Below are 57671 nucleotides of genomic sequence, written 5' to 3' on the forward strand. Positions count from 1 at the left end.
AGAAATCGCGGGATGTCGGCGCGTATGTCGCCGTCCGCTACCCCTTGGCTGCCGACATTCCCCGCCAGAAGACCGCGTCCAAGGGGAGAAAAGGCGACGAAACCGATCCCCAATTCCTTGCATGCATCGAGCACTGCGATTTCCGGATTGCGCGTCCAAGGCGAATATTCGGTCTGGACCGCCGCGATCGGATGCATCGAATGCGCGCGCCGGATCGTGGCCGCCGACATTTCCGACAGACCGATTGCGCCGATCTTGCCTTCCTCCTTCGCTCGCACGAGAGCGCCTAACGATTCCTCAAGCGGCACCTTCGGGTCCAGACGGTGCATATAATAGAGGTCGATATGATCTACACGCAGCCGCCGCAATGAATGCTCCAGCACGCGGACTATGGCTTGCGGAGACCCGTCGATACCGCGTTTGCCATCAATCTCGGCCAACACGCATTTGCTTGCCAGGGTGAACTCCCTTCGCCGATGCATCAGCGTCCGGCCCAACAGCTCTTCATTGCGGCCAAAACCATAGAGCGCCGCAGTGTCGAAAAAGGTGACGCCCGAATCGAGCGCGTGAAGCAAGAGCCGCTCCGCGGCCGCAGCGTCCGGGCGAGGAAGATAGCCATGGCTAAGGTTCATGCAGCCAAGTCCGATGGCCGACACGCTGAATGGTCCGATTTGACGATCGAGCAGGGATGAAGGCATGCGTCGTTCCTTAATAAGAGGCCTTTCGCCCCCGGTCGCCCGAAGCCGCGATCAGCCCTGACATGATGCCGCCTTATAGCTGCCCGGCCGAGCGCATCAAATTTTGCGGCAGATTGCGAAATTGAAGTATATCTGCGATAGCATAAGCGGATAAGCTTCAACTTTCGAGCCGGGGTCAGAAATGAACGCAATTGTTGACCAGATTGGCGACCTTGCCCAAGCCGGCGAAAAGATGGTCGAAAGGCTGCGGCGCAAGGCGTTTTTGCCCGACAGCCGCAAGGAACTCAACATCCGCTTTGGCATTGCCGAGGCCGCGCAGTTGCTGGGCTGCTCCACGAATCGCATCCGCATGGCAGAGGATGACGGTCGCCTCCCCCCTGCCCCACCGACCGGCAATGGCCGGCGCCCGGGCTATACGGTCGATGAACTTTTGAACATGCGGCAGGTGCTGGGCGCCAGTCCGGAACGCATGCCGCTCGACATACCGGCGATCATCGCGGTGCAGAATTTCAAGGGTGGCGTCGGTAAATCAACCGTCACCACGCATCTGGCCCATTATTTCGCAGTGCAAGGCTATCGCGTCCTGGTGGTCGATTGCGACAGCCAGGCCACCACGACGACCTTGTTCGGCTTCAACCCGCATTTCAACATCCAGCGGGAAGAGACGCTTTACCCCTATTTGTCGATCGATCCGACGCAGGTCGACCTTCTCTATGCGGTCAAGCATACCGCCTGGCCTAATGTCGACCTCATCCCGTCGAACCTTGAGCTGTTTGACGTGGAATATGAACTGGCGGCGGCGGGCAGCGACGGCGGATCGGTTCTGGCGGCGCGCTTTCGCAAGCTCAAGCAGGGCCTGATGGATCTTGCCCGTCATTATGATGTGGTTCTGCTCGACCCGCCACCAGCGTTGGGCACCATCAGCCTGGCCGTAATGCAGGCAGCCAACGCGCTGCTGGTGCCGCTGGCCGCGACCACGCCCGACTTTTGCTCGACCGTCCAGTTTCTTTCGATGATGGACCAGGTCATCGGCCAGTTGCAGACCGCCGGAATTTCGGTCGATTATCAGTTTATCCGGCTGCTTTGCTCAAAATTCGACAGCAATGATCCCAGCCATTCGATGGTTCGGGCCATTATGGAGCAGAGCTTTGGCCCTGCCCTTCTCCCCATCCCCATCCTGGACAGCGCGGAGATCAGTCATGCGGCGCTGCGCATGATGACCGTTTATGAGCTGGAGAAGCCGATCGGTACGCCGCGCACGCACAAGCGCTGCCGCGCCAATCTGGACGAGGCAATGGGTCAGATCGAGGCGCTGGTCCGCCAAAGCTGGGGCCGCGTAGCTCCGGCGCGGGAAGAGGATATCGTCAATGCGGCCTGAGACCTGGTTCACGCAGAGGCGCGGAGGCGTCGGGATTTTGCACTCCCCGGCAGGCGGAACGCCCTTTTTGACGGGACAGTCCAGTCCTTCCGCTGGTTTGAAAAGAGCTGCTCTGTCCCAGGCGCGGCCTCTCCGGGTCTCCGCGTCACCGCGTAAGTACAAAAACCTCCTGTCCTACAGGCGGTTGTTCACTTTATGTTCCCCGCGAATCGGAGGACAGAGCCATGGCGCGTAAACAATCAGATTATCTGGCGGCCTTACTGTCGGACGAGGCGGAGGCCCCCGCTCCCGCATCAGAAGCGGTGAACGAAGTTGTTGGAGAGGCAGAGGCGGAGCCAATCCCCTCCCCTGCTGCGACTGCCGCCCCGGCGCGTCTAGAACGAGCGCGGGGTTCGACGCTCCTCGGGCGCGAAACCGCCTTGGCCAGGCTTGCGTCGGGTGAGGTCCGGCAGGTCACGCAATTACTGCTGGACCCGGCCAAGGTCCGCATATGGCCCGGCAACGCCAGGCTGTATCAGCATCTGACCGAAGATAATTGCCGCGAGCTGATCGATTCAATCATCGCCGAGGGTGGGCAGAAGGTGCCTGCCGTCGTGCGCCGGGTCGAGGGCGACCCCTACCATGACTATGAAGTGATCGCGGGTACGCGGCGTCATTTTTCGATCAGCTGGCTGCGCAGGCATAGCTATCCCGACATGATGTTCGTGGCGCAGGTTGCCCAGTTGGACGACGAGGCAGCTTTCCGCCTGGCCGACCTGGAAAATCGCGCGCGCAAGGATGTCACCGATCTTGAGCGCGCTCGCAATTATGCGGAGGCGCTGGGCACGCACTATGGCAGCCATCTGACCCGCATGGCCGAACGGTTGAAGCTGTCCAAAGGCTGGCTCAGCAAGATGATAAAAGTCGCGGGCATCCCCGACGACATCATCGAGGCATTCCCTTCGCCGGGCGAGGTGCAGTTGAAACCCGCCTATCCCTTGGCTCAGGCGCTTGATAATCATGCGGCTGCCACGATTATCCATGCCGAGGCGGCCCGCCTTGCCACGACACAGCGGGAACGCCGCGCCGCTGGGGCACCACCCATCCCTGCGGTCGAGATATTGAAGCGACTGCTTGATGCGCCGCGCGTCGCGGTTTCCGAGCCGAAGGAAGAACCCTTCACCTGGACTACACGCTATGGCCGCCCTGCCCTGACCGTCCAATCGGCCAACCGCCAGGGTATCACCATCCGCTTTCATGCAGGATCAGGCGCGGACATGGAAACGCTGGCGACGGCGCTACGCGACACACTTGAACATCTTGAGCGGCGAGGGATGGGCTTACAGCAGTGACACGCTCGGGGGGCATATTGAAAGAATGATTGGGGGGTGGAGGCACGCCCCACCCTCTACTGTTTCCCCGGGGAAACGGGCCCATTCCCCTGCGCCCAAGCATGTTGCGCACCCCTGCCCTGCCCTCCTGTTTCCCCGGGGAAACAGGTTCACCTCGGCAGGCTACGCTGTTGCGAGTATCCGCTCATGAACCGCGCCGGCAAAACAGAGCTTAACGACCAGTTCGAGCTGTTCCTGCCCTATATCGCGGACATGCCGCTGCGCGACCAGCGCGAGATGATGGAGCGCCCCTTCTTCAGCCTTGCCAAGTCCAAGCGGGTGAAGCCGATCGATTACACATCGCCTGATGGCAAGGCGTGGGTCCATGTATCGGCCAATCCAGATTATGGCATGGCCACGATATGGGATGCCGACATCCTCATATATTGCGCATCCATTCTCGCCGACATGGCGCGCCGTGGTGTCAATGATGTGCCACGCAAGTTGCACCTGATGCCTTATGACCTGCTGCGCGCCATTCATAGACCCACCACCGGGCGCGCTTACGAACTGCTGGGGCAGTCACTCGACCGGCTTGTCTCAACCACGATAAAGACAAACATTCGGGCGGAAAATCGCCGCGAAGCCACCTTCAGCTGGTTGGATGGCTGGACCCAGCTTGTCGATGAGCGCACGGAGCGTTCTCGCGGCATGACAATAGAGCTTTCAAACTGGTTCTATGAAGGCGTGCTGATGCAGGGAGGCGTCCTGTCCATCGATCGCGCCTATTTCGACCTGACCGGCGGGCGCGAACGCTGGCTGTACAAGGTTGCGCGCAAGCATGCGGGCGGGGCAGGGGAGGGGGGGTTTGCCATCTCCATGCCTACGCTGTTTGAAAAGTCCGGAGCAGAAGGCGCGTACCGCCGCTTTAAGTTCGAGATCGCCAAGATCGCCGAGCGCGACCCTTTGCCCGGCTATACGCTGCTACTCGAACAGCCCGAGGGAAAGCGTGAACCGTCTCTTCGCATGCGGCGGCGGGCGGTGGAAGCACAGCGGATCGCCACGAAGCCGAACGGGGCAGGGAATAGTGATGCGCGTGCCCCTGCATCGGCAACTGCAAAGGGGAGGGGTTCGAACCACGCCCCCGCGATCGACCAGGCCGAGCAGCAATTCGATGCCCGCGATGTCATCCGCAGGACCGTGGTGGGACTGTCGACCAAGGCGAGCGCTGGTGAGCTTACTGACGCAACGCTTGCCGCCCTGCGCGCTGATTGTCCGGGTTGGGATTATCAGTCACTGCATCAGGATTTCCGTAATTGGCTGGATGCCGATCCCACCCGGACGCCCGTCAATTACCAGAAGGCGTTCATCGGGTTTGTCCGCCGGTTTCATGAGAAGAACCGCCACCGTCTTTGACGTTTGCGCCTTCCGGCCATTCACCAGTTCTCAGTCAAAGACACGGCTTCACGCATCATGCGTTCCCGAAGTGTCGGTTGCAGCGCAGCGGCGCGGACCAAATCAGAGCCAGCCTCGCTCCGCCTCAAATTAATCCACAGCTTTTGAACGACATTCCTGAGCGCATGGGTCGAACTGATTCAACTGCCGCCCGCCATTCCGTACCCGATGGCGACCTTCGACATTCCAGGAACGCTTCACGCACCTTCAGGAACAGATTCCCGACATATCAGGAACGGCGGTCACGACACTCCGGGAACGAAGATACGATCCTCCAGGAACGGCGCCTTGCGCGCGACTCGCGCATTTCAGCCGAATATCCGGCCTTTGAAACGCGCTAACTCCTTAACTTTCTAAGAAACCTTATAACCAGTGCGATAGTCATATTTGGGAAGAGAAGATGGAGGACAGGAAAAACGACTAGGTCATCCTAAATCCCGCGGACGGATAGCAGATCCCCCGCCGCATGCTCCACTTGCGCGATCAACTTCGTCGCGCCTTGGTGCGAAATGCCCAGAAGGCGCGCGACAGCCACCTTGCTAAGCCCCGGATAGGCAAGGCCAAGCCGCATCAGCAACGGTGCTTTGCTACGTTTCGTGACCTGCAACTCCTGCGGCAGTTTCCTCAGCCGCGCCTCTATGCGATCCAGGTCGGCAAGGCCCGCCTTGGCTTGCCGCCCGATCATCGCTGTCAGCTGCATCGTCAGGACGCCGACGTCCGCACCGGGAAAGCGAGGCATATCGACGAAAGATGGCAAGCGGCGCAATGTCAGGCCCGCCGTTTCGAAGGCCGTCGGCAAATGCGCCGCCACAACCCAACCCAGATCCGATCGGCGCGGATCAAGGCGCAATTGCCGCCCATCGGCCGTTGTGAGCAGCTGCCCGCCACTGATGGGAGCCGCCAGACCCTCTCGCGCGGCGATAAACCGCTCCGCAACGCCTTCCAGACTTGCACTGGGGTAGGGCGCTTCGACAAGCGCCTGAACCGCCCGCCAAGCCGGACCAAAGCGTATCAGGTCCTCTGGCGCCCAGACTTCCGCTTCCTTGCGATCGTCCAACAGTCGCCGCGACACGTTAAGCGTCGCCCTGGCGATGGGATCGCGGCTGCTTTCCGTCGCCGACAGGGCAAAATGGACCAGTGCCGCGATTGACAAGGGGTCGTTCAACCCTTCGCTGTGGCGCGGTGGCGGTGTCCGTCCGCAAATCCAGTCCTGCAAGTCCTTGACCCCGATCGGAACGGAAGCGACCGTGGCCAGCATGGCTGCGCCCTTGAGCCTCGCCCTGGCGAGCCAGATGTCTGCGGCAGGGCTGTTTGCAAGCCTTCCATCAAGGCGACCGAGGAGTAGAAGCGCTTCGCCCGGAGAGGAGGAAAAATCCAACATTTCTCTGCCTTAGCGCGTTATTGAATACAACTAAACAGATAGGTTGGTTGTACCGTCTTTTTGTACGCTATCGGCTTTTGCTATTGGGTCGAAAGCGCCAGAGCGGGCATGCTGATCCAACGGTTGCCGGAAATTCCAGTCCCGCTTGAAAGCAACGGTCCTCCGCGCCATCTGTCCGGCGGCTGAACTTTAGTGGAGGGCATGAAAGAACGCCATGACGAACCCGACCGACGTTGCTGTGGAAACCCGTTCCTTCGAGGCTGACGTAGCCAAATTGCTGCACATGATGGTGCATTCGGTCTATTCGGACAAGGATGTGTTCCTGCGCGAACTCATCTCCAACGCCGCCGATGCTTGCGAAAAGCTGCGCTATGAAAGCCTGAGCGATCCCACGCTGGCGGGCAGTGACAGCGCCAGCGTCACGGTCACCCTCGATCCTGACGCACGCCAGATAATCGTCGAGGATAATGGCATTGGCATGAGCGAGGCGGAACTGGTCGAGGCGCTTGGCACGATCGCGCGTTCGGGGACGAAGGCGTTCATGGATCGCATCGCGACGGCCAGGGAAGCGGAAGGGACGCAGCTTATCGGCCAGTTCGGCGTCGGTTTCTATTCGGCTTTCATGGTCGCCGACCGTGTCGATGTGTTCTCGCGCCGCGCGGGTGCGGATCAGGCCGCGCACTGGTGTTCCGATGGCCTTGGCACCTATACCGTTCAGCCTGCCGATACGGCGGAAGCACCGGTACGTGGCACCCGCGTCACCCTGCGCCTTAAGGAAGATGCGTCCGCCTACACCGAGCGCTATCGCACCCAGCAGATCATAAAGGATCAGTCCGGTCATGTGCCGGTGCCGATCTTCCTCAAGGAAAAGCCCGATGCGGAAGCCGAGCAGATCGCGGATGGCGCGGCGCTCTGGACCAAGCCCAAGAGCGAGATCAGCGAGGAAGATTACACCGATTTCTATCGCAGCGTAGCCGGGCAGTTCGACCAGCCCGCGCTGACGCTGCATTATCGGGCGGAGGGGCTGCACGAATATGCGGTGCTGGCCTTCATTCCTGAAGTGAAGCCCTTCGACCTCTTCGATCCCGACCGGACGGGCCGGATGAAGCTCTATGTTCGCCGCGTCTTCATTACCGACGAGGCCGAGATTCTGCCGCGTTACCTGCGGTTCGTTCGCGGCCTCGTCGATTCCAGCGATCTGCCGCTCAACGTCTCGCGCGAGATGATCCAGCAGAGCCCCGTTCTGGCAGCGATCCAGAAGGGGGTGAGCAACCGCGTTCTTACCGAACTGGAAAAGCTGTCCGCCAAGGACGGCGATGCGTATATAAAATTCTGGGATGATTTCGGCGCCGTGCTGAAGGAGGGGCTGTACGAGGATTATACCCGGCGGGAGCAACTGCTGGGCCTGTCGCGCTTCAAATCGACCGTGTCCGGGGAAGGTTGGCGCTCGCTCAAGGACTATGCGGATGGGATGAAGGAGAACCAGACGGCAATCTATTATGCCACCGGTTCCGATCTCGATCGCCTCGCGTCTTCACCTCAACTGGAAGGTTTTCGCGCCCGTGGAATCGAGGTTCTTCTGCTGACGGACCAGGTGGACAGCTTCTGGGTCACCGCAGGCGTCGATTATGACGGCAAGCCGTTCAAATCGGTGACGCAGGGCCTTGCCGACCTCAGCCTGATTCCGCCTGCCGAGGGAGAAACGACCCCGCCTGCCGCTTCGGAAGAGGTCAACGATTTCATCGCCTTCGCCAAGGATTTGCTCAAGGATGAAGTGTCCGATGTTCGCGTTTCGGAGCGTTTGACCGAAAGCCCTGTCTGCCTTGTCGCGGCGGAACATGGCATGGACAGACAGCTGGAAAAGATGCTTGCCGCCGCCGGACGTGGAGGCGGGGCTTCGGCGCCCGTGCTGGAACTCAATCCCCGGCACAGCCTTATCGCGAAGCTGAGCGAGTTGCGGGATAATCCGGCATTGCGCGAAGATGCGGCCCGGCTGCTGCTGGATGAAGCCCGCATTGCCGACGGAGAATTGCCCGTCGATCCGCGTGCCTTTGCGGAAAGACTTGGCCGGATCATGGCCAAGGCGCTTGGATGATGCGTAAAATGCTGGCCCGTTATGCCGGGCCAGCCCATTGTCTACGCTTCAGCCAAGCGTCACGAAGATTTCCGCTTCGATGACCCAATCCGCACCGATCTTGCGCCATTTCGCGCTATAGGCTCCCGACGCGACCGGCGACGCCATTCCGGCTGACACGCCCGCCCACTCCCCCTGTTCAAGGGCTATCGGCTCGACGGGGGAGGGCAGAATGCTGGTTGGCGTGCGGGTGTAGATGGTGCGGTCGGGCGCGGCAAATTCCCGCTTCCACGCCAGCAGCTGCGCCTTCCGACCGGAAATCACCGCGCTGTCGCTGCCCGTGACAAGGATCGCGTCCTGCGCCAACAGGGGACCGATGGCGTTCAAGTCGCATTGAGCAAGCGCGCGATTGAATGTTGCCCGGCGCAGGCGGATGGCGAGGTCGGTCGATTGGGTCACGGAATATTCCAGGATCGAAGATAATAAGCTACTGATATGCCGCGCTCCTGCATCGACCGCAACAAGGCGGCGGAGCGGCTGGCCGCCGACATTTCCCTTCGTTCCGGCGCGGATTACACAGGGGTCGCGCCATGCTGGGAACGCACCATCGTCCGGGCCGTTGACTGCGAGCAACGCAGCATAGGGGACCAGTGATGGATGTCCGGCGCGCCAGCATTGGCCTTGGTCTATTTTCGATTGTCCTTGGTGTGGCGGAAATCGCCGCCACACGCCGCATCGCGCGTGCGCTTGGCAACGATCATCGCGCTGGGCGGGTGACATTACGGGCCTTTGGCGCGCGGGAAATGCTGGCGGGTGCAGGCATCCTCGCCGCTCCCGCCCATTCGACACTGGTCTGGAACCGGGTAGCGGGCGATGCGATGGATCTCGCTGCCCTTGGTCTTGCCGCGCGTAACGCCCCGCGCCATCGCGCCATATGGGGCGCGATAGCTTTTGTGGCCAGTGCAACGATAATCGATGCGCTGGTCGCTCGCGCACTCGACAAGAAGACCGGCAGGGCCTTCCCCGCCCGCCACTCCACCAGATCACGAAGAGATGGCGCGGGGCAGGACGCTAAGGCTCAACACGATCATCATCCCACGACGATCGAGCCTGAAGACATGCCCTTTGTCCAGGCTCCCGAAGTCACCCGGCATTGATAAGTATCCGAAATCGCAGGTTCGCCCCCAATTCCACGCCCTGTCGATGCCCGCGACTTGACACCATGCAACTGTCGGCGATGGCGAGGCGTTATGCCCGGATGAAAAGCGATGCGGTACGTTACGTCAGGGTCATGACACGCAATGAATTCTGCCATTTTGACCGACATGGTGACGGCCGCGCTGAAGGAGACGCGGCTGAATGAGCGAAATTGTCGATCGCACTTCAACGGGCAATGAGGGACTGAACTCCATATTGGGCGGGGGATTGCCCGCAAAGCGTCTATATCTTGTCGAGGGCGCGCCCGGTTCGGGCAAAACGACCCTGGCTCTCCAGTTCCTGTTGGAAGGCGTCAAGGCCGGCGAGCCGGTCCTCTACGTTACCTTGTCGGAAACCAGTGAGGAATTGTCGGTCGTCGCGGCCTCGCATGGATGGAATCTCGATGGGGTGAACCTGTTCGAGCTTGCTTCCGCAGAATCCGTGCTGGGCATGGGCCGCGATCAATCCATCCTGCATAGCTGGGAGATGGAACTGGGTGGCATCATTGACTTGATCCGTGAAGAAGTCGGACGCGTGAAGCCCAAGCGGATCGTGTTCGACAGCCTGTCCGAATTGCGGCTGCTGGCGCAGGATCCGCTGCGCTATCGGCGGCAATTGCTGTTCCTGAAACAGTTTTTCGCGCGGATCGACACTACCGTCCTGCTGGTCGATGACCTGACGGGCGGTTCAGGGGTGCGCGACAATCATCTGCACAGCTTGTGCCACGGGGTCATAACGCTGGAGCGGCTGACGCTGGATTTCGGCGCGGCGCGGCGGCGGATGCAGATCCAGAAGATGCGCGGCGTCCAATTCGTCGCGGGCTATCATGACATGATAATCCGTAAAGGCGGCATCGACATCTTCCCCCGGCTCGTGGCGGAGCGCAGCCTGTCAGCCCTTATGGGGGAGCCGGTTCCCAGCAGGATCCCGGAATTGGATGCTATATTGGGCGGAGGGCCAACACGCGGCACCAGCACCCTTATCACCGGCCCGGCCGGATCGGGAAAGACGACGCTGGCGCTGCAATATCTGATAGCTGCGTGCGAACGGGGCGAAAATGTCGTCATCTATCAATTTGACGAGCGCATCGGCACGCTGATCGGGCGGGCGCAGCAGTTGGGCATCGATCTTCAGGCCCTTATGGACGAAGGCCGGATGGTGATCCGGCAGATCGATCCTGCCGAAATCACGCCGGGCGAGTTCGCGTCGACGGTGCGTAATGAGGTGGAAGGACGCGGCGTCCGCATGATCCTTATCGACAGCCTCAATGGCTATGTCGCGGCGATGCAGGAAGAACAGCAACTGATCCTGCAACTGCATGAATTGCTATCATATCTGAGCCATCGTGGCGTCCTCACCTTGCTGGTCAATCCGCAACAGGGATTTTTCGGCACGATGAGCACGAGCGGCCTAAACGTGTCCTACATTGCCGACGTCGTCATCATGCTGCGTTTCTTTGAAGCGGGCGGACGGATCCGCAAGGCATTGTCGGTGGTCAAGAATCGCAGCGGCGCGCATGAGGATGCCATTCGCGAACTGCGCATTGATGCGCAGGGCATTCGTGTCGGCGCACCACTTTCGGATTTCAGGGGGGTGCTGACCGGAACGCCCGAATATCTTGGCTCGACAACGCCGCTGATGGAGGACCGGTCGAGCCGTGCATAAGGCGGCAACCCCAGGTCTCCGGGTCCTTGTCAGCGCACCCTATGGCAGCGACGCGGAAAGCGCCGCCTTGCTGCTGCGCGGGGAAGGGCATCGGGTACTCGTTTGCCCGACGCTGATCGAGGTCGCGGAGGCGATCGACGAACAGGCGGGCGTCGTCCTGGTCACTGAAGAGGCGCTGCTTGCCGACCTGGGGCCACTCCACCGCGCGCTGGATGCGCAGCCGGCCTGGTCGGACGTGCCCTTCATCCTGCTGGCCGGTCGGCAGGCGGGTCGCATGGGGTCGAGCGAGGCTGTGCGGCGGCGGTTGCCCGACAATGCCTTGAGCGTGATCCTGCTGGAACGGCCGGTGAGCGGGGAGTCGCTCGTCAGCGCGGTCGCTTCGGCAATGCGGGCGCGGCAAAAGCAACTACAGATCCGCGACCAACTGGGTGCCCTGCATGCGGAGCGCACCCGAATTAACGCGCTGCTTGAACATCTTCCCATCGGCGTCGCCTTTGTGGCGGGCGACGGAAGCACATTGCTGTCCAATCCTGCCTATCGCCGTTTTCTGCCAGGCGGCGAAATTCCTGCACGCCTTCCCGACGCCGAGGAGCGGTGGGAGGGGTATGACGAGGACGGCCGCCGCATAACCCGCGACCGCTTCGTGGCGGTGCGGGCGCTGAAGGGTGAACGGGTGACGGGCATGGAGTTCCTGCATCATCCGCCCCAGGGCGAACCGGTCTGGACGCGGGTGAGCGGCGTCCCGCTGGTCGATGGCGACGGTGCGGTGACTGGCGCCATTTCCGTGATTGTCGATATCGACGAACAGAAGCGCGGGCAGCAGGCGTTGACACAGGCCGCGCAGCGGCTGGAGCAGGAGGTGGACGCCAGGACGCAAGAATTGCGCGAGGCGCTGGCACGGCTGAAGGCGGAAGGGGAAGAACGGGCCCGCGCCGAGGAAGCGCTGCGACAGGCGCAGAAGATGGAAGCGGTCGGCCAGCTTACCGGCGGCATCGCGCATGATTTCAACAATATGCTGACGGGCATCATCGGCGCTCTCGACATCATGAAGCGGCGCATCGCCAGCGGCCGGCTGGAGGATCTCGACCGGTTCATGGACGCGGCCACCAGCTCAGCGCAGCGCGCGGCTGCGCTGACGGCGCGGTTGCTCGCCTTTTCGCGGCGGCAATCGCTGGACAGCAAGCCGACTGACATTTGCAACCTCCTTCATTCGCTGGAGGATCTGCTGCGCCGGACGATGAGCGAAGCGATCGCGGTGGAGATTGTTTCGGACAAGCCGTTGCCGCCCGCCCTGGTCGATGCCAATCAGCTGGAAAGCGCGATCATCAACCTGGCGATCAACGCCCGCGATGCGATGCCGGACGGCGGCCGCCTGACCTTGTCCTGTCGCGAACAGGTGCTGGATGCCGCCTTCTGCATGCAGAACCCCGGCGTCGCGCCGGGCCGCTACGTTGTGGTCGCTGTCTCTGACACGGGCGTCGGCATGGATGCCGCCACGCTCGATAAGGTGTTCGACCCGTTTTTCACGACCAAGCCGATCGGACAGGGCACCGGGCTAGGCTTGTCGATGGTCTATGGCTTTGCGAAACAGTCAAACGGACTGGTGCGCATCCATTCGACCGCGGGCGCGGGCACGTCGGTCAAGCTATTCCTGCCGGTGGCGCAGTCGGAACCCGAAGTCGAGCTGGCGGAAAGCGCTCCTATCCATCACGGCGACGGGCAATCGGTGATGCTGGTGGAAGACGACGAGTCCGTACGCCTTCTGGTGCGCGATGTTCTGGAAGAACTGGGCTACGAGACGACAGAGGCGGCCGATGGGCAGCAGGCGGTGCGCATATTGGAATCCGGCCAGCGGTTCGACCTGATGATTTCCGATGTCGGGCTGCCGGGAATGAATGGGCGGCAACTGGCCGAGATCGCCAGGGAATATCTGCCGGACCTGCCCGTCCTGTTCGTAACCGGCTATGCCGAAAGCGCGGCAGTGCGCGGCGGTTTTCTGTCCCACAACATGCAGATGATCACCAAGCCGTTCCAGATAGAGAAACTGGCCGCTCGCATCCGGGAGATGCTGGAAAGCTGAACGTGGCGATTGGCCCGTCAGCGGTTCCGGTCAAGATAATCGGCCACCGCCTTTACATTGTGACCGACCCTATCGACCGCTTCCTCCAGTTGCCGGCGGGAGGTTTGAAGGCGCTGCGACCAATATTGCACCTCCAGATCCGAGGTCAGCGACACATGCTTGATATCGCGGGGGATGGGCGGTGCCCTGTTTTCATCTGTGGGTCTAAAGTTCAGGCTGGCCATGATGACGATCCGCTTTCCTCCGGATGGCTCCTCTCGTGAGTAAGAGCGACTGTTGGAAAGTGATGTTCCGCTCAGTTGGGGGGAAAGTTCATAACCTGCATTACTGGCCGCTTTATTCATTGCGCCCCGACAGGCGGGAGCAGGAACCGACCGGGGTCTGGTTGGTCTGTGGCTGTGAGCAGGGAAGCCTTCCCTACGCTGAAACCATCTGCATCAGGAGAGCTTTGCATGGCCCGGAAGATCGGTGAGGACAAAGGCGCAAAAAGCGCCGCGCGCGAATTCGAAACCAGGGCAGGGGCTGGCGGGGAGTTGCATCAGATCGCCGGTTCGTCCGGCGATGTGCTGACCACGCAGCAGGGTGTGCCGATCGCCGACGACCAGAACAGCCTGCGCGTCGGTGAACGCGGTCCGACGCTGCTGGAAGATTTTCACTTCCGCGAAAAGATTTTCCATTTCGATCATGAACGCATCCCCGAGCGTGTCGTCCACGCCCGCGGCTTTGGCGTGCATGGCACCTTCACTTTGCACGAAAGCCTGAAGGAATTCACTACCGCCAAGGTCTTGACCGAAGTGGGCGAGCATACGCCCATGTTCGTCCGTTTCTCGACAGTCGCGGGTAGCAAGGGGTCGTTCGACCTGGCCCGCGACGTTCGGGGCTTTGCGGCCAAATTCTATACCAAGGAGGGCAATTGGGACATTGTCGGTAACAATATCCCTGTTTTCTTCATCCAGGATGCGATCAAGTTTCCCGACCTGGTCCACGCGGCAAAGCCCATCCCCGACCGTGGATTTCCCCAAGCCCAGACCGCCCATGACAATTTCTGGGACTTCATCAGCCTGACGCCGGAATCGATGCACATGATCATGTGGGTCATGTCTGACCGTGCCATTCCGCGTTCCTTCCGCTTCATGGAAGGCTTCGGCGTCCACAGCTTTCGCCTGATCAATGCGGAAGGAAAGGGGACATTCGTCAAGTTCCACTTCAAGCCCAAACAGGGCCTGCAGTCTGTGATGTGGAACGAGGCGGTGAAGATCAACGGCGCTGATCCCGACTTTCATCGCCGCGACCTGTGGGACGCGATAGATCTTGGCAGCCCGCCGGAATGGGATCTGGGCGTGCAGATGTTCGACGAGGATTTTGCCGATACGTTCGAATTCGATGTGCTGGATCCCACCAAGATCATCCCCGAGGAACAGGTGCCGGTGCGGATCATCGGCAGCTTCGTCCTGGATGCGCGGGTCGAAAATTTCTTCGCCGAAACGGAACAGGTCGCTTTCTGCACGCAAAATGTCGTGCCGGGCATCGGCTTTTCGAATGATCCGCTGCTTCAGGGACGCAATTTCTCCTATCTCGACACGCAGTTGAAACGGCTTGGGTCACCCAATTTCACCCATATCCCGATCAACGCGCCGCGCGGCTGCCCGGTGCATAACTTCCAGCAGGATGGCCATATGGCGATGACCAATCCAAAGGGCCGGGTAAATTACGAACCCAACAGCTGGGGCGGGCCGCGCGAGTCCCCTGAGCGGGGCTATCGCCATTTCGCGGCGGGCGAGGCGGGACCGAAGCTGCAGATCCGGTCGCCCAGCTTCAACGATCATTACAGCCAGGCGCGGCAATTCTTCATCAGCCAGACGCCAATCGAGCAAAAGCATATTGGCGACGCACTGGTGTTCGAATTGTCGAAATGCGAACGGATCGACATCCGGCAGAGGATGGTGGCGCATCTGCGCAACATCGACGAAGGGCTGGCTACGGTTGTCGCGGGCGGACTGGGTTTACCGAAGCTGCCCGATCCCGCGCCTGCCGCCGCCACGCCCCGCACTGACCTGCCGCCGTCCGATGCGCTCAGTATCATTCGCAATGGACCGGACAGCTTTACCGGCCGCAAGCTCGGTATATTGGTCAGCGATGGCGCGTCGGCCGCATTGGTGAAGGCGCTGGTCACGGAAGTGAAACAGCTGGGCGCGGTCTATGAGATAATCGCCCCTAAGGTCGCTGGCGCGGCGCTGGACGACGGTACGACCGTTGAGGGCAAACAGAAGATCGACGGTGGCCCGTCGGTCCTTTACGATGCTGTGGCGATCGTCCTTTCGCCCGACGGCGCGGCGCAACTGATGCAGGACAAGGCGGCGAAGGATTTCGTCAACGACGCCTATGCCCATTGCAAGTTCATAGCCTATGTCGATGACGCCCTGCCGCTCATCGACCGTGCGGGCATCAGCGAAGCGGACATGGATGAAGGACTGGTGCGATTGGAAGGGCCGGATGATGTCGCCCCATTCCTGGCGCTATGCGGACAGCTGCGGCTGTGGGATCGTGAACTCAAGGTCGATCTGGACGCCGTGGGCTTTCTGGCGGGTAAGAACAAGCCGGACAAAAAATAGGCCAAGTGCTGAAGCGAGACTTAACCGGCGCAAATCCTGTCGGCCTTATGTCTCGCTTCGCCGCGCTGAGCGGGCCAGCGCAACATGGGTATATAAAGGCTGAGCTGGGTCAGTTATGGTGACTGCGAGGGGGACGTCGAGGAGGAGCAGTCGATGTCCGGCCAGATCGCCGTCAGCGGATCGCATTGCCATTTTCGCCCACATCAGTTCCTGGCGCGCGAGGATGAACAGCCCGAAGCGATCTTCCAGATCGATGAAGGTTGGGCTTGTCGGTACAGGCTTTTGTCGGATGGGCGCAGGCAGATCACCGGTCTTTTTCTGCCGGGGGATATTTGTGAGCCGCACTGGGCGCTGGGCACGCGCCCGACGCAGCCGATCGTGGCGTTGACTAATGTCCGCGCGACTTGCCTACCCTGCTCAACCCATGGCGGGTTGGCCAGGGAAAGCGAGCGGGCCTGTTGGAAAAATCTGACCGAGATGATTGAACGGCAGGCCAACTGGCTGGTGACTTTGGGGCGGAAGACCGCGCTGGAACGGCTTGCCCACCTGTTGCTCGAACTGTTCGAGCGGATGCGCGCGTCCGGCCTCAGCTACGGCCAGCAATGCGCGATGCCCCTCACGCAGATGGAGATTGCCGACATGACCGGGCTGACCCCTGTGCATGTCAATCGGACGTTGCAGGCGATGCGGTCGCGCGGGCTGGTGGAACTGCAATCCAAATGGCTGCGCATTCCCGACCTCGCGGCGCTGCGCGACGTGGCGGGGCTTTCGTCGCGGCAGACGATCGCCTGACGCGTTCTCCTGATCGACGGCTGAAACGTAGCGGCCGGGATGCGGAGAGGCTAATGTCGGTCAGGCTGTTTGATCTTGCGGCGGACAGGCATGGCGCTATGAAGAGCGCGCTGGGGTCGCGCCGAGGGGGGCTCGTACGGACAAATCCGGCGAGGCGGGGGGAAGCCTTGATCTCTGTAGAGAAAATTGGTCGTTTGTTGGCCGGACTGACTGTTCTGGGCCTGTCGTCCATGCTGTCCGCGCAGGGCGCCGCCGACCGGCCGTTGTTGCAGGACAGTTTTCGCATCGGCAGTGGCGGCGGCGCGCTGTGCCAGGCGCAAAGCGCCAATGGCGACTCTGCTGCCCGCACCATGTTCGATCGCGCATGGTCGGTCGTCTGCCGTGACGCCGCGCTTCCCGTAGGCCAGATTTATGCGCTGCGCCGGGATGGGGAGGAAAGCGAAGAGGCTTTGCTGGAAAGGCTGGCTGCCTCCCGCGGCGGGGCGGTCAATTGCAGCGCGCCGGGCGGCGTGACGCTGCCCGATGCCGGTCCTGCAACCGTCCGCAACTGCAACGGGCGGGCGGGCGCCTATCGCATTCTGACAGTGACGCGCGGCAAGACGCTTTATGCAGCGCAAGGATACGCGCCCTATGCCAGCGCGCTCGACCTCGGGCTGCGGACCGTGATGCTGGGACGGACCGTCCCCGGCAAGCTGGACATCGTCAGCACGGGCAGCGGCAATGGTGCAGCCTTCGCCCGGATGCAGGCCGCCGCGCTCGATCCGCAGACTGTGTTGGCGGAGGGGTATCGCCGCAACGCTTCGGGCAATTATGCCGAGGCCGCGGAATTTTTCGACAGTCTGGCCGACCGGCTGGCGCGTGATCCCGACGCCAGCGCACTCAGCCCTGCCGAGCGCGCGAACCGGGCGCATGAATATCTCGTCAATCATGGGCTGCAGCTGTCCAACCTTGGCCTGTTCGATCAGGCCGCCGCCGCCTTTACGCAGGCGCGGGCTATCCCGACCGCCGATGCCGTCCAGCTTCGTCTGCGCCGCAATTTTGAGGCGGTCCACCACCTCAACCAGCAGGATCTGCCGGGTGCGCTTGGTTTGCTTGGCCAAGCCGCGAAGGGCGACGCCGCGATTGTGACTGGCGGCGACGGCGGTGTGACGCTGCCCAGTGAAGTCGCCGTGGAAATGAACAGCGCCGCCCCTGAAGCGCAGGCGCTGGGCGTGCGGCAGGACGTTAAGCTGACCCCCGGTGAACGGGCTGCGATTTTGGATGCGCAGGCGCAGCAGTTGCGCGGCACGGTCCTGCGCCTGTCGGGCAAGCCGCGCGAAGCGCGCGCCGTGCTGGTCCGGGCGCTGGCCGATGCGCAACGGATACGCGATGGTCGCGTGACGTCGATTACCCGACTGCGCGCGCAGTTGCTGGGCGAGATCGCGCTGACCCATGAGGCGCAGGGCGATTTCGGCGCGGCGGAAGGGCAGCTCCACCAGGCCGTCAACCTGATCGCCGCCCAATATCCGGAAACGCTGGCGCTCAACGGCGCGCGTGCCCGGTTGGGCGCATTTCTGGTACGGCGCGGACGATCCGGAGAGGCGCTGGAAACCTATCGTTCGATCATGGCGTCCACGACGGCAAGCCGGGGCACGTTGACCGCGATGGCGAACCAGCTTCAACCTTATTTCACGCTGCTCGCGGCGGAAATGCCCCGGCGGCCGGAACTCGCGGCCGATATGTTCGAGGCGTCCCAGCTGCTGGTACGGCCCGGCGCGGCTGAGACGCTGGAACTGCTGAGCCGTGAATTGTCGGCGGGGGATGGCGAAGCGGCACGGCTGTTCCGCCAGTCGGTGTCCTTGTCCCGCGACGTGGAGCGCGGCCGCATCGCTCTGGCCCTGCTGCGCGAGGCCGGGAAGATCGACAGTGCGACGAGGGACGAGATTGCCCGGCGGCAGGCTGACGTCGATGCTCTCGCCCGCGATCAGGCAGCGACCCTCAACGCGCTTGCCGCCTTTCCACAATATCGCGCCGTCAGCCCGCAGGCGCTGACGCTCGGCGATATGCGCGCCACTCTCAAAAGTGGGGAGGGCTATTACAAGCTCGCGCAGCTTGGCGACGCGCTTTATGCGCTATGGATCGATGGGCAGGGCGCGACCGGTTTCCGCCTGGCCGCCAGCGCGAGCGATGTGGCGCGCAAGGTCGCGGCGCTGCGCGAGACGATCTCCATCGAAGTCGGCGGCGTTCAGACAACCTATGCGCTTGACCTGCCAGTGGCCCGCAGTCTCTATCTCGACCTGTTCGGTCCGGTCGATGAACGGCTGAAAGGCGTGAACCATCTCATTTTCGAGCCTGATGGCGCGATGCTTCAGCTGCCGGTCAATCTGCTGGTGGCGAGCCAGCCCGGCGTCGATGCCTATCAGGCGCGGATCGCACAGGGCGGGGATGAGTTCGATTTCCGTGGCGTCGATTGGCTCGGGCGCGATCATGCGGTCAGTACGGCGCTGTCGGCCCGCGCTTTTCGCGATGCGCGGCTGACGGCGCCATCCGGCGCGCCGCAAAGCTATATCGGCTTTGGCGATAACGCCCCGCTTGCCGGTCCGAAGCTGACGGCGCTGACGCGGGGCGCGCTGCTAAGCGACAGGGACGATTGCGGCTGGTCGCCTGCGCAATGGAACCGTCCGATTCCCGCAACCGAACTGCGCAAGGCGGCGCAGTCGATTGGCGGGGAGGGCAGCGAACTGGTGACGGGCGGCGACTTTACCGATCAGGCGGTCATGGCGCGCGGCGACCTGGACCGTTTCCGCATCCTGCATTTCGCGACCCACGGCCTGGTAACGCCACCGCGCGCGGGATGCCCGGCGCGGCCCGCGCTGCTGACCAGCTTTGGCCCAGGCGGCGCGTCGGATGGGTTGTTGCAGTTCGGCGAGATTTTCGACCTGCGGCTGAACGCCGACCTGGTGGTGCTGTCGGCTTGTGATACCGCTGGCGCGGCGGGCGCTGAAACCACCCGGGCGGCGGGGTTGTCCGGTGGCGGTGGCGCGCTCGACGGGCTGGTACGCGCTTTTATCGGCGCGGGCAGCCGATCCGTCATCGCCAGCCATTGGCCCGCGCCAGAGGAATATCAGGCAACCGAAAGGCTGATGAGCGGACTGTTCGCCGCTACGTCGGACCAGCCTGTGGGTGAGGCGTTGCGCGCCGCGCAGATCAGGCTGATGGACGACGCGGATACATCGCATCCCTTCTACTGGTCGGGCTTTGCGATTATCGGCGATGGCGCACGTCCGCTGATCACCCGGCGCTGATCGTGGTGATCGTGCGGAGCTTGCTGCGCCGGGGCGCGCGCGTGGTGCAGGACGCCGGACGCTGGCGGCTGGCGGGCACGGCGCTGCTGCTGGCGGTGGCTCTGTTTGTTGCAGGGTGGGACTGGTCCCGTCCGCTGGGCGGCGCGGGATCGCAGCGGGAAATCCCCACCGCCGACGCAGAGCGCGGCCTTTATGACTGGCGGGCGGCGGCCTTCGCGCCGCGCGCCGAGCAGGACCGGCGCGTGCTGATGGTCGTCTATGATGACCAGACGTTGATCGCGACGCGCAAGCGGTCGCCGCTTGATCGAGGACTGCTGGCCCGCGCGCTGCGCAATATGGACGCCATGGGCGCAAAGTCCATCGGCATCGACATCTTGTTCGATCAGCCGCAGGACGAGGATCAGCAACTGATCGACGCCCTTCGTTCGATGCGGACGCCGGTCTGGCTGGGCTATGCCAATTTCGGCGACAATCGCGAACAGATCATCTTCGAACAGCAGCAATATCTTGACAGTTTCCTGGCGCAGGTGAGGACCGATCGGGTACGCCCCGCGAGCATCCGGCTGGAAACCGACGCCGACAATGTCGCGCGCAGCTGGCCGCGTCCCACGCAGGGGCAGCCGCCGCTATTGTCGCTGGCGATGCAGCCGTCGCCGCTTTTCAACGACTATCGGGGCGCGATCCGCTTCCGCAAGCCGCTGCGCCAGGCGGATGGGTCGGAAACGCCGGTAATTCCCAGCCTTCAGATCGACCTGATCGCCGACCCGGCGATGGCGGGCGCGCTGGCCCCGATGGTGGAGGGGCGGCATGTGCTGATCGGCGGCGACATTGTCGATATCGACCAGTTCGAAACTTCGCTGTCGGGCAGGCAGGCCAAATCGACGATGATCGGGTTGGAAGTGCATGGGACGATGCTGGCGCAACTTCTGGACGGCGCGCGGTTGCCCGCCATTCCGCAATGGGCGTTATGGGGCGCGGCGGCGCTGGTCGTGCTGGCGGCGGGCCTCACCAGCCTTGCCGAGCTGCGGTGGTTCTGGCTGGCGCCTGCGCTTGGGGTGCAGGCTGGGGCGATTATCGGCTTGCCGTTGTGGTTGCAGGCCAGCGGATGGGACACAAAAGGTTTGCCCGCTGCCGGATGGGGGCTGGGCTGGGTCATTGCCTTCGCCGCGGTGAGTGCAGCGGCGCGGGCCGTCACATCGCAGCAACGCCGCTTCGCACAGTCTGCGCTGGGCAAATATCTGCCGCGCGACATTGCGGCGCAAATTCTGGCTGAACCCGAGAAGTTGGCGCTGCATGGGGAAAAGCGGCCGATCTACACGCTGTTCACCGATCTGGAGGGCTTCACAAAGTTGAGCCACGCGATCGCGCCGGAAATGGTGGCGCAACTGCTCAATCGCTATCTGGACATGTTGAGCGACGTCGTGCTGGCGCATGGCGGGACGATCGACAAATTTGTGGGCGATGCCGTCGTCGCTTTCTGGGGCGCGCCGATCGCCCGCGACGACGATGGGCGCAAGGCGGCGCAGGCGGCCTATGCGATGTGGCAGGCCGGGGAGGCGTTTCGCCGTGACTTGCCACCCGGCGTTCCACCGATCGGGCGGACCCGCGTGGGATTGCATCACGGTGAAGCGATCGTCGGCAATTTCGGTGGTGAGGGACGGATCCAATATACCGCGCTGGGCGACAGCATGAACACGGCGGCCCGGCTCGAATCGGCGAACAAGCCGCTGGAGACGTCGGTGCTGGTCTCGCGCGAGGCGATGGTGCTTTCCGGCCTCGACTGGTGGCGGCCGATGGGACGGGTGCGATTGCGTGGACGAGCGACGCCGGTCGATCTGTTCGAACCGGCGCCCGGTTTCGCAGGCGAGGAACGCGAGGTGCTGACGCAGGCGCTTGCCGCCTTCGATACGGAAGATGCCGACGCCCGCCGGGATGCGCTGGCGCAGTTGAGGGCAGTGGCGGATCGGCATCCTGAGGATGCGGCGCTCGCCAATCTGGTGTACCGCTATGAATATATCGGGGATGGAGGAATTTATGGTCTGGGCTAAGCGAGCGGCGGTCCTGTGCGCTGTCGCAATGATGGGGGCTGCGGCGCCCGTGCTGGCAGATACTTTGGTGGTTCGCGCTTCGGGCCCTTCGGCGCGAAGCTATCCGCCCGGCGCAAAGCTTGCCGATGGCGGATCACTGCTTTTGAAGGCCGGGGATGTGGTGACGCTGCTGGACGCGAAGGGTACGCGGACGTTGCGCGGGCCGGGCCGTTTTGGCGTGACGGCGGCGGCGAATGCCGTGCCTGCCAGCAATGCGACGCTGGCGGCGCTGCTCGATACAAAGCGGGTGCGGCGGGCACGGACCGGGGCTGTGCGCGGCACCGTGAGTGAAGCCCCTGCCGTTGCGAAGCGGCCCAATCTGTGGCTGGTCGACATCGCTCAGCCCGGCGCGCTGTGCGTGGCCGATCCGGCGGCTGTTCGCCTGTGGCGCGCCGACGCCTCCAAGCCGCTCAACGTGCGTATCATTGGCGGCGGGGCGCAGGCGGCGGCGAGTTTCCCGGCAGGCGAGGCGATGGCGGCATGGCCCGCCAAACTCGCGGTGAAGGACGGCGCGGCCTATCGCGTCGAGACCGGCGAGCGGTCCACCGAAATACGATTCGCGTTGCTGGGGGCGGTGGACGCCGGGCTGGACACCACCGCTTCGGCGCTGATCGCGCACGGGTGCCAGGCGCAGCTTGACCTGCTGGTCGATACGGCCGCGCGCTAAGATAGTTGATAACCGGCTAGGGTAGGGGCACAGCGCCCCCGCCCGACGGTCGCAGTGACAGCAAGGACAGGCCACCAGGCCGCCGCTGTCATGCTTTGGGGGAAATGGGACGTCTATGGGCTTTCAGGGGGCAGCGGCATCGGGTTTCACGAGGCGCGCGCGGTGGCGGCTGGCGCTCGCGTTGACGGCGGTCGTGCCGGTGGCGGCCATGGCGCAGGTTGCGCCGCGCGCGCCGACGCGTGAGGAACTGTCTCCGGCCGATCGGCAGGGCGACGTTGCGCCGCAGGGAAGTCGCCTGACGGTGGAGGGCGGCGTCGAACGTGCGCCCTGCCCACTTGCCGATCCGCGCTTTGCCAATGTGACGGTGAACTTCGCCGCCGTGCAGTTTGACGGGCTGCGCGAGATCGATGCGTCGGCGCTGGATGACAGTTGGAGCGATCTGGCGGGCCGCGAGGCGCCGATCGCCAGCCTGTGCGAAGTGCGCGACCGCGCCGCGACCGCCCTGCGGCAGATGGGTTATCTGGCGGCCGTGCAGGTTCCGCCGCAGCGGATCGAGAAGGGCGGCACGGTCCGTTTCGACATATTGATGGCGCGGTTGGTCGCGATCGAGGTGCGGGGCGATGCTGGCAATAGCGAGCGGCTGATCGCTGCGCATATGGAGGCGCTGAAGGGACAGCCGCTGTTCAATGTGCATGAGGCGGAACGGCACCTGCTGCTGGCGCGCGACCTGCCCGGTTATGATGTCCGGCTGGCGCTGCGTCCGGCGGGGACGGCGCCGGGCGAGGTGGTCGGCCAGGTGACGGTCGTGCGCCGCCGGGTTGAGATGGACGTCAATGTCCAGAATCTGGGTAGCAGGGCGGTTGGGCGCTTCGGCGGGCTGGCCCGCGTGCGCTTCAACGACTTGACCGGCATGGGCGACAGCACGGTGCTGAGCATCTTCAACACCGTGCAGCCCGATGAGCAGACGGTGCTGCAGGCCGGGCACAGCATGGCGCTGGGCAGCGATGGGTTGCGGCTGTCCGGCGACCTCACCTATGCGTGGAGCAGGCCGGACATCGATGGGCTGGACCTGTCATCCAGGACGCTGATTGCGACGGCGGCGCTGTCTTATCCGATCGTGCGGCGGCAGGTTCATACGATTCTGGCCAGCGGCGGGCTGGACCTGATCGACCAGGATCTGCGCATCGGTTCCGCCCCTTTGTCACGCGACCGGCTGCGGGTGCTGTTCCTGCGGCTGGAGGGTGAGCTGATCGACGCCGACAGTCTGGTGAGCACCGTGGGCTATTCTGGCATAGAGCCGAAATGGCGCATCGGCGGCAGTGTGGAACTGCGCCACGGCCTTTCGGGTCTGGGCGCGAGCGAGGCGTGCGGCAACGCGGTGAGCTGTATTCCGACCAGCCAGCTTGGCGGCGACGCATCCGCTTTTGTCATGCGCGGCGGATTGCAGGCCGAATACAGACCATCGCCCAAGTTCGCCATCGCGTTGGCGCCGCGCGCGCAATATAGCCCCGACCAGCTGCTGTCCTATGAACAGATGAGCGCGGGCAATTATACGATTGGGCGCGGCTATGATCCCGGCGCGTTGACCGGGGACAGCGGCGTGGGTGTCGCGGCGGAGCTGCGCTATGGCCGGATTTCGCCCAAGGGACCGGGCGCGATCGCGCTCCAGCCCTTCATCTTCTTTGACGCGGCATGGATGTGGCACAAGAGCAGCGCCTTTGCGGGGATCGATCCGCAAAGGCTCTATTCCGCTGGCGGTGGGGTGCGCGCGACATGGGACAATCATGCGCGGATCGACGTGACGCTGGCGACGCCGCTGCGCAAGGCGGGATTTCAGACAGAGCGGGGGGACGCGCGATTGTTGCTGTCGGTGACCACGCAAATTCTGCCGTGGAGGCGGTGAAAAGTCATGAATGAATTGGCGAGAAAAACGCGTTTGCGGGGATTGGTTCGTTGCGTAAGCGTAACGGCTTTGGCGGCGGCGTGCCTGATGCCTCAGGCGCGGGCGCAGACGGCGTTTCAGGGGTCGGTGACGTCATCGACGGGATCGCCCACCATCGCGCAGGGAACGGCGGGTGGGACGATTGACGTCATCACGCTGAACAATCCTGAAACGATCATCAACTGGCAACCCAACGACATTTCGGGAACGGGCGAGATCAATTTCCTGCCCAGCGACAAGACGGCGCTGTTCACCAACAATGTGTCGGGCGTCAGCGATTTCACGGTGCTGAACCGCATCCTGCCGGTAAATGGCAGCGGGGTGCCGGTGTCGCGCGTGGTCGCGCTGAACGGAACGGTGCAGAGCCGGATCGACGGCGCGCCCGGCGGCAAGGTGTGGTTCTACGCGCCGGGCGGCATCGTCGCGGGGCCGACCAGCCTGTTCAGCGTCGGGTCGCTGGTGTTGACCAGCAACGACATCGATTCGACCGGGGGCCTGTATGATCCCGTGTCGGGCGCGATCCGTTTCCGGGGCGCGGCCAATGCCCTGACATCGGTGGAGGTGCGCAGCGGCGCGCAGATCGAGGCGCTTTCCACCGGCAGCTATGTCGCGCTGGTCGCGCCACGGGTGGTGCAGGGCGGGACGGTGCAGGTCAACGGATCGGCGGCCTATGTCGGCGCGGAAGCGGCGGACATCACCATCAATGGCGGGCTGTTCGACATCAGCATCAGCGCCGGGACGACCGACGCCAATGGCGTGGTGCATACGGGATCGACCGAGCGGCCGGGCGCGACGGTAACGGATGCGCAGCGTGTATTCATGGTCGCGGTGCCCAAGAATAACGCGCTGACCATGCTGCTGTCGGGCAATGTGGGTTATGACGCGGCGGACAGCGTGGTGCAGGACGGCAGCGCGGTGGTGCTGGCGGCGGGCTATGACGTCGGTGGAGGCGCGCTTGGCGCGCGCAACGCGACCGCCACGGGCCAGGCCGATATCAGCATCGGCGGCGGCATATGGCAGCCAGATGTGAGGGGACAGGCGACGGGAGAGATCACCGTTCGGCCCGATGTCGCACCCACGGTCGCCTTTGCGGGGTCCATCGACCTGATGGCCGAGCGCGCCATAACGCTGCGCGCCGACCAGGGCGACGCAATCAGCGTCGGCGGCAACATGGACCTGACCGCCGGGATCGGTGGCACGGGCGGCAAGATAGATGTGCTGACCTATGGCGGCAGCGCGACCAACGCGGGCAACGGGCAGATCAGCGTCGCAGGCGCGATGCATCTGGATGTGAGCGCGGCGGGCCTGAGCGGGAGCGTAAACGCGCCCCTGCTGGCAGGCGGCGATGCGGCGGGCGGCGAGATCAACGTCATCGCGACCGGCGGATCGATCAGCGCAGCCAGCCTGTCGGCCTACGCCAGCGCGACGGGCGGCGCGGGCAGCGACAGTTCGGGCAATGCGACAGGTGGGTCCATCACCATGTCGGCGCTGACCGCTGCGGGGCCGAGCGGGACGCTGGGCGGCGCGATCAATCTCGGCGACGTGTCGCTGTTCGCGTCAGCCGGGGTTGAATATGCATTCCCGGAGCCGCTGACCGGCGGCAATGCGCTGGGCGGAACCGTTGCCGTGTCGGCAGCCGGTGGCAGCATCGCGACCGGCTATATGGATATCTACGTCAATGGCACCGGCGGCGACGCCAGCGGCGTCGCGGGCACGGGCACCGGCGGCAGCATCACCATGTCGGCGAGCGCGGCGGGCGGGCTGCGCGGCAGTTTGACCGCCGATTGCGCCTTCTTTTGCTACATCCGTGCCGATGGCAGCGGCGGCTTTGGCCAGAATGGCGCGAACGGAACGGGCGGGTCGATCCTGATCCATGCGACCGATGCCGATTTCACGGCGGACGGCACGCTGGACATACGGGCGAGCGGCGTCGGCGGCGGCACGCCATCCTTTGACGGCGTCGCGGGTCGGGGCGGTGACGGGCTGGGCGGCAGCATAACGGTGGAAAGCCGGGCCGGATCGGCAGGCAGCGCCGTCATGCGCTTTGGCGCGATTTCCGCCTATGCCGATGGCGCATCCACGACAGGCTCGGAAGAGTCGGAAGGCCTGATGTCGTCGATGAGCCTTTCGGGATCGGCCTATAATGAGGGCGATGGCGGGAACGGCACCGGCGGGGCAGTGAATTTCCTGGTCGCGGGCGGCAGCATGACGGCCGATAGCCTGTTCGCCAGCGCCTATGGCCAAGGCGGTTCCAGTGACGTCAATTGCCCGCAATGCGGCGATGGCGTCACGCCGTTTCAGGCGGGCATCGGGCAGGGCGGATCGGTCCAGTTCCTGATGACGGGCGGCAGCGCCACCATCGGGTCGGTGGACCTGGTGGCGGGCGGCATTGGCGGCGCGGGCAGCGCGGCGAATGCGGTGGATGAGGTCACCAGCCTGGCGGGGCAGGGCATTGGCGGCACGGCATTGCTGGAATCGCGCGGCGGCGTGCTGAACGCCGACATGATCCGTATCCAGGCCATTGGCGCGGGTGGCGGCAGCGATCCTTTTTATTCTTTTTCTTCCGGCCTGAACGGCGCCGATGGCGGCGCTGGCGTCGGCGGCGCTGCCGGGTTGTTGATGGACGTTGGCGGCACGGGGCAGATCATCGTCAGCCAGGAACTGAGCATCCGGGCGGAGGGCCATGGCGGCGTGGGCGGCATAGCCGGATCGGACGGCATGGGCGGCCTGTATGTCGCGGGCGCGGGCGGCAGCGGGACCGGCGGCACGGCCGGACTGACGCTGGCCAGCGGCGCGCTGACGGCTCCGTCGCTGCTGGTGTCGGCCGAAGGGATCGGCGGCGCGGGCGGCGACAATGAAAGCGGCGCGCCCGGCGGCGCGGCGGGTAACGGCACGGGCGGCACGGCCAGCGTCGCCTATCTCAACGAAGGCCATGTGATCGGCGCGTTGACGGTGAAGGCCGATGGTCAGGGCGGCCATGCCGGGATCAACGGTTTTATCAGCGGCTATGACATCAATGATGAGCCGATCTACGTCTATGGTTCGGGTCAGGGCGGCGCGGGCGGCGCTGGGCAGGGCGGCGTTGCCGACATGCTGATTGATGTCGATCCCAGCTTTGCCAGCCTGATCGTCAGCGCCGACGGCATCGGCAGCGCTGGCGCGATCAGCGGCACGGGTGGCGCGGGCGGAGCAGGAACAGGCGGCATCGCGGCGCTCAACATCGGCTTTGGCGCGACCAGCGTCAGTGGCGAATTGCGCGTGTCCGCATCCGGCATCGGCGGTGCGGGTGGCGCGGGCCAGATCGGCGCGGGCGGGCGCGGCGGCGATGCGCTGGGTGGAAGCGCGACGCTGGGGCTGACCGGATCATCTACCTCGCTCAACGCGGGCGATATTGGCGTATTGGCGCAGGCGCTGGGTGGCGCAGGTGGGGCCGTGGGGCTTCAGGGCGGGCTTGGTCTGGCGGGAGCCGATGGCGGCGACGCGCTGGGCGGCACGGCGTTGTTTGCGATCAACGCGGAGGCCGACGCGATCATTGGCGCGGTGATGACGCTGAGCGGCGACGCATTTGGCGGCGCGGGATCGGCCGGGAAGGACGGCCCCGCCGGTGGCGCGGGCGGATCGGGCGGACAGGCGGCTGGCGGAGCCGCCACCTTGCGCATCGACGGTGGCCGTCTGCGCGTCAACAGCGCTTTTTCGACGCTGCCCGCCTACAGCATTTCGGCGGTCGGGCATGGCGGCGCTGGCGCGGACGGGGGCGCGGCGACCGACCCGGCGCTTGGCGCGGGCGTTGGCGGCAATGGCGGTTCGGGGGCAGGTGGAGCGGCTTCGTTCGAGGCGAGCGACGCTGACTTTGTGCTGGGCGACCTGACGTTACTGGCCAATGGGGTCGCCGGGCTGGGCGGCGCGGGCGGCGTTGACGGCCTGACCAGCGGCGGGACGGCATCGCTGACCAATGGCGGAGGCGCATTGCTTGGGCCGGGCGCGCAAAGGTTGCTGGCGTCGCTTTCGATAAGCGCGAGCGGCACGACCGGCGGGCGGATCGGCTTTGCCGACAGCAGCACGGCGGCAGGCGGCGGCTTGCGAATCACAGGACCGATGACGCTGAGCGCATTGGGTGCGGTAGCGCCGGGCTTTACCGGCATCGACTTTTCCGCTTCCGGCAATCCGGTCACGGTAGGTGGGGCCACCGATTTCACGACGCAGGGGCCGCTGTCCTTCGCCTTTACCGGCGGCGGCGCACTGGCGGTCGCGGGCGCGCTGACCGGATATTCGGGCACGGGGATCACGGTTAGCCACGGCGCGCGTCCGGCGGGACTGGACAGCATTTCGGCGGGCAGCATCTATCTGGCGACGCCGGGCGGCATCGGCGTGGCGGGCGCTGCGCTGCGGTCGGCGGGGCTGACGACGTTGCTGGCTCAGGGCGGTGACATCGGCATGACGGGCGGCAGTGCATTGGCGGCGGGCGGCGACCTGAGGCTGTTCGCGCAGGGGAATGTCAGTGGCGCGGGCGGCGACATCGCTGCTGCGGGGCGCGTCGCGATTGGACTGGGCGGTGGCGGGGCGGGCGACATCCGGCTGGCCAGCCTGTCGTCGGGCGGGCTGCTCGACATGGCGGACGCGAGCGGCAATGCGCTGGGCGGCGCGGGCATCGCCATTGGCGGGGACTTCGCGGTCACCGGGGCGCTGTCAATCGGTGCGGGTGGCGGCACGCTGTCGGCGTCGAGCATCAGCATCGGCACGCTGAACGCGGACGGCCAGACGCTGACCGCGCCGGGCGGCGTGCAGATCGGCAATGCGGTGACGAGCGGCGACCTGATCGTCAACGCCAGCCTGAACCTGGGCGGTGCGGACATTGGCGGGTTGTTGCAGCAGCGTGGCGCAGTGGCGACGTTCGGCGGCACGGTCGCGGCTGGCGCCATCGACATCGACGCCGGCAGCATCAGCGCCAATGCGTTCAACGCGCGGACGGGCAACCTGTTGTTGCGATCGGCCGCTGCTTTGAGCGTGGGCAGCGCGCAGGCCGCCGGGACGTTGACCCTTATCGGCGCTGGCATCGACGCGCAGCAGTTGCGGTCGGGCGGCGCGGCGTTGCTGGATGCGGGCGGGGGCGACCTGTTGGTCGGCGACATCCTTTCGCAAGGGGCGATCACCGCCTTTGGCCGCAACATCAGCCTGGGGTCGAGCGGCGCGATGACCATCGCCGACGCCGTGGCGAGCGGCGATCTGGCGCTCAACGCCGCTGGGCTTGCGACGATTGCGGGGCAGGTCAGCGGGCAGGCGGTGACGATCGGGTCGGGCGACATCGCCATCGGCGCAAACGGGCGGGTCGATGCGGCGGGGCTGCTGCGCTTCAACGCGATTGGCGGGGCGGCGATTGGCGGGGGCGATGCGACCGGCGGATACAGCCTGTCGGCGGCGGAGCTGGGCCGGGTGACGGCGGCGGATCTCACTATCGGCGCGACTGGCGACGTCATCGTCCGCGACCTGACCGTTGGCACGGGCGTGCTGGCGGGCGGCGGCGTGATGAGCATCGAAACGCCTGGGCTGCTGCGCGTGCAGGGCGCGGTGGCGATGACCGGGCGGAGCGGCCAGGGCGGGCTGACGCTGTCGGCGGGGCAGGCGGTGCAGGTGATCGCCGGGCAGGGATCCATCGACATCCGCGACGCCAATGGCGCGCTGGGCGGGGTACTGAGCCTCAATGCGCCCGTCATTTACGCCGCGACGCTGGCGGCGATTGCGGATGTCGAGGCGGCGGGAACGCTGGGCGCGCGTGAATTGCGGCTGGCGCAGAGCGACGGACTGGCGCTGGATGAGGGGATGCTGCGCGCAGGGGCGATCCGGCTGCACGCGAGCGAGGGCGTCTATATCCAGAATAGCGGGCTTTCGACCAATTTCGCGGACCGGCGGGGCTTTACCGCCAACAGCCTGACCATCCACACGGGAACCGCGCGGCCGCAGATCGCCATAAACGGGCGGCTGGCGACCGGCGGCGGGCTGTTCGCGACGGGGCTGGACACGATCCCGCTGGTGGCGATCGACGGAAGCTATGCCGCCGGGTCGAAGATCAACGGTTGTTTCATCGGGTCTGGCGCGTCCTGCACCGGGATCAGCATTGATAACCGGGATACGTTGAACGGCGTGCTGGACCCGACCGTGGCAGTGACGCGGGCATTTCCGCTGGCGCTGATCCAACTGCGCGACGTGGTGACGCAGGGCTATCCCCCGCTGATCGACGAGCCGGTGACGGGCGCTGGCAACGAGGATCTGTGGGATCGGCCATGCGGCGGACCGGGGGAAGCGCCCTGCGGCGGCGACGGGACGCAATAAGCGGAAACAGATTGAAAGGGTGCGAGGGACGCGGCAAGAGCGTCGTGCGCAAGGGGGCGTAATGAGGGGCGTAAGGGGCGACAGAATGAGCAGGCGGGCGGCTGGCGTGATGCTGGCGGCGGCGATGCTGTTCGCGCTGCTGCTGAGCGGTGCGGGCGGCAGCCGGCTGCGCGCGGCGGATGCGCCCGGCGGGCGGGCGTTCGTCGGGGTTGCCTCCTGCGCGGGTTCCACCTGCCACGGCCGGATGGAAGGCGACGGCAAGGTCGTGCGCCAGGACGAGTTGATGCGCTGGCAGGAGCCTTCGACCCCCGGCGGCGCGCATAGCCGGGCCTTCGCGGTGCTGTCCGGCACGCGGAGCAGGCAGATTGCGGCGACGCTGGGGCTGGGCGATCCCACGGCGGCGCCCGCATGTCTGGGATGTCACTCAACGCCCGCCGCGGCGCGGGGCGCGCGGTTCCTGGCGCAGGACGGCGTGGGGTGTGAGGCGTGCCACGGCCCTGCGGGCGGATGGATTGCGAGCCACTATGCCGTGGGGGCCAGCCATGCAGGCAATGTCGCGGCGGGCATGATCCCGCTGGAGCGCCCACAGGCGCGGGCTTCGGTATGTCTCGATTGCCATTTCGGCAGCGACCGGCCCGGACAGTTCGTCGATCATCGCATCATGGCGGCGGGGCATCCGCGCATCTCGTTCGAACTCGACCTGTTTTCGTCGATGCAGGCGCATCATGACGAGGATGCCGACTATGCGCGGCGCAAGGGGCGGACCGACAGCCTGAAATTCTGGGCCGTGGGTCAGGCGATGGCGGTGGAACGCGCGCTTACCCTCTATGCCGGGGCGAAGGGGACGGAAGGGGCCTTTCCCGAATTCTATTTCTTCGATTGCCAAAGCTGCCACCGGCGCATCTACGACCAGGCGGAGCGGACCAAGACGTGGGAGGCCAATCCCGGACGGCCGATCCCGGCGGGGATGCCGCCGTTCAATGACGAGAATATGATCCTGCTGTCCGCCGCCGCGCGGGTTGCTGCGCCGGGGCTGGTGGGCCGGTTCGATGCGGACAGCCGCGCTTTCCACGCGGCCATCGCGACCGATCGAAGGGCGGCGGTGGCGGCAGCGGCCAAGCTGGCGGCGAGCGCGCGGGCGTTGGGCGACGCCTTTGCGAGCGGGGGCATGAAGGGCGACATGGCGTTCGCCATCGTGCGCGAGATTGCGGGCGGCGCGATTGCCCCACGCTTCACCGATTATGAAGGATCGGTGCAGGCGGTGATGGCGATAGACACGCTGCTCAACAGCATGGTGAAGTCGGGCCAGGTGACGGTGGGCGCGGCGGCGGGCATCCGGGCGGACGTCAACCGCGCCTATGCTGCGGTGAAGGAACCCAACAGCTATCAGCCCGCAATGTTCAGGAGCGCGCTGGGCAATGCCGCGCGCAGCATCGGAGCATTGCGGTGAGCGGCGCGCGGCACAGGCTGAGCGCCCTGCTCGCGGCGACTGCGCTGATCCTGTCGTCCTGCGGCGGCGGCGGGAGTGATGGCGGGAGCGGGGGCAGCCCTACGCCTGCGCCGACCCCTACGCCCACGCCGACGCGGCTCTATGCCGATCCGGCGCAGGAGGCGCTGACCGTCGCCGATGTGGAAAATGTCGTCGGCCATGCCGTCGCCGAAGCGCAGGCGCGCAGCCTGCCCGCCGTCATCGCCGTGACCGATCGGGTGGGCAATGTGCTGGCGGTGTTCCGCATGAACGGCGCGCGGGCGAGCGCCACCACGAGCGCCGCGCCCAATGGCCAGAATATCGACGCGCAGAACCTGACCGTCCCGGCGGAGGCTGGCGCGATTTCAAAGGCGATCACCGGCGCCTATCTGTCGAGCGGCGGCAATGCCTTTTCGACGCGCACGGCGAGCATGATCGTGCAGGAGCATTTTCCGCCAGCGCCGAACACAGTGGGCCTTGAAAGCGGGCCGCTGTTCGGGGTGCAGTTCAGCCAGTTGCCCTGTTCGGACCTGTCGGCGCGCTTCATGTCGTCGGGCGCCCAGGCGATGATCGGGCCGAAACGGTCGCCGCTGGGTCTGGCGGCTGATCCGGGGGGCTTCCCGCTTTACAAGAATGGCGTTGTGGTCGGCGGCGTCGGCGTGATGGCGGATGGGGTCTATGGGTCCGATCCCGATGTCACCGACACCGACAATGATCCGGAAGAATTTATCGCGCTGGCCGGGACGCTGGGCTTTGAAGCGCCCGACAATATCCGCGCCAATCGCATCAGCGTCGATGGAACGCTCCTTCGCTATTCCGATGCGGCCTATGCGGGATTGATGGCGAGCGGGGCGGTGAGCTTTGCCGCGATCGACGGCAGCGCCGGGGCGCTGGTGGCGGTGCGCGGCTATTATGGCGAACCCGCGCCGATGGTGCTGGCGGGTGTGGCTTACGGGACCGAGGCGTCGGGCGTGCGCCAGTCGAGGGCGGGGGAATTTGCCAACCGTGACGCCTTTGTGCTGTCCGACGGGTCGGGGGCGAACCGCTTTCCCATCCGGGCGGCGACCGATGGGGGCGATGTGGCGCAGCCGCTGACCGCCGCCGAAGTGACGGCGGTGCTGGAGGAAGGTTTTGCCATAATGAGCCGGGCGCGGGCGCAGATCAGGCAGCCGCTCGACAGCCGGGCGCAGGTGACGATCAGCGTCGTGGATACGCGCGGGGCGGCGCTGGGCATCGTGCGGTCGCCCGATGCGCCGATATTCGGCACGGACGTCAGTTTGCAGAAGGCGCGGACGGCGGCGTTCTTTTCGAGCAGCCATGCAGCGCCGGACCTGCTGGCGAGCAGCAGCGCGGATGTGGCGGCTTTCGTGGGGAAGGCGCGGACGTTCCTGAATGATCCCTCTGCGCTGACCGGGACATATGCCTTTACCGACCGCGCGAACGGCTTGTTGTCGCGGCCCTATTTTCCCGATGGTGAGGTGGGGCGGCCCAATGGGCCTTTCTCCCGCCCCATCGCGCAGTTCAATCCTTTCTCCACCGGATTGCAGTCGGCGCTGGTGGTGGGCGATCTGGCCGCGCATCTCGCCTTTGTGACCGGGGCGAGCGCCAGCGACACGCCGCAGCGCTGTTCGGCTCTGGCGGGCGTAGGCGCGGGCAACCGGGTCCAGAACGGCATTCAGATTTTCCCCGGTTCGGTCCCCATCTATCGCGGCAATGTGCTGGTGGGCGCGATCGGCGTGTCAGGCGACGGCATTGATCAGGATGACATGATCAGCTTCCTGGGCGCGCATAATGGCGGCCAGCGCGGCGGCGGCATCGGCAATGCGCCCGCTGCGATCCGGGCGGACCGGATCGTCGTGGACCTGGGTAACGCGTCGGTGCGGCTGCGTTATGTCAGCTGCCCCTTCGCGCCGTTCCTCGACAGTTCGTCCCAGAATGTGTGTCAGGGGCTGTAGCGATGGGGATCGCCGCCTTCCTGCCGATCCTTGCGCTGGCGCAGCCGGGCGAGCCCGTGCCGCCGCCTCCCCCCGACAATTGGGAGGAGATATTGAACGCGCCGGAAGTGGGCGCGGACGAGCAGTTGATCGATGGCCGCCGCCGACCCGGCTATGAAGCGCCGCTGCCTGAGGCGGTGACGCAGGATAACAAGGGTGCGGTGCGTGCCCCGCCGCCAGAGGCCTTTCCGGTGGATCAGGTGCCGATTCCCGACCGTTGGCGGTTGATTGAATCGCTGGGCGTGGTGAAGGAACGCTGGTTCGACCCCTATAACCAGAATACGCTGAAGGGCGACCGGCCGATCAACCGGGAAAAGGTGAAGTGGTTGCCGATCAAGGGCGACGACTGGTTTTTCGTCGCCAATGCGGTGAGCGACACGGTGGTCGAGCCGCGCACCTTTCCCATTCCCGTGGGCGTGCAGACGACCGAGCGGCCCGGCAGCATCGATGTGTTCGGCAAGGACGCCAGCTATGTGCTGAGCCAGACCTTCATCGGCGGCTTCGCGCTGATCAAGGGATCGACCGCGTTCAAGCCGCCAGATATCGAATATCGGCTGACGCTGGCCTATAATATCAATCATGTGAAGGTGCCCGAACGGCGCGTGCTGTTCGTCGAGCCGTCCCGGCCGTCGCGCCGCACCGACCATTTTCTGGGCGTGCAGGAATTGTTCGTCGATTATCATCTGGCGAATACGTCGGATCGCTATGACTTCCGGTCGATCCGCGTGGGGATACAGCCGTTCCAGTCGGACTTTCGCGGGTTTCTGTTCAACGATCAGCAGCTGGGCATCCGGCTGTTCGGCAATCGCGACAATAATCGGTTTCAGTTCAACCTTGCGGCCTTCTGGCGGTTGGAGAAGGACACGAACAGCGGCCTTAATTCGGTGGTGCAGACGCCCCGCCGGGACTGGCTGTTCCTGGCGAACCTGTATCGGCAGGATTTCCTGATTCCGGGGCTGACCAGCCAGATCACCGCCGTTTACAATATGAACCGCGAGGCGGGGCGGATCGAGGTTGACGATAATGGCTTTCCGGTGCGGCCCGCCCTGCTGGGCGACCTGCGCGGGCGGGATTATGATGTCGTGTATCTGGGCTACAACGCGGATGGGCGGATCGGGCGGATCAACCTGACGGCGTCGGCCTATGGCGCGCTGGGCGAGGATCGGAACAGCTTTTTCACGTCGGAGCCTGCGCAGATCAGGGCGTTCTTCGCGGCGGCGGAGGCGAGCATCGACAAGGACTGGATGCGTTTCCGCCTGTCAGGGCTGTATGCGAGCGGGGATGGCGATCCTTATGACAATCGCGAAACCGGGTTCGACGCGATCTTTGAAAATCCGGTCTTTGCCGGTGCGGACACGAGCTACTGGATCAGGCAGACCATTCCCTTCGCTGGCGGCGGTCGCGCCATCGGCGTCAATGGCCGCAATGGCATATTGAATTCGCTCCGGTCGTCCAAGGAACAGGGGCAGTCGAATTCCAACAATCCGGGCACGATGCTGCTGGGCGCGGGGGCGGATTTCGATGTGCTGCCCGAACTGCGGATTTCGGCCAACGCCAACCATCTGTGGTTTGAAAATACCGCCACCCTGCAGGCGCTGCGGAACGAAGGGAGCATTCCCAAGGCGATCGGCTGGGACCTGTCCACCGCTGCGATCTGGCGGCCGAAAGCAACGCAGAATATCGTGTTCCGCCTGTCGGGCGCGACCCTGCTGCCGGGCGCGGGATTTCGCGACCTTTTCACCAATAGCGAGCGCAACCGGAATTATTATTCCGTGCTCGGCAACCTGATCCTGAGTTATTGATGCGCCCGTTTTTCGCCTTTCTGTTGCTGATCCTTGCCGCCTTGACCGTGCCGGTGGTCATCCTGCACGCGTCGGACGCGGAAAAGCCGGTCGAGCGGGTCTATGCGGTCACGCCGCCAGCGCCGATGAGCCAGACGGCGGACCAGGTCGCGGCGAAATCGGACGGTTGCTACAGCTGCCATACCAAGACCGACGAGCCGTCCATGCACGCGACACCGGCGGTCATGCTGGGCTGCGTCGATTGCCATGGCGGCAATGCGGCGGTGCGCGGCGATCCTTCGCACGGATTCGACGATCCGGCCTATGTCGCGGCGCGGGACAGGGCGCATGTGCTGCCGCGCTATCCCGAAAGCTGGCACTATCCATCCTCCGCCAACCCGAAGCGGACCTACACGCTGCTGAACCGGGAAGCGCCGGAGTTCGTGCGCTTCGTCAATCCCAGCGACTATCGCGTGGCGCGCGAGGCGTGCGGATCATGCCATATGCAGACGATCGAGGCGGCGGAGCGGTCGCTGATGGCGTCGGGCGCGATGCTGTGGGGCGGGGCGGCCTATAATAATGGCGTCGTCCCGTACAAGAATTACATATTCGGCGAGGCCTATACCCGCGATGGCAAGCCGGCGAAGATCGTGTCGCCCGGATCGCCGCCCGGCACGCTGACAGCGGAGCAGAAGGCGCGCGGGGCGCTGGCGGAGCTGTATCCGCTGCCCAACTGGCAGGTGACGCCGCCGGGCGATGTGTTCCGCGTGTTCGAGCGCGGCGGGCGCAATATCGCGACGCAGTTCCCGGAAATCGGCCTGCCCAATCCGACCGGGTCGATCCAGCGGCTGGAGGAGCCGGGGCGTCCTGACCTCAAGCAGTCCAGTCGCGGGCCGGGGACGGGCCTGCGCGTGGCGATTCCGGTGCTTAACCTGCACAAGACGCGCCTCAACGACCCTTATATGTGGTTCATGGGCACCAATGATCAGCCCGGCGATTATCGCCATTCGGGCTGTTCGGGATGCCATGTCGTCTATGCCAATGACCGCGAGCCGCGTCACAGCCTGACCTATGCTCCCTATGGCCGCGACGGGCAGACCGCCACGGTGGACCCGACCATCGCGGGCAAGGTGCAGCATGAGGATAGCGGCCACGGCGCGCTGAAGGGTGCGCATGGGGACAAAGTCAAGCCCGATCACCCCATAGGCGCGGTCAAGGAAAGCGGGCATCCGATCCGCCACACATTCACGCGCGCCATCCCGACCGCGCAGTGCATGAATTGCCACATGCACCAGCCCAACATCTTCCTGAACAGCTATCTGGGCTACACCATGTGGGACTATGAGTCCGATGCAAGCCTGATGTGGCCGGAGAAGCAGAAATATCCGACCGCCGCGCAAACGCACCAGACGCTTGAGCGCAATCCCGAAGGGGCCGCGCCGAAGGGGAAATGGTCGGACCTGGATTTCCTGCGCAACGTCTATGACCTCAATGACAAGGCGAAGGATACGCAGTTCGCCGACTATCATGGCCATGGCTGGAACTTCCGCGGCGTGTTCAAGCGTGATCGCGAGGGCAATCTGCTCGACGCCAATGGCAAGGTCGTCGCAAACGACGACCCGGAGAAATGGCGCAAGAAGGGCGAGCCAAAGTTCGTTCAGCCCGGCGTCAACCCCGGCAAGAGCGTCCATATGATGGACATCCATGCCGAAAAGGGCCTGCAATGCGCCGACTGCCATTTTGCGCAGGACAGCCATGGCAACGGCTTCATCTATGGCGAAGTGGCGAACGCCATCGAGATCGGCTGCAAGGATTGCCATGGCACGGCGGACGCCTATCCGACGCTGCTGACGTCCGGCCCTGCCGCGCCGCCCAAGGGTAACAATCTGGCGCTGCTGCGCAACCCGGATGGCAAGCGGCGGTTCGAATGGTTCTATGACGCGAGCGGCAGGCGCAAGCTGATCCAGCGGTCAATCGTCGATCCCAGCCTTGAATGGGAAGTGAGCCTGGTCAAGGACGCGGTGGACGCGACCAGCCCGCATTTCAACGCCAAGGCGGCGCGCGCCAAGCTGATGAGCCGGTCGGGCGCGGAAGATGGCAGTTTCGCCTTTGGCCCCGGCGTCGCAAAGGAAGACCGGGCGCATAATGACGAGAATATGGCCTGCTTCACCTGTCACCTGAGCTGGACGACAAGCTGCGGCGGCTGTCACCTGCCGATCGAGGCGAACTGGAAAACGTCGCTGCACCATTATGAGGGGGAGGAGACGCGCAACTTCGCGACCTATAACCCGCAGGTCGCGCGGGACGAGATGTTCCAGCTAGGCAAGCACCAGACGACCAAGGGCAATATCTATGCGCCGGTGCGCTCGACGTCGGCTCTGGTGCTGTCGTCCACCAACATCAACCGCGAGCGCATCTATATCCAGCAGCCGCCGGTATCGGGCATCGGCTTTTCGTCCCAGGCGTTCGCGCCGCATTTCCCGCATACGGTGCGCAAGACAGAGACAAAGACCTGTTCCGATTGCCACCTGTCGGAGAAGGACGACAATAATGCGATCATGTCGCAATTGTTGTTGCTGGGCACGAACTTCGTGAACTTCGTCGGCCTGAACGCGTGGACGGGACTGGAAGGCGGGTTCGAAGCGATCCGCGTCACCGAATGGGATGAACCGCAGGCGGTGATCGGCAGCTATCTCCAGAAATATGCCTATCCCGATTATTGGAAGCTGCATGTCGAGCAAAATGGGCGCGAATTGAAGAATTGGGTTCGTGGGCGTTTCTTCGACAAAAAGGCCTCGGGCGAAACGCAGGCCATCGAGGAATTCCGCAATGTCGTGAAGGGCACGCGCGATCGCGTCGGCTGCCTGCAACTGCGCGGCGAATATATGTATGTGGCCGAAGGGAAGGGCGGTTTCCGCGTCTATGACGTCGCGTCCATCGGCAACAAGGGCTTTTCCGAACCGATAGTGAGCGGGCCGTTTTCGAAGCTCGGCCATAATAGCGGCGTGGCGACGAAGAATGCGACCTGCATGGCGTTGCCCACGAACCAGCCCATCAACCCGCTGCGCAGCACGCCCGAATTGCGGGAGATCAACCAGGAGCAGCCTTTCCTGCCGATCTACAGCTATGCGGCGGTGACGGACAGCGTCGAAGGGCTGATCATGGTCAATATCGAAACCATGGCCGATGGCGAGTTCCGCAACAATTTCCTGAAACGCGCAGTCACCTGGAACCCCGATGGCGTGCTCAACGGCGCGCGGCATATCCATCTGGCGGGGCAGATCGCCTATATTACAGCTGACGTTGGGCTGGTGGTTGTGGATCTGAGCGATCCGCTGCATCCGCGCCTTGCCGCTGTCCGGCCGATGAAGGATGCGCGGGCGAGCGCGATCCAGTTCCGCTATCTGTGGGTGACGGATGCCGAAGGGTTGAAGCTGTTCGACGTCACCCGGCTGACCGATCCGGTCGCCGTGCCATCCGCCACGGTGCCGCTGGCCGACGCGCGGCGTATCTATCTGGCGCGCACCTACGCCTATGTCGCGGCAAAGGCGGAGGGGCTGGTCATCGTCAACATCACCAATCCGCTGCGGCCAGACGTCTATGCCAAGGAGACGTTCGGGGGGCAGATGAACGACGCGGAGGATGTGATCGTCGGCACGACCAACGCGTCGCTGTTCGCCTATGTCGCGGACGGGCGGAACGGCATGAAGGTGATCCAGCTGACCAGTCCCGCCAGCCAGCCCAATTTCTACGGCTTCTCGCCCGCGCCAAAGCCCGAACTGATCGCCTGGGCGCGCACGCCGACGCCGGCGGTGGCGATGTCCAAGGGCCTGGACCGCGACCGTGCGGTGGATGAAACCGGCGGCCAGATCGCGGTGTTCGGGCGTATCGGATCGCGGCCCTTTACGCGGACCGAGATGGAGCGATTGTTCCTGAACGCGAAGGGTGCGCCGTACAAGGTCAGCGACGCGGTGGATATGAAGGCATGGCGACCGCCTTTGTTGCGGTGAGGGGGTGGAAGTATGAGCGCAACGAAACTGGTTCTTGCTGCTCAGGCCTTGGGCATCAGCAACAACTACGAACTGAACTCGGCATGGACAAAGTTGTCGCACAGCTTCGCTAGTATCGCCGGGCCTGTTCACGGGATCGGTTTTCAAGCCAATGGACGGCTAGACATCTTGCTCAGGCAGTTGGAGGCCGAAGCTTTGGAGATTTTTGCGCTTCCGGCTGACAAGCAGCCAATGCTGTTCATCGACCAGTTGAGCTTATTTTCGGAAGCCTGGGTTATCAAAACCTACGAAATGGTCCGTGCCGCCTGCCAGCAGCTACGTCGCAAAGGCGAAACTGACGAAGCATTGGGCGCCTTGAAGCATCGCCTTGGCCTTGTCCGCATGCCGATGGCGAAGGCTGAAATCCAGATGGCTGACAGGATGAAGACGCCTCTGATGCTTGGGCTGGGCGATGGCAGCGAAACAAAACCATATATGGCGGACGGATCCTATATCATGCCTCGGACTATTTGCGGCCAGACCGGATCGTTCTGCTGGGTCGCAGTCGATATCCCCAGCCAGCGAAATGTCGCGATATCCCGCCGCGACCTTGCCGATGAACTGTTGGCCTGGGTGCCGGTCAAGACCAAAGTGCCATATGATTCGGCGAGCGCCTGAGCGCGGCCCTCTGGGCTAGTGGTTGCTACGCCATTCCCTCCGCCAGCCTTTGGGCCGGCCCTCCATCTGGGGATGGGTGGGACGGTGGTGTTTTGCGATAAGCTACGAGTATTTTATGTCGGACGCATTCTCTCATGGCACGGTGCATCAGGCGGGGGAGGATTTGCAGGCGGCTTTGCGGGCGGAGCCGCAGGTTTTGGCGCTTTGGGAGGGCCTGACGCCGCTTGGCCGGAATGAGTTTATCTGTTGGATCGAGGATGCCAAGCAGGCGAAGACGCGGGCGCGGCGGATCGAGCGGACGCTGGAGGAATTGCTGGAAGGCAAGAAGCGGCCCTGCTGTTGGGCGGGATGCATTCACCGCACCGACAAGACTCCGGGCAAGTGGCAGCAGGCTGTGTTGATCGACAAGCAGAAGAAGAGTTAGCCCGGCCGTTCCGCCATCAACATCCGCACCAGCGGTTGCATGCCTGCATCGAACTTCGCCAGCGTCGCGGGCTCGCCCGCCGTCTCGAAATGGGTGACGAGGCCAGCGTCCGTCCAGCGGTGGAGGGCGTAGGCGGGGGCGTCGGCGACTATCATGGGGCGGTTGTCGGGGGCGTCCGGGTCCATCGGGCGCAGGTCGAGGGCGAGTTGCGGCGCGGTGGAGGAGCAGATGGCGACGGTCGTGCCTTTCCACGGCGCGGTGATGGTGCGGTGGAGGTGGCCGCAGACGAGGGCGGTGATGTTTGGGCGGTTTGCTATGGCGGCGCTGAAACGCTGAACCCACGGCTCGTCGGGATGGGTGTTCATCCAGTCGATGCCGACCTCCACGGGGGGATGGTGCATGACGATGAGGGTGGGGATGGTCGCATCCTCATCGAGCCGGGCGGTCAGCCATGCCGCGCGCGCTTCGCAGAATGCGCCGCCGTGGCGGCCCGGCTCCAGCGTGTCGAGGACGATGATGCGGCGGCCCGGCAGTGGGACGACATAATGAACGAAGCCGCCGTCCTGCGGCACATGGGGGAAGTGCGCGGCGAAATTGGCGCGGTCGTCATGATTGCCCATGGCTGGCCAGACGGGGAAGGGGCATTGCGCAAAGGCTTCCGCCAGGGCGCGATAGCTGTCGCCGTCGCCATGGTCGGTAATGTCGCCGGTCGCGAGCAGCAGGTCAGGGCGGTTGGGACCGTCGATCAGGGCGCGCAGGACCTGGTCGAGCCGCTGGCGGTTCAGTTCCGCAGGGTTGCCGGGGTCGAAACCCAGATGAATGTCAGTGACCTGTGCGATCAGCATCCCGTTGCGTCCCTCCTTCATTACCCGTCGCGGCCGGTGCGTCGTTGCCGGTCCGCCTGGTCTTTTCTGACGGCCCGATCCGTGGGCGTCCATGGCGCGCCGTCGCCGATATGATAGCTGTGGCACATGGCGCAGCCGGAGGGCACGTCGGCCTTTGACTGTTCGCCGCCATGGCAGGTGCGGCAACTGTCGATGCCGGGCAGCAGCAGCTGGCGCGCATCGTGCGACTTTGGCGCGGCGTGGCAGCTTTCGCACGTTTCGGTGGCGTGCGCCTTATGATCGAACCAGCCGTTCATCATGTAGCGCATCGATTGTTTCACCGGCGTCACCTGCCAGCGCGCGCCGTCATTGGTGACGGTGTGGCAATCGTAACAGGCCCCGCCCTTTGAAAAGACCGCGCGGATGGCGTCGTCGGCGCGGGAGGGGCGGGCGGCGGCTGCTCCGAAATAGGCGTGATAGATGCGGCCCTGCGCATAGTCGCCGGGACGGCGGCGGGCCATGCCGCCAAGCGCGATCGGCTGGGCTGGGCCGGTCGAACGGTAATAGGCGCGCAGGTCCGCGATCACCTGTTCGGGCTGGCCGTGGCGCAGGGTGCGGACGGTGCCGCCGATCGTTTCAAAGGCCAGGCTGTGACAGGATTGGCAGTCGCGCTCCATGTCGACGGGCAGGAAGCGCACGCCGTCAGCGGTGGGGCGGTGGCAATCCTTGCAGGCGAGCGCGTCGCCATAGCCGTTCTGCGCCTTCAACGTCCGCGCCATGCGGGCGACGCCGCCGGTTTTTGACAGATGGATGTCGTGCGGGAATTTGAGGCCGCTGTCGTCCATTGGCCTGGCGTCGAGCGAGGCGCGGGTGAAGCTGGGTTGCTTGCCGGGATTATACTGGACCAGCGCCGTAAATTGCGGATGGGCCGTGCCGAAGTCGCTGGCGTTCGCGAGCTTCGTGTCCCTCAGCCGATCCTTTAGGCTGCCGTGGCAATCGGTGCAGAAGGCCTGAGGCGTGGGCTGCATCGGCCCCGCGCCTTCATGTTCGCTGTGGCAATCGACGCACGCGCCCTGCGGCGGCTTGCCGAAGGTTGTGGCGACGAGGTTCAGGAACTTGCCGCCCATGCCGGGTTCCGCGCGCGCCATGGCGATGCGGGCGGCTGGCGCGTGGTCGTGGACCGATGTGTGGCAGGTCTGGCAGGCGGTGTCGCGGACGGAGACGAACGCCTTTTCGTGGCAAGTCTCGCACTTGTCCTTCAGCGCGTGGTGGGCCTGGCTCAGCGGGCCGGATGACCATGCCCCATCCCCCTTCACGCTGTGGATGTTGCGCGTGTCGGTGGCGGGACGGCTGGCGTAGCTGTAGATCGGGATGGCGAGGAAGCCGATCAATATGGCAAGCGCGAGGCCCCAGGCGGTCAGGCGCTTGCCGGGAAGGTAGCCGCGCAGGGAAAAGACCTTTGCCTCCTCCTTTTCCTCGGACGCGTCCGATACGGCATCGACCCGGCGGATGGTGAGGACGGCGGCGCCATCGTCATCGCGTGATACGGTGAGGCGATGGCCGCCCAAGCGCAGTTCCGCGCCCTTGGCGATGTCGATTTCCGCATCGCGCGTCGTGCGGCCTTCCAGATCGAAGCCGAGCGTGCCGGTGGCGCGCACGCGGATGGTGCGATCATCGACCTGCTCGATGCGGGCGTGGTCCGGCTCCAGCGCGAGGTCGGGCAGGTGAATGTCGTTTTCGGACGCGCGGCCCAGCGAGAGTTGCGGCTTGGCGAGCGTGGCGCTGCGGACGATTTCGCGGCCATCGGCGGTCAGGCTGATCTGGCGGATTTGGAAGCTCATGGTCGCGCTCACCAGTAGAAAAAGACGCTGACGATATGCGCGGTCAGCGCGGCCAGCAGGGCGAAGGTGGCGGGCACATGGACGTAGAGCCAGATTTCCAGCAGCGCCTTCAGCTTCAGATGCCTGCGAAGCCGGGCGAGCATGGCCTGCTTGCGTTCGAGCAGGGCGTCGATCTTTTCCAAAGGCTCCTTACCGGTGTCGGGATGGTCGGCGGTCCAGTAGCGCAGGCTGGCCTGCGCGTGAGCGGTCGCGCCGCGGGGGTAGCGGCCCGACAGGCGGGCGAGCAGGCCGCCGCCGAACGGATCATCCTCCAGCGACTGGCGCACCAGCGCAGCCTGTTCTTGGAGCAGCGGCTGGGCGGCGTCGTGCAACTGGCGGTCGATGGCGCGGATGGCTTCGAGCATCTGCACCTGCGTCATTTCCGCGCGGTTGTTGCTGAGCGCGGTGGGGAGCGTCGCATAGACGATGATGCCGAAAACCCCTGAAAGGATCACCAGCATCATCAGCGCATAGGCCAGCGTGTGGACGTTCCATCCAAGCTGGAATCCGGTGTGCAGCGTGCCGATGACGATCAGGCTGAGGCCGAGATAGACATGGGCGCTCGTCCATGCCTTCAAGGACCAGCGGCCCCGCGTCATGGCCCGCTTGCGCAGGCCTAGCAGGGTGAGCCAGAGGATCAGCCCGACGCCGACCGTGCCCATGATGTAGCCATACCAGCTGCCGCCATTGTGGCGCGGGGTGACGTCGATCAGCAGATAGCTGGCGATGGAGACGAGGCAGATGATCGTCGCGATCTTGAGCCAGCGGAAGTTCGCGTGGCGCAGGAAGCCGTCATGCAGCACCTCGCCCTTGGCGCGGCGGGGCTGGGAAGCAGCGCGGCCGGATGCTCGGGTCGCCATCAATTAGCCTCCCGGTCGAGGCGGGCGACGGTCAGGAAATCTTCGGGCGACACGCGGATCGCCGCGCCGGTCGGGCAGGCGCGCACGCATGCCGGGCCGCCGTCAATGCCGGAACACATGTCGCACTTGATCGCCTTTTTCGGCTTTTCGACGCCGGGCTTGGCGTTTTTGTAGCTCCATTTCTTCGATGGCTCGCCGGGGCCGGGACCAGCGCCGAAGAACATCCAGTTCAACAGGCTCGGCTTCTTGGGCGGCACGCTGTCCATGCGGATCACGCCATAGGGGCAGTTGCGCTGGCAATTGCCGCAACCGATGCAGGTTTCGTCGATGAACACTTCGCCGTCCGGGCCGCGATGGATGGCGTTGGGCGGGCAGTCGGCCATGCAATGGGGATGTTCGCAATGGCGACAGCTGGTCGGCACATGGAGATGGGCGTAGGTGCGCCCGGCTTCCCGGTCGAGGCGGGACAGTCCTTCATGGCTGTCCGCGCACGCCTTTTCGCAATTGTCGCAGCCCACGCACAGATGCTCGTCGATCAGCAGAACGTCGGTCGCTTCGCCGATACCGTTGTCGATCAGGAACTTGGCCGTCTCCGAATACATGTCGACGACGGTCGAGAAGCTGTCCTTGCGGCTTTCGATGAAGGCGTTGACGTCCTGCCGCGCGGCCATGTCGCGGCGCGCCCGCTCCAGCAACGCGGGCTTGGCGGCCATCAGCCGGGCGAAGGCGTCGCCGTTCAGCCTGATGACTTCGGACTTGACCGTCGCCTTGACCGTGGCGGTGCGCGGGCCGCCCGCGATCAGCGCCATTTCGCCGACATAGGAACCGGCGGGAAGGTAGGAGAGAAAGACGTTCTTGCCGCCGATCTTCTTTTCCACGATCATGGAGCCGACGCGGATCACATAGATGTCGGTGCCAATATCGCCTTCGTTCAGGATCGCCTCGCCCGCCTTCACCGTCCTGATTTCGGCGCTGTCGAGCACTTCGGCGAGGTCGGCGGGCGTCAGCCCTGAACCGAACATCTGGAGCAGTTGCCGCTCGGTCGAGATGCGGGTGATGGCGCGCTTGGCGGGCGGGTTGGAGGACATGAGCTTCAGCGCCGCCGTGCGCGACACTTCCACCATGATCGAGTCCGTGCCCGCGCGCACGGTGGAGCCACGGCGGCGCCCCGAGATGAGGCCGACTTCGCCGAAGATGGACCCGGCGTCGATGGCGACGTTGGTTTCCGGCGCGACCTCCACCAGCGCCTGCCCCTGCGCGATGCCGAACAGGGATGAGCCGGAGTCATGCTTTTCGAAGATGACGTCCCCGGCGCGATAGGCGCGCACTTCGCTGTCGAGCATGAATTCGCGCATCTGGAGCGGGGACAGGCCCTCCAGGATGGAGACGTTGGTGCGCAGGAACTCCAGCCATTCCGCAACGCCGCGCTGTTCGGGCAGGGCGGCGAATTTGGCGGCCAGGATGGGTTCGTCGGCTGGCTTCAGGTCGCGATTGCCGTTGATATATTCGACAACGTCATAGCCCTGGTTCATGCAGTGCTTGATCAGCGGATAGCCCGCCAGCGCGCCGATGACGAAGATGCCGGGCGCGGTGCTTTCGAACACCGGCGACAGTTTCGGGAAGGCGAGGCGGTCGTTGCTGGTAAATTCGATGCCGCAGCCTTCGACGAAGCCGCGCGGCGGGGCGGACCCCATGCGGGCGATGATGCGGTCGCACTTCATCTTCACTTCGCCATCGCGGCTGTCGAGCGTGATGAAGCCCGGCTCGATCTTTGCCGTGGTGCTTTCGGTCATGATGTTGAGGCGGCCTGCTTCGGCGGCTGCCATCAGCGCCTTGACGTTGGCGGGTTTCGCGCTGGCGAACTCGGTCGAGCGGTTGAGGATGGTGACGACATTGCCCTGCGCCTCGTCGGCGGCGAGGCCCATGGCGTTTTCGATGCCCGCGTCTCCGGTGCCCACGACGAAGATATGTTCGTCATTATATTCGGCGGGGTCGTCCAGCTGATACTGGACATGGGGCAAGTCCCCTCCGGGCACGCGCATCAGGTTGGGATTGCCCTGCGTGCCGATCGCCATGATGACGGCGTCGGCGATGATCTCCCGCCCATCGGTCAGGGTGAGCCGGTAGGGGGGAGCGAGGCGCTGGATTTCCTTTGTGTCGGTGGTCCCGTCACGCTTGCGCTCGACGATCTTCTGGACGCTGCCGGGGATGGGGTCGCCGGTGCCGGTGATGGCTTTGACTTCGGCATTGTAGGCGACGTTGATGCCCTGTGCGGCGGCCTGCTCGTTCCAGCGATTGAGGATCGTTTCGCGCTTGCCAGCGTCGAAATCGAAGTCGGAACGCAGCACGAGCTGGCTGGGCGTCGCCATCACATGCTTGCCCTTTTGATATTTGAAGATCGTGTCGGACAGATGGTCCGTCTTTTCGATCAGCAGATGGGGAATCCCCAGCTGCGCCGCGCGTGCGGCCGCGCTCATCCCCGCCGGCCCCGACCCGACGATCGCGATACGCACGCGGTCAGTCACTTGAATTTCCCCCCTCTTGCGAGATCACCCGCAGCCCCGGCCATGCCCCTGCCGTGTAATGGCCTGCGGATCAAGCCTTTGGGCACTCTATCAATTTCAGGAGGCGGCGCTAGAGAGCAGATGGTGACTGTTTTGGGGGATGATGTGGCGGCGAAGCTGAGCGTGGGACGGGTTGCGCTGGTCGGTGCGGCGGCGCTGGCGCTGGTGTCGGTGGGCTATAATGTCTGGCGCGACCGGCCGGAAAAGAAGGAAGCGTCCGCCCCCTTCGCCCCCGCCGCGCAGCAGCCGTCCGATCCCGAAGCTGTCATCCGTGGCTTGCAGGACCGGGTGGGCGCCAATCCCGACGACGCCGAAGGATGGCAGATGCTGGGTTGGGCCTATTTCGAGAATGGGCGCCATGCCGATGCGGTGCGGGCCTATCGCCGCGCGGTGAAGCTGGCCCCGGACAATGCGACATTCTGGTCATCGCTGGGCGAAGCGGTGGTGATGGCGAGCGAGCGTGACCCGATGCCCAGGGAAGCGGCCGAGGCGTTCGACAGGGCGGTCAAGATCGACCCCAAGGAACCGCGCGCCCGCTATTTCCAGGCGGTGCGCAAGGATCTGGCGCAGGACCATGAAGGCGCGATCCGCGATTGGCTGGCGCTGCTGGCCGACACGCCGCCGGGCGCGCCGTGGGAAGCGGACCTGCGGCGCACGATCGAGCAGGTGGGGAAGATCAACGGCATCGATGTGAAGGACCGGCTGGCCGCGGTAAAGCCCGCCGCGCCGCATCCTTCGATGGGGTCGCCGCTAGGGGGATCGGTCGCGACGGCGGCCATTCCGGGGCCGAGCCGGGAACAGATGCAGGCGGCGGCGCAGCTTCCCAAGGGGCAGCAGGACGCGATGATCGAGGGAATGGTGTCGGGGCTGGAAGCGAAGCTGAAGGCCAATCCGGCCAATGTCGATGGCTGGATCATGCTGATGCGCAGCCGCATGACGCTGGGTGAAACGGCCAAGGCGCAAGCGGCGCTGGAAGCTGCGCGCAAGGCCAATCCGGGGCAGAGCGCAAGGTTGCGGGATGAGGCGCGGGTGTTGGGGGTGCCGGGGGCCTGATCGTGGCGCGCGTGGGTGCGCGTCCTTCGACAAGCTCAGGACGAACGGATGTTGTATAAGACATGGGCAGCTATGAAGGCCATCGGCAAACCCGAACCCGGCGGAAAGGCGCCTACAACTACCCCCGTTCGTCCTGAGCCTGTCGAAGGACGCACATGGACCCCTTCCCGCTTCATCGGTCCTTACGACAAGCTCAGGACAACGGGGGTGACGGGGCGCCTGAGAATGGAGGCGGAGCGGCTGCACGGAACACCGGCAACCTTCGCCCGTTGCATCCATGATGACCGCAGACCCCGCAATCTTCGACCCGCCGCCGGACTCCGTGGCCTTCTATACCGAAAGCCTTCAGCATCTGGTTGAATCGGGCATTCCGTTCATGCTTTCGGGCACCTATGCGCTGGGTTGCCATACCGGGATCGTGCGGCCGACCAAGGATTTGGACGTTTTCTGCAAGGCGGGCGATGCGCCGCGCATCCTGTCCTACTTCATGCATCTGGGGCATGATGTCGAGTTTGAGGATGAGCGGTGGATCGGCAAGGTCTGGCGGGGAAACAACTTCTTCGATGTGATCTACAATATCTCATCGGCCAGCGTGCCGGTGACGGAGGAATGGTTTCGCGACGCGGTCTATGCCGAAGTCTATGGCATCGATGTCAGGATCACGCCGCCCACAGAGTTCATCCTGTCCAAGATCTTCATCCAGGATCGCTATCGCTATGACGGCGCGGATGTCGTCCACATGATCCTGAAACAACATAAGCGGATCAACTGGCAATGGCTGCTCGATTCGATGGAATTGCACTGGGAACTGTTGCTGATCCACCTGCTCAATTTCCGTTTCATCTATCCGACCGAGCGGCATTGCGTGCCCTTGTGGCTGTTTGAGGAGCTGCTGGGGCGGTTGCAGACGCGCGCCGAGCTGCCGGTGCCCAATATCCGGGTGTGCCGGGGAAGGCTGCTGTCCCCGCGCGACTATCTGATCGACATTACCGAATGGGGCTTTGCCGATGTCGTCGGCAAGGGCCTTGAGGAGAGCCATGACCGCAACAAATGAACCCGCACGGCATGAAGGGCTGACGCTCGCCGCCATTGGCGACCTGCACGTTACCGATACGTCCGAGCATCGCTACCGCGCGATGTTCGAGGAGATTTCGGAAAAGGCCGACATATTGGCGCTATGCGGCGACCTGACCAATTTCGGCAAGACGCGCGAGGCGGAGATATTGGCCGAAGACTTGCGCGCCTGCACCATTCCCACGGTCGCGGTGCTGGGCAACCATGATTATGAATGCGGCCAGCCCGAGGAGGTCGCGCGCATCCTGCATGGCGCGGGCGTCACGGTGCTGGACGACCAGGCGGTCGAAATCAAAGGCGTCGGCTTTGCCGGGGTGAAGGGCTTTGTCGGCGGGTTCGGCCGTGGCGAACTGGGCGCGTTCGGCGAGAAGGGGATCAAGAGCTTCGTCGAGGAAGCGATCAACGAGGCGCGCAAGCTGGAAAATGCGCTGCGGTCGCTGCGGACGGATCGATGCGTTGCGGTGCTGCATTATGCGCCTGTGGTCGACACGGTCGCAGGGGAGCCGCCAGAGATATACCCCTTCCTGGGTTCATCCCGGCTGGCCGAGGCGATCGACCGGTTCGACAATGTGCGCTTTGCCGTTCATGGCCATGCCCATCGCGGCGCTTTTGAAGGGCGGACGCCGCGCGGCGTGCCGGTCTATAACTGCGCGCAATTCGTCGTGTCGGAAAAATTCGACCGGCCCTATGCGCTGATCGCTCTTTAGGCAGGTTCCGCCGATCTGGTGACGATTGTCGCTTGGCGGGGCCGGGGAATCGGGCGGAAGCCTCCGTTCCGGTCCTTGTTCGGGGGTAAATGGCAAGGGGATTGCTCTACGCCCTATAGCTTCGAAACGCCGTATCCTGCGGCGCGGGGCGGCATTGGGGCAGATGATTTTCGACAAGGCTTTGGCGGGGCTGAAGGCGGCCATGGCGGCGGCGGGGCTGCTGCTGACCATCGCGCCTGCGCCCGTGTCGGCGCAAATGGCGGGACCGGGGGAGGCGGCCTCCGCGCCGGTGATCGACCGCGAGCGTCCCGACCGCGTAACGCCCAGCATCGCGCCCGCTTCCCCGGCGACGGCACCATCACCGCCCCCGACCGTCGAGCCAGTCGGCGAGCCTGCCGCCGCCATCGCGCTGACGCGGGTGCATTATATGGGCGCGTCGCTTCCTGCCGCGCTGCTCGACCGGGCGGTTGCGCCGTTGATCGGCCGCCCGCTGACGCGCGAAACATTGCAGGCCGTCGCCAAGGCGGTGGGTGACGCCTATGCCCGCAGCGACATCGCCTTTTATGCGGTGTCCATCCCCGCGCAGGTCCCGGCGGGTGGGCAGCTGATCGTCCGGGTCGTGGAAGGACGCGTGACGAATTATCAGCTGGCGGGCCTGTCCCCCAGCATGCCCGTGCGCCTGATCGACGCGCAGATGCGGCGGGTGATGCGCGACACGCCGCTGCGCAAGTCGGTGCTGCAACGGGCGCTGGCGCTGTTGCGCGACATTCCGGGGCAGAGCGTCGACGCGCGCGTGCGGCAAAGCGGCGGGGAAGGCGAGCTGGTGCTGGACCTGATCGTCAAGCGCAAGCAGGTGCAGATCGGCCTGCTGATCGACAATAGCGGCGTCAGCAATGTGATTGACGGCGTCCAGGCGCAATTGTCTGTGACGGCCAACGGGGTGCTGCGGGAAGGGGACAGCACGAAAGTCGCGGGCTACCTGCCCTTCTATCCCGACCGCTATCAATTTTATTCGCTGGCCCACAGCACGCCGATTGGCGGCAACGGCACGACGCTGTCGGCCAACATCGCCCATATGGACAGCCGCCTGCGCAATCAGCCGATCGAGGGCGAGGCGACGCTGGCCGGAGTGACGGTCACCCATGCCGTCATCCGTAACAATCGCACCAACCTGTCCGTGAACGCGTCACTCGATGGCATCGATAGCAGCAATTATTTCCTCGATGTGCGCTTTGGCGACTATCGATCGCGCGCGGTGCGGCTGGGCGCGTCATGGTCGCAGTCCGATCAGCGGCAGGGCCATGCGCTGTCGGCGGTGGTGAGCCGAGGTGTCGATATATTGGGCGCGCGCGCCTTTACCGGCTTTTCGGAAAAGGCCTTTACCAAGGTCAACATGCAAGCCGTTGCGATACGCGCGCTGTCGAAGCGCGTGTCGCTGAAAGTGACGGCGAAGGGGCAATATTCGGCAGACAAGCTGCCCGTGACCGAGCGTTTCTCGCTTGGCGGGCGCGGGGCTGGCATGGCGTTCCGGGTCGGCGCGCGCACGGCGGAGCAGGCGCTGGCGGGAAGCGCGGAGCTTAGCTGGACCCCGATACGTGCGCCGCCTCTTCAGAACAGCGCCCTGTTCGCCTATGTCGATGGCGCGGTCGCGCATGGCGTTGCGCGGCCATTTTACCGGCTGCCCGCGGAGGATCTGTCGCTCGCATCGGCAGGTGGCGGCATACGTGTGGGGATTGGCGCCAAATGGCGCCTGAGCGCGGAGGTCGCCGTGCCCGTCAAGCGCATCGACAGTCGCGATTCCCGCAAGGCGCGCTTCTTTTTCGGGATTGGGCGCGCCTTCTGACCCCAATTTTGCGTGCACGCAAAGGAAAGCCAAAGCGATGAACAATGTGTGGGAGGTCTGGCCATCGGCGCTGACCGCCGTGGAATGCGACGCGATCATCAAGCGCGCGGAATTTTACGCTGACCAATCGGCGACGGTCGGATTCGAAGCGAGCAGCCGCAGCGACGAAGCCTATCGCTCGTCCCTTATCCGCTGGTTCGACCCCTTGCGCGAAAGGGACATTGTCGAGCGCGTGATGCAATTCGTCCATGCGTCGAACCGGACCAATTTCGGCATCGACATCGTCGCGCCCTATGAGGTGCAGTTCACCGAATATCACGGGACGCAGCAGGGCAAATATGACTGGCATCAGGATGTATGGCTGGAATCATCGCGCCCGTTCGACCGCAAGCTGTCGGTCGTCGTGCAGCTTTCCGATCCGGAGGATTATGAGGGCGGCGCGTTCGAATTTTTCTGCGTGGCGCAGCCGGGCGCGACCTTCGCTCCGCGTGGCAGCCTGCTGATCTTCCCGTCCTTTCTGCAACATCGCGTGCTGCCGGTGACCAGGGGGTTGCGCAGAAGTCTGGTGACATGGGTGGAAGGCCCGCGCTGGCGGTAGTCAGGGGGTGGCCCATGGGCCTGCCGTTGACAGGATAAGATGTAACCGTTCTGGATTGTTATCCCAACCGGCCTTGCGCGAGCGGGTTTCCGGAAATGCCGGGTGGGTAGAGCGAGATTTCCGGGGAAAAGTCAGTCAATTTCGTGATATTGCCCCATGCTGCTGGCTTTTGCGTATCCTGACCAGCGTTTCCCGGATGCGGATTTGACCCGGGAACGCCTATATCCACCGATATAACCGGATCGGCTATTTTAGAACGCGCCGTAAGGATTTTGCGTGCTTAGCCTTGTGCCATTGCGAGCTGTTCGCAGTGAAACAGGGAGGTTCCTCAATGTCCTTAGTCGGACGGATGCGGTCTGGTCGTCATGTGCTGATGTGCGCCACGGCGATTCCGCTTTTTCTCTTGGGCGCTTGTGCTGATGGCGTGGGCTTCGATATCGGCGCGGGCGGCGGGCAGACGCCTTCCGGTCCGTCCGGTCCCGGCGGCCCGTCCGGTCCCGGCGGTCCATCCGGCCCCGGCGGTCCTACCGGTCCGAACGGGCCAGATGGTCCGGGTGGCCCCGGCGGCCCCAGTGGTCCGGGCGGCCCAACTGGTCCCACAGGTCCCGGCGATCCCACAGGTCCCGGCGGTCCCACAGGTCCAGGAGGCCCTACCGGCCCAGGAGGCCCTACCGGCCCAGGAGGCCCAACCGGACCTGGCGGCCCAACCGGACCCGGTGGCCCCACTGGACCTACAGGCCCCGGCGGCCCGACTGGTCCCACGACCGGCTCACTGATTGGCGTGTCCGTTGGCGATCAGGTGATTTCCGGGCCGACTGGCCCCGGCTCGCTGGTGGGCGTCAACGTCCTGCCGGGATCGACGCCTGCAACGGGCAACCTCGCGACCGTCGATCTGTTGACCGGTGACGGCACGGTTGCGCAGGTTGCGCTGCCGACCACGGCGGAAGGCGTGCAGCAGGGTCTGGCGCCGGTCGCCGCGATTGCCGGAACGCTGCTTGGCGATCAGGTGGGCGGCACGGTGGAGCAACTGACCGGCGGCCTTGCGCCCACGGTCGCCACCGTCACATCGGGTCTGGAGCAAGTCACCGGGCCTCTGCTCGACACGGTGAACGGCGCTCTGGCTCCGGTCACCGCGCCGCTGCTGGGCAATAATGGTGCGCTGGCGCCGGTGACGGGCGTTGTCGAAACGGTTGCCGGCGGCCTGACCGGCGCGTTGGGCGGGGACGGCGGATCGCCCGGATCGCTGCTGGGAGGCCCGCTGATCGGCGCCAATATCGGCGGCGAAGCGGTAACCGGCCCTTCGACCAGCGACACGCTGGTCGGCGTCAACCTGCTGCCGTCCAGCACGGCCCCGGCGGAGGGGCAGTTGCTGACCGCCGATGTGCTGACACAGGGCACGATCGCCGATGTCGCCATACCGACGACAGCGGCGGGGGTAGAGGCGGGCCTGGCCCCCGTCGGCAATCTGGTCGGCGGCGTGCTGGGCAGCGAGGCAGGCGCGGCGGTTGATCAGGTTGTGACCGGGGTCGCGCCCGTCGCGGCGACCGTCACCTCCACCGTCGATAGCGTCGTGTCGCCGGTGCTGGACGCCGTGAACAGCGCGGCTCCCGCACTGCCGACAGGGGGTGGCCAGGGCGGCGGCGGGGCGGGTGGCTCCCTGCTTGCGCCCGTCACCGGGCTGCTGGGCGGAGCATTGGCGCCCGCGACGGGCGGGGCCAGCCCCACCGCGCCCGTCACTGGCCTTTTGGGAGGCCTGCTGGGTCGCTGAGCCGCCCCGAAGGGGAGAGGAGGCGGCCGGGCGCGCCGCCTCCTCGAACCCACCGACCTGCCATTGAAAGGGATGACTTTGACGAAAACCCACCAGACCGAATATTTGCTGGTCATCCGCCTTAACAATTTTCTGGCGATCGAGGCCGCTTTCGGCGCGGACGCCGCGCGGCGGGCGATCGACCATCTGTGCCGGTGCGCCGAGCGGCAACTGGGCGGCATCGATCTGCGCCGTGTCGATCGCGAGGAGATCGAACTGGTGGCGCGCTATCCGCTGATGCAGTGCATGCCTGTCGCGTCGCTGGTCGATACGCTGTGCGCCGCGCTGGCTGCCGAGCCGTTCCGTTACAAGGATCAGGACATATTGCTGTCGGTGTCCGCCGGACATGCGTTTGCCGGCGGGCCTGTCGGCCGCGCGCAGGAACATGAGGCGCGGTTGCGTCTGGCCGCATCCTGCCTGTCCGCCGGTCAGCTTTCCGGCAGCTGCGCCGAAAGCGCGGCTCTCTATCGCAAGGACATGGCGGAAGCGGCGGTTCTGCTTTCGCGGGTGAGGCGCGGCGCGACCTTCTTCACCTGGCGGCCCGTGTCCCGGCCGGACGACGGTTGCGCCATCCTCTATTATGAAGCCGCGCTGCGGCGCGTGGGCGACACGGGGGAGCAGATCGACTGCGCGGACGGATATGCCGCGCTGGAGCGGATTGGCCTTGCCCATCTGCTCGACCGGCTGATGATAGAGGATGTGGTGCGCGAGCTGGAAAGCGATCCCGCCGCCTGCCTGTCGGTTGCCATTTCGGCGCAAAGCCTGTCGCTCAACCTGCATGGCGAAGGGGCGGGCTGGACCGGCCTGATGGACCGGTTGAAGCGCGACCCCCGGCTGGCGCGGCGGCTGGTGGTGGAGATTGGCGACAACAGCGCCATGCCCTGCTTTCGCGATGCGCTGGCCTTTGTGCGCGCGCTGCGGGCGCTGGGCGTGCGTATTTCGGTCGCCCGCTTCGGCTCGGGCCATGCGTCCATCGGACAGTTGATGGCCCTGTCGCCCGAAGTGGTGAAGCTGGACAGCCCGTTCATGCACACCGCCTATGAATCGGAACGCAACCGGCTTCGCGTCGGTCATCTGCTCGGCCTGGCCCGCACGATCAGCCCGACCGTGATCGTCGATGGCGTGGAATCGCCATGGCACCTGCATCTCGCCGCGGAGGAAGGGGCCGAGTGGGTCGCGGGTTCGCATCTGGGTCGGCCCAGCCTGCGCCGGGGCTGGCTGAATACCGATTATGGCGACAGCGTCGCCGCGCTCGCGGCTTTCAACAGCACGTTGCATCAGAAGCCATCCGGCAACGTCCATTCATTCTCACGCTAGGCGGCTGAGCCGCTTTTGCGTGCACGCAAAAAGCAAAAAGGGGTATTCGATCTTGTTAAGCCTTCATCGTCATATTCATCACGGCGCGCGCGCGGCGCTGGCCGCCGCCACCCTTCTCTGCGCGGTCGCGCAGCCCGCAGCGGCGGCGCCCTATGGCCCCTATGCCAGCACGCCGGGCGAAGCATCGCTGGCCGATGCGCTCGACAGCGCGCCGCCGAGCGGAGACCGGGCGGCCATGCTGGCGAGCATCGACGCGCTGCCGGACGCGACGGCGCGGGCCGACGCGCTGGGCCAGTTGACGCCGCGCACCTATGCGTTGCTGCCCCGGCTTGCGATCCAGTCGATGGACGCCGCCGACCGCGAGATCCGTCACTATCTGGTCGAGCGGCGCAGTATCGCCATCGACGCGCCTGCGGACGTGCCGGTGCGCGGCGAAGGCACGATCCACATGATGCTGAGCGGCGGGTTGAAGCAGGCGCGTTACGATGCCGGTTTCGACCGGCCGGAAGCGCGATCGGACAGCCGCTCGCTGCGCTTTGCCATCGACGTCAGCCCGGTCAAGAACCTGATCGTCGGCGCGACGCTGGGCATCGACGGGATCGACGCCCGGCTCGATCCCGCACAGCGCCCGCGCATCACGGCGTTCAATAGCCAGATCGGCCCCTATGCCAGCTACCATAATGGGCGTTTCTACATCGATGCCACGGCGAGCTATAATTTCGCGGAATATAAGCTGCGGCGGCAGGTGGGGTGGGATGGCTTTTCCGACCGGTTGACGGCTGCTGCCGATGGCGACGGCTGGGCGGCTTCGGGTGAGGCGGGCGCGATGCTGCGCGCGGGCGCGGTGCGGGTGCAGCCCTTTGCCGGGCTGCAATATCGCCATGCCGATGTGGAAGGGATGCGCGAAGGCGGCGGCGCGGCGGCGCTGGAAGTCGCCGGTTATCGCACCCGGCTGATGCGCGCCACGCTGGGCGCGCGGGCATCGACCAATGTAGACGTAGGCAGCTGGACACTGCGTCCGACCGTCGAGGCGCAATGGCAGCGTGAATTGCGCAGTCGCCCCGACAGCCGGATAGAGGCGCGATTTGTAGCGGGCGACCTGCCGATATTTTCCCTGCGGCCGGAGCGGCTGGATCGCGATGCGGGGCTGGTCAGCGCCAGCGTCACCGCCACGCGCAGCAGCCGCATGGCGGTGCGGGTCGGCTATAGTGGAGAATTTTCAGGCGACCGGCGGGTTCATGCCGCCACGCTGTCGCTCAGCAGGCGCTTCTGACGCCCGGCATTCCACCGAAACGGACCCAATCACAGGGGCGAAAGATGCGATCTGGCGCTAATGGCGTTGGCGGTAATGGAGGAAGGGCGAAGATGGCTGGATTGATCCGGGACATATTGTCGACCCTGTCCCGCGATGGGGCGCCTGCCCGCCCCGCCGTCGCGGAACAGGATGCGCTCAGCCGACTGGATGAACGGTTGACCAGCTTTAGCCAGGCCGCGCTCGACAGCCGCGCGCCCTTGTTGATCCGGCCTGCCGAATGCGCCGTGTGGGACGGCAATCCGCGCGATCAACCGGGATTGAACCCGGACAGTTGCCGATCGCTGATCGAATCCATCGCGGCGGAGGGGGGCAATCGCATTCCGGTGCTGGTGCGGCACAATCCCGACGCATCCGAACAGCCCTATCAATTGCTGGTCGGCAGCAGGCGGCGCTTCGCCATTGACTGGCTCAACCATAATGGGCGGCCGGAACTGCGCCTGAACGCCCTGATCGTCGATCTGTCCGACGAGGAGGCATTTCGCCTTGCCGACATCGAGAACAGGGAGCGCGCCGATATTTGCGAGCTGGACCGCGCGCGCAGCTATC

The 57671-nt window shown here is 64.8% G+C and carries 38 protein-coding genes (2 of these 38 cut by a window edge); 30 read left to right on the top strand and 8 right to left on the bottom strand.

All coding sequences use genetic code 11. From position 1 onward, the window contains the following. Positions 1-698, bottom strand: the 5' portion of a protein-coding gene (locus B6S01_RS18320; protein ID WP_037469283.1) for an aldo/keto reductase. Its footprint begins 316 nt before the window's first position; 698 of the gene's 1014 nt are visible here — the first part of the coding sequence; it begins with the start codon at positions 696-698; the stop codon falls past the left edge of the window. Positions 699-879: 181 nt separating this feature from the next. On the opposite strand from B6S01_RS18320, the gene B6S01_RS18325 reads away from it, so the two are divergent. From B6S01_RS18325 to B6S01_RS18335, 3 genes are all read left to right on the top strand, one after another. Continuing rightward, the gene (locus tag B6S01_RS18325; protein WP_037469286.1) at positions 880-2076 is read left to right on the top strand and encodes an AAA family ATPase; all 1197 of its coding nucleotides are present in this window, start codon (positions 880-882) and stop codon (positions 2074-2076) included. Between the two features lie 224 nt (positions 2077-2300). Further along, positions 2301-3407 carry a ParB/RepB/Spo0J family partition protein gene (locus tag B6S01_RS18330; protein ID WP_037469288.1) on the top strand — a complete coding sequence of 369 codons (1107 nt, stop codon included), beginning with the start codon at positions 2301-2303 and terminating at the stop codon, positions 3405-3407. A gap of 186 nt (positions 3408-3593) precedes the next feature. Beyond that, positions 3594-4802, top strand: a complete 1209-nt coding sequence (locus tag B6S01_RS18335; RefSeq protein WP_037469290.1) for a replication initiator protein A — start codon at positions 3594-3596, stop codon at positions 4800-4802. A 469-nt stretch (positions 4803-5271) separates the two neighbouring features. Here B6S01_RS18335 and B6S01_RS18340 read toward each other — a convergent pair whose 3' ends face one another. Continuing rightward, a complete protein-coding gene (locus B6S01_RS18340) occupies positions 5272-6222 on the bottom strand; it encodes a hypothetical protein (RefSeq protein ID WP_037469291.1) in 951 nt (316 codons plus the stop codon). A 214-nt stretch (positions 6223-6436) separates the two neighbouring features. Between B6S01_RS18340 and htpG the strand changes: the two genes are divergently transcribed. After that, the gene (gene htpG, locus B6S01_RS18345; protein WP_037469292.1) at positions 6437-8317 is read left to right on the top strand and encodes a molecular chaperone HtpG; all 1881 of its coding nucleotides are present in this window, start codon (positions 6437-6439) and stop codon (positions 8315-8317) included. Positions 8318-8365: 48 nt separating this feature from the next. Here htpG and B6S01_RS18350 read toward each other — a convergent pair whose 3' ends face one another. Next, positions 8366-8755, bottom strand: a complete 390-nt coding sequence (locus tag B6S01_RS18350) for a nuclear transport factor 2 family protein (protein WP_037469293.1) — start codon at positions 8753-8755, stop codon at positions 8366-8368. A gap of 36 nt (positions 8756-8791) precedes the next feature. On the opposite strand from B6S01_RS18350, the gene B6S01_RS21185 reads away from it, so the two are divergent. The 4 genes from B6S01_RS21185 to B6S01_RS18365 all read left to right on the top strand — a co-directional run bounded on the left by B6S01_RS21185 (position 8792) and on the right by B6S01_RS18365 (position 13238). After that, on the top strand, positions 8792-8950 hold the full coding sequence (locus B6S01_RS21185) for a hypothetical protein (protein ID WP_156103409.1): 159 nt from the start codon (positions 8792-8794) through the stop codon (positions 8948-8950). After that, positions 8950-9453: a hypothetical protein gene (locus B6S01_RS18355; RefSeq protein WP_081570547.1), complete on the top strand. Its 504-nt coding sequence runs from the start codon at positions 8950-8952 to the stop codon at positions 9451-9453. The genes B6S01_RS21185 and B6S01_RS18355 overlap by 1 nt, the downstream gene beginning before the upstream one ends. Positions 9454-9655: 202 nt before the next feature. After that, on the top strand, positions 9656-11158 hold the full coding sequence (locus tag B6S01_RS18360) for an ATPase domain-containing protein (RefSeq protein ID WP_037469294.1): 1503 nt from the start codon (positions 9656-9658) through the stop codon (positions 11156-11158). Then, entirely contained in the window at positions 11151-13238 is a 2088-nt protein-coding gene (locus tag B6S01_RS18365; protein ID WP_037469296.1) for a response regulator, read from the top strand. The genes B6S01_RS18360 and B6S01_RS18365 overlap by 8 nt, the downstream gene beginning before the upstream one ends. Positions 13239-13255: 17 nt before the next feature. Here B6S01_RS18365 and B6S01_RS21785 read toward each other — a convergent pair whose 3' ends face one another. Further along, positions 13256-13582, bottom strand: coding sequence for a DUF3606 domain-containing protein (locus tag B6S01_RS21785; RefSeq protein WP_231568096.1), 327 nt, complete (start codon positions 13580-13582; stop codon positions 13256-13258). A 108-nt stretch (positions 13583-13690) separates the two neighbouring features. Here B6S01_RS21785 and B6S01_RS18375 point away from each other — a divergent pair, with 108 nt between their 5' ends. The 13 genes from B6S01_RS18375 to B6S01_RS18435 all read left to right on the top strand — a co-directional run bounded on the left by B6S01_RS18375 (position 13691) and on the right by B6S01_RS18435 (position 41283). Next, complete coding sequence (locus B6S01_RS18375; protein WP_037469301.1) at positions 13691-15850, top strand: catalase; 2160 nt, start codon at positions 13691-13693, stop codon at positions 15848-15850. A gap of 153 nt (positions 15851-16003) precedes the next feature. After that, the gene (locus tag B6S01_RS18380) at positions 16004-16642 is read left to right on the top strand and encodes a Crp/Fnr family transcriptional regulator (RefSeq protein ID WP_037469503.1); all 639 of its coding nucleotides are present in this window, start codon (positions 16004-16006) and stop codon (positions 16640-16642) included. Between the two features lie 197 nt (positions 16643-16839). After that, positions 16840-19926 (top strand): CHAT domain-containing protein, encoded by a 3087-nt coding sequence (locus B6S01_RS18385; protein WP_231568097.1) that lies wholly within the window; start codon positions 16840-16842, stop codon positions 19924-19926. 5 nt (positions 19927-19931) lie between these two features. Next, a complete protein-coding gene (locus tag B6S01_RS18390) occupies positions 19932-21974 on the top strand; it encodes a CHASE2 domain-containing protein (protein ID WP_037469508.1) in 2043 nt (680 codons plus the stop codon). Continuing rightward, entirely contained in the window at positions 21961-22680 is a 720-nt protein-coding gene (locus tag B6S01_RS18395; RefSeq protein ID WP_037469304.1) for a hypothetical protein, read from the top strand. Before B6S01_RS18390 ends, B6S01_RS18395 begins: the two co-directional genes overlap by 14 nt. A gap of 115 nt (positions 22681-22795) precedes the next feature. Then, positions 22796-24583, top strand: a complete 1788-nt coding sequence (locus B6S01_RS18400; protein ID WP_037469306.1) for a ShlB/FhaC/HecB family hemolysin secretion/activation protein — start codon at positions 22796-22798, stop codon at positions 24581-24583. 87 nt (positions 24584-24670) lie between these two features. Next, on the top strand, positions 24671-30949 hold the full coding sequence (locus B6S01_RS18405) for a beta strand repeat-containing protein (protein ID WP_051908607.1): 6279 nt from the start codon (positions 24671-24673) through the stop codon (positions 30947-30949). Positions 30950-31034: 85 nt separating this feature from the next. Further along, a complete protein-coding gene (locus tag B6S01_RS18410) occupies positions 31035-32399 on the top strand; it encodes a cytochrome c family protein (protein WP_231568098.1) in 1365 nt (454 codons plus the stop codon). Continuing rightward, positions 32396-34372, top strand: coding sequence for a heme-binding protein (locus B6S01_RS18415; RefSeq protein WP_037469310.1), 1977 nt, complete (start codon positions 32396-32398; stop codon positions 34370-34372). The genes B6S01_RS18410 and B6S01_RS18415 overlap by 4 nt, the downstream gene beginning before the upstream one ends. Before the next feature lie 2 nt (positions 34373-34374). Then, the gene (locus B6S01_RS18420) at positions 34375-36213 is read left to right on the top strand and encodes a hypothetical protein (protein WP_037469313.1); all 1839 of its coding nucleotides are present in this window, start codon (positions 34375-34377) and stop codon (positions 36211-36213) included. Then, positions 36213-40202 carry an LVIVD repeat-containing protein gene (locus tag B6S01_RS18425; RefSeq protein ID WP_037469316.1) on the top strand — a complete coding sequence of 1330 codons (3990 nt, stop codon included), beginning with the start codon at positions 36213-36215 and terminating at the stop codon, positions 40200-40202. Before B6S01_RS18420 ends, B6S01_RS18425 begins: the two co-directional genes overlap by 1 nt. Positions 40203-40214: 12 nt before the next feature. Continuing rightward, positions 40215-40859 carry a hypothetical protein gene (locus tag B6S01_RS18430; RefSeq protein WP_037469319.1) on the top strand — a complete coding sequence of 215 codons (645 nt, stop codon included), beginning with the start codon at positions 40215-40217 and terminating at the stop codon, positions 40857-40859. A 115-nt stretch (positions 40860-40974) separates the two neighbouring features. Next, positions 40975-41283, top strand: coding sequence for a YdeI/OmpD-associated family protein (locus tag B6S01_RS18435; protein ID WP_037469321.1), 309 nt, complete (start codon positions 40975-40977; stop codon positions 41281-41283). Here the strand turns inward: B6S01_RS18435 and B6S01_RS18440 are convergent. Genes B6S01_RS18440 through B6S01_RS18455 form a run of 4 tightly spaced genes read right to left on the bottom strand, consistent with a single transcriptional unit; the run spans position 41280 to position 47324 of the window. Next, positions 41280-42128 carry a metallophosphoesterase gene (locus B6S01_RS18440; protein ID WP_037469323.1) on the bottom strand — a complete coding sequence of 283 codons (849 nt, stop codon included), beginning with the start codon at positions 42126-42128 and terminating at the stop codon, positions 41280-41282. The genes B6S01_RS18435 and B6S01_RS18440 overlap by 4 nt on opposite strands. 20 nt (positions 42129-42148) lie before the next feature. Beyond that, positions 42149-43948 (bottom strand): cytochrome c3 family protein, encoded by a 1800-nt coding sequence (locus B6S01_RS18445; protein WP_037469325.1) that lies wholly within the window; start codon positions 43946-43948, stop codon positions 42149-42151. An 8-nt stretch (positions 43949-43956) separates the two neighbouring features. Further along, a complete protein-coding gene (locus B6S01_RS18450; protein WP_037469326.1) occupies positions 43957-44847 on the bottom strand; it encodes a hypothetical protein in 891 nt (296 codons plus the stop codon). After that, positions 44847-47324: a cyclic nucleotide-binding domain-containing protein gene (locus tag B6S01_RS18455; RefSeq protein ID WP_231568103.1), complete on the bottom strand. Its 2478-nt coding sequence runs from the start codon at positions 47322-47324 to the stop codon at positions 44847-44849. Before B6S01_RS18455 ends, B6S01_RS18450 begins: the two co-directional genes overlap by 1 nt. 168 nt (positions 47325-47492) lie before the next feature. Here B6S01_RS18455 and B6S01_RS18460 point away from each other — a divergent pair, with 168 nt between their 5' ends. From B6S01_RS18460 to B6S01_RS18505, 9 genes are all read left to right on the top strand, one after another. Further along, a complete protein-coding gene (locus tag B6S01_RS18460) occupies positions 47493-48464 on the top strand; it encodes a tetratricopeptide repeat protein (RefSeq protein WP_051908609.1) in 972 nt (323 codons plus the stop codon). 280 nt (positions 48465-48744) lie between these two features. After that, positions 48745-49518: a hypothetical protein gene (locus tag B6S01_RS18465; protein WP_037469520.1), complete on the top strand. Its 774-nt coding sequence runs from the start codon at positions 48745-48747 to the stop codon at positions 49516-49518. Continuing rightward, positions 49502-50245, top strand: a complete 744-nt coding sequence (locus B6S01_RS18470) for a metallophosphoesterase family protein (RefSeq protein WP_037469328.1) — start codon at positions 49502-49504, stop codon at positions 50243-50245. Before B6S01_RS18465 ends, B6S01_RS18470 begins: the two co-directional genes overlap by 17 nt. Positions 50246-50408: 163 nt before the next feature. Next, complete coding sequence (locus tag B6S01_RS18475; RefSeq protein ID WP_174525920.1) at positions 50409-52088, top strand: ShlB/FhaC/HecB family hemolysin secretion/activation protein; 1680 nt, start codon at positions 50409-50411, stop codon at positions 52086-52088. Positions 52089-52125: 37 nt separating this feature from the next. Beyond that, positions 52126-52686, top strand: a complete 561-nt coding sequence (locus tag B6S01_RS18480; RefSeq protein ID WP_037469331.1) for a 2OG-Fe(II) oxygenase — start codon at positions 52126-52128, stop codon at positions 52684-52686. Positions 52687-53467: 781 nt separating this feature from the next. Beyond that, on the top strand, positions 53468-54454 hold the full coding sequence (locus tag B6S01_RS18490) for a hypothetical protein (RefSeq protein ID WP_231568099.1): 987 nt from the start codon (positions 53468-53470) through the stop codon (positions 54452-54454). Positions 54455-54526: 72 nt separating this feature from the next. Further along, positions 54527-55810: an EAL domain-containing protein gene (locus tag B6S01_RS18495; protein WP_037469337.1), complete on the top strand. Its 1284-nt coding sequence runs from the start codon at positions 54527-54529 to the stop codon at positions 55808-55810. Between the two features lie 52 nt (positions 55811-55862). Then, positions 55863-57083 carry an autotransporter outer membrane beta-barrel domain-containing protein gene (locus B6S01_RS18500; RefSeq protein WP_231568100.1) on the top strand — a complete coding sequence of 407 codons (1221 nt, stop codon included), beginning with the start codon at positions 55863-55865 and terminating at the stop codon, positions 57081-57083. A gap of 92 nt (positions 57084-57175) precedes the next feature. Further along, positions 57176-57671 carry the 5' portion of a ParB/RepB/Spo0J family partition protein gene (locus B6S01_RS18505; protein WP_037469341.1) on the top strand. 494 nt of this gene lie beyond the right edge of the window, so 496 of the gene's 990 nt are visible here — the first part of the coding sequence; the start codon lies at positions 57176-57178; its stop codon lies beyond the right edge, outside the window.

The sequence above is a fragment of the Sphingobium herbicidovorans genome (assembly GCF_002080435.1).
Taxonomy (GTDB): Bacteria; Pseudomonadota; Alphaproteobacteria; order Sphingomonadales; family Sphingomonadaceae; genus Sphingobium; species Sphingobium herbicidovorans.

What these genes read in the sequence shown, in the direction of transcription:
- B6S01_RS18425 (WP_037469316.1), top strand. Translation starts at nt 36,213, where the DNA reads ATGCGCCCGTTTTTCGCCTTTCTGTTGCTGATCCTTGCCGCCTTGACC.
- B6S01_RS18355 (WP_081570547.1), top strand. Translation starts at nt 8,950, where the DNA reads ATGGATGTCCGGCGCGCCAGCATTGGCCTTGGTCTATTTTCGATTGTC.
- B6S01_RS18480 (WP_037469331.1), top strand. Translation starts at nt 52,126, where the DNA reads ATGAACAATGTGTGGGAGGTCTGGCCATCGGCGCTGACCGCCGTGGAA.
- B6S01_RS18400 (WP_037469306.1), top strand. Translation starts at nt 22,796, where the DNA reads ATGGGCTTTCAGGGGGCAGCGGCATCGGGTTTCACGAGGCGCGCGCGG.
- htpG (WP_037469292.1), top strand. Translation starts at nt 6,437, where the DNA reads ATGACGAACCCGACCGACGTTGCTGTGGAAACCCGTTCCTTCGAGGCT.
- B6S01_RS18465 (WP_037469520.1), top strand. Translation starts at nt 48,745, where the DNA reads ATGACCGCAGACCCCGCAATCTTCGACCCGCCGCCGGACTCCGTGGCC.
- B6S01_RS18420 (WP_037469313.1), top strand. Translation starts at nt 34,375, where the DNA reads ATGGGGATCGCCGCCTTCCTGCCGATCCTTGCGCTGGCGCAGCCGGGC.
- B6S01_RS18330 (WP_037469288.1), top strand. Translation starts at nt 2,301, where the DNA reads ATGGCGCGTAAACAATCAGATTATCTGGCGGCCTTACTGTCGGACGAG.
- B6S01_RS18470 (WP_037469328.1), top strand. Translation starts at nt 49,502, where the DNA reads ATGACCGCAACAAATGAACCCGCACGGCATGAAGGGCTGACGCTCGCC.
- B6S01_RS18395 (WP_037469304.1), top strand. Translation starts at nt 21,961, where the DNA reads ATGGTCTGGGCTAAGCGAGCGGCGGTCCTGTGCGCTGTCGCAATGATG.
- B6S01_RS18495 (WP_037469337.1), top strand. Translation starts at nt 54,527, where the DNA reads ATGACTTTGACGAAAACCCACCAGACCGAATATTTGCTGGTCATCCGC.
- B6S01_RS18475 (WP_174525920.1), top strand. Translation starts at nt 50,409, where the DNA reads ATGATTTTCGACAAGGCTTTGGCGGGGCTGAAGGCGGCCATGGCGGCG.
- B6S01_RS18405 (WP_051908607.1), top strand. Translation starts at nt 24,671, where the DNA reads ATGCCTCAGGCGCGGGCGCAGACGGCGTTTCAGGGGTCGGTGACGTCA.
- B6S01_RS18375 (WP_037469301.1), top strand. Translation starts at nt 13,691, where the DNA reads ATGGCCCGGAAGATCGGTGAGGACAAAGGCGCAAAAAGCGCCGCGCGC.
- B6S01_RS18435 (WP_037469321.1), top strand. Translation starts at nt 40,975, where the DNA reads ATGTCGGACGCATTCTCTCATGGCACGGTGCATCAGGCGGGGGAGGAT.
- B6S01_RS21185 (WP_156103409.1), top strand. Translation starts at nt 8,792, where the DNA reads ATGCCGCGCTCCTGCATCGACCGCAACAAGGCGGCGGAGCGGCTGGCC.
- B6S01_RS18455 (WP_231568103.1), bottom strand. Translation starts at nt 47,324, where the DNA reads ATGAGCGCGGCCGCACGCGCGGCGCAGCTGGGGATTCCCCATCTGCTG.
- B6S01_RS18430 (WP_037469319.1), top strand. Translation starts at nt 40,215, where the DNA reads ATGAGCGCAACGAAACTGGTTCTTGCTGCTCAGGCCTTGGGCATCAGC.
- B6S01_RS18450 (WP_037469326.1), bottom strand. Translation starts at nt 44,847, where the DNA reads ATGGCGACCCGAGCATCCGGCCGCGCTGCTTCCCAGCCCCGCCGCGCC.
- B6S01_RS18340 (WP_037469291.1), bottom strand. Translation starts at nt 6,222, where the DNA reads ATGTTGGATTTTTCCTCCTCTCCGGGCGAAGCGCTTCTACTCCTCGGT.
- B6S01_RS18445 (WP_037469325.1), bottom strand. Translation starts at nt 43,948, where the DNA reads ATGAGCTTCCAAATCCGCCAGATCAGCCTGACCGCCGATGGCCGCGAA.
- B6S01_RS21785 (WP_231568096.1), bottom strand. Translation starts at nt 13,582, where the DNA reads ATGAATAAAGCGGCCAGTAATGCAGGTTATGAACTTTCCCCCCAACTG.
- B6S01_RS18360 (WP_037469294.1), top strand. Translation starts at nt 9,656, where the DNA reads ATGAGCGAAATTGTCGATCGCACTTCAACGGGCAATGAGGGACTGAAC.
- B6S01_RS18410 (WP_231568098.1), top strand. Translation starts at nt 31,035, where the DNA reads ATGAGCAGGCGGGCGGCTGGCGTGATGCTGGCGGCGGCGATGCTGTTC.
- B6S01_RS18440 (WP_037469323.1), bottom strand. Translation starts at nt 42,128, where the DNA reads ATGCTGATCGCACAGGTCACTGACATTCATCTGGGTTTCGACCCCGGC.
- B6S01_RS18380 (WP_037469503.1), top strand. Translation starts at nt 16,004, where the DNA reads ATGTCCGGCCAGATCGCCGTCAGCGGATCGCATTGCCATTTTCGCCCA.
- B6S01_RS18460 (WP_051908609.1), top strand. Translation starts at nt 47,493, where the DNA reads ATGGTGACTGTTTTGGGGGATGATGTGGCGGCGAAGCTGAGCGTGGGA.
- B6S01_RS18335 (WP_037469290.1), top strand. Translation starts at nt 3,594, where the DNA reads ATGAACCGCGCCGGCAAAACAGAGCTTAACGACCAGTTCGAGCTGTTC.
- B6S01_RS18325 (WP_037469286.1), top strand. Translation starts at nt 880, where the DNA reads ATGAACGCAATTGTTGACCAGATTGGCGACCTTGCCCAAGCCGGCGAA.